At 49.5% G+C, this 57671-nt stretch carries 51 protein-coding genes and 1 pseudogene (2 of these 52 running past the window's edge); 25 read left to right on the forward strand and 27 right to left on the reverse strand.

Annotated features, from left to right (window positions below):
* Positions 1-1159, reverse strand: the 5' portion of a protein-coding gene (locus tag ACMGDE_RS15865; RefSeq protein ID WP_436833803.1) for a M16 family metallopeptidase. 1682 nt of this gene lie to the left of the window's left edge; only the first 1159 of its 2841 coding nucleotides appear in the window; the start codon lies at positions 1157-1159; its stop codon lies off the left edge, out of view.
* Between the two features lie 133 nt (positions 1160-1292).
* On the opposite strand from ACMGDE_RS15865, the gene ACMGDE_RS15870 reads away from it, so the two are divergent.
* From ACMGDE_RS15870 to ACMGDE_RS15920, 11 genes are all read left to right on the forward strand, one after another.
* The gene (locus ACMGDE_RS15870) at positions 1293-1679 is read left to right on the forward strand and encodes a VOC family protein (protein ID WP_436833804.1); all 387 of its coding nucleotides are present in this window, start codon (positions 1293-1295) and stop codon (positions 1677-1679) included.
* A gap of 1 nt (position 1680) precedes the next feature.
* Entirely contained in the window at positions 1681-2133 is a 453-nt protein-coding gene (locus ACMGDE_RS15875) for a hypothetical protein (RefSeq protein ID WP_436833805.1), read from the forward strand.
* 71 nt (positions 2134-2204) lie between these two features.
* Entirely contained in the window at positions 2205-4424 is a 2220-nt protein-coding gene (locus ACMGDE_RS15880; protein ID WP_436833806.1) for a heavy metal translocating P-type ATPase, read from the forward strand.
* A gap of 66 nt (positions 4425-4490) precedes the next feature.
* Positions 4491-4709: a heavy-metal-associated domain-containing protein gene (locus tag ACMGDE_RS15885; RefSeq protein ID WP_436833807.1), complete on the forward strand. Its 219-nt coding sequence runs from the start codon at positions 4491-4493 to the stop codon at positions 4707-4709.
* 51 nt (positions 4710-4760) lie between these two features.
* Positions 4761-5429: an HAD family hydrolase gene (locus ACMGDE_RS15890; protein ID WP_436833808.1), complete on the forward strand. Its 669-nt coding sequence runs from the start codon at positions 4761-4763 to the stop codon at positions 5427-5429.
* The gene (locus ACMGDE_RS15895; protein WP_436833809.1) at positions 5422-6177 is read left to right on the forward strand and encodes a sulfite exporter TauE/SafE family protein; all 756 of its coding nucleotides are present in this window, start codon (positions 5422-5424) and stop codon (positions 6175-6177) included. Before ACMGDE_RS15890 ends, ACMGDE_RS15895 begins: the two co-directional genes overlap by 8 nt.
* Before the next feature lie 60 nt (positions 6178-6237).
* Positions 6238-6984 (forward strand): 5-oxoprolinase subunit PxpB, encoded by a 747-nt coding sequence (gene pxpB / locus ACMGDE_RS15900; protein WP_436833810.1) that lies wholly within the window; start codon positions 6238-6240, stop codon positions 6982-6984.
* Positions 6965-7966: a 5-oxoprolinase subunit C family protein gene (locus ACMGDE_RS15905; protein WP_436833811.1), complete on the forward strand. Its 1002-nt coding sequence runs from the start codon at positions 6965-6967 to the stop codon at positions 7964-7966. Before pxpB ends, ACMGDE_RS15905 begins: the two co-directional genes overlap by 20 nt.
* Positions 7963-8682, forward strand: coding sequence for a LamB/YcsF family protein (locus ACMGDE_RS15910; RefSeq protein WP_436833812.1), 720 nt, complete (start codon positions 7963-7965; stop codon positions 8680-8682). Before ACMGDE_RS15905 ends, ACMGDE_RS15910 begins: the two co-directional genes overlap by 4 nt.
* A gap of 37 nt (positions 8683-8719) precedes the next feature.
* The gene (locus ACMGDE_RS15915) at positions 8720-10750 is read left to right on the forward strand and encodes a heavy metal translocating P-type ATPase (protein ID WP_436833813.1); all 2031 of its coding nucleotides are present in this window, start codon (positions 8720-8722) and stop codon (positions 10748-10750) included.
* A 57-nt stretch (positions 10751-10807) separates the two neighbouring features.
* On the forward strand, positions 10808-11689 hold the full coding sequence (locus ACMGDE_RS15920) for a sugar phosphate isomerase/epimerase family protein (RefSeq protein WP_436833814.1): 882 nt from the start codon (positions 10808-10810) through the stop codon (positions 11687-11689).
* 37 nt (positions 11690-11726) lie between these two features.
* Here the strand turns inward: ACMGDE_RS15920 and ACMGDE_RS15925 are convergent, their stop codons facing one another.
* Both ACMGDE_RS15925 and ACMGDE_RS15930 read right to left on the reverse strand, forming a co-directional pair.
* Positions 11727-12107: an SRPBCC domain-containing protein gene (locus ACMGDE_RS15925; RefSeq protein WP_436833815.1), complete on the reverse strand. Its 381-nt coding sequence runs from the start codon at positions 12105-12107 to the stop codon at positions 11727-11729.
* Positions 12108-12140: 33 nt separating this feature from the next.
* On the reverse strand, positions 12141-13991 hold the full coding sequence (locus ACMGDE_RS15930) for a vWA domain-containing protein (protein ID WP_436833816.1): 1851 nt from the start codon (positions 13989-13991) through the stop codon (positions 12141-12143).
* Between the two features lie 79 nt (positions 13992-14070).
* Here ACMGDE_RS15930 and ACMGDE_RS15935 point away from each other — a divergent pair, with 79 nt between their 5' ends.
* The 3 genes from ACMGDE_RS15935 (at position 14071) to ACMGDE_RS15945 (ending at position 16694) form a co-directional block, all read left to right on the forward strand.
* Positions 14071-14646 (forward strand): RNA polymerase sigma factor, encoded by a 576-nt coding sequence (locus tag ACMGDE_RS15935; RefSeq protein ID WP_436833817.1) that lies wholly within the window; start codon positions 14071-14073, stop codon positions 14644-14646.
* Positions 14633-15913 carry a carboxypeptidase-like regulatory domain-containing protein gene (locus ACMGDE_RS15940; protein WP_436833818.1) on the forward strand — a complete coding sequence of 427 codons (1281 nt, stop codon included), beginning with the start codon at positions 14633-14635 and terminating at the stop codon, positions 15911-15913. Before ACMGDE_RS15935 ends, ACMGDE_RS15940 begins: the two co-directional genes overlap by 14 nt.
* Positions 15914-15980: 67 nt before the next feature.
* Positions 15981-16694: a 3-ketoacyl-ACP reductase gene (locus ACMGDE_RS15945; protein WP_436833819.1), complete on the forward strand. Its 714-nt coding sequence runs from the start codon at positions 15981-15983 to the stop codon at positions 16692-16694.
* A gap of 39 nt (positions 16695-16733) precedes the next feature.
* Here the strand turns inward: ACMGDE_RS15945 and ACMGDE_RS15950 are convergent, their stop codons facing one another.
* The 12 genes from ACMGDE_RS15950 to ACMGDE_RS16005 all read right to left on the reverse strand — a co-directional run bounded on the left by ACMGDE_RS15950 (position 16734) and on the right by ACMGDE_RS16005 (position 26953).
* Positions 16734-17633 carry a DMT family transporter gene (locus ACMGDE_RS15950; RefSeq protein WP_436833820.1) on the reverse strand — a complete coding sequence of 300 codons (900 nt, stop codon included), beginning with the start codon at positions 17631-17633 and terminating at the stop codon, positions 16734-16736.
* Positions 17634-17772: 139 nt separating this feature from the next.
* Positions 17773-19113: a sialidase family protein gene (locus ACMGDE_RS15955; RefSeq protein ID WP_436833821.1), complete on the reverse strand. Its 1341-nt coding sequence runs from the start codon at positions 19111-19113 to the stop codon at positions 17773-17775.
* A 114-nt stretch (positions 19114-19227) separates the two neighbouring features.
* Positions 19228-19635, reverse strand: a complete 408-nt coding sequence (locus tag ACMGDE_RS15960; RefSeq protein ID WP_436833822.1) for a barstar family protein — start codon at positions 19633-19635, stop codon at positions 19228-19230.
* Between the two features lie 103 nt (positions 19636-19738).
* A complete protein-coding gene (locus ACMGDE_RS15965) occupies positions 19739-20365 on the reverse strand; it encodes a porin family protein (protein WP_436833823.1) in 627 nt (208 codons plus the stop codon).
* A gap of 152 nt (positions 20366-20517) precedes the next feature.
* The gene (locus ACMGDE_RS15970) at positions 20518-21489 is read right to left on the reverse strand and encodes an aldo/keto reductase (RefSeq protein ID WP_436833824.1); all 972 of its coding nucleotides are present in this window, start codon (positions 21487-21489) and stop codon (positions 20518-20520) included.
* 78 nt (positions 21490-21567) lie between these two features.
* The gene (locus ACMGDE_RS15975; protein WP_436833825.1) at positions 21568-22137 is read right to left on the reverse strand and encodes a Crp/Fnr family transcriptional regulator; all 570 of its coding nucleotides are present in this window, start codon (positions 22135-22137) and stop codon (positions 21568-21570) included.
* A 143-nt stretch (positions 22138-22280) separates the two neighbouring features.
* Positions 22281-22838 carry a glutathionylspermidine synthase family protein gene (locus ACMGDE_RS15980; RefSeq protein WP_436833932.1) on the reverse strand — a complete coding sequence of 186 codons (558 nt, stop codon included), beginning with the start codon at positions 22836-22838 and terminating at the stop codon, positions 22281-22283.
* Entirely contained in the window at positions 22781-23119 is a 339-nt protein-coding gene (locus ACMGDE_RS15985) for a hypothetical protein (RefSeq protein WP_436833826.1), read from the reverse strand. Before ACMGDE_RS15985 ends, ACMGDE_RS15980 begins: the two co-directional genes overlap by 58 nt.
* Positions 23120-23389: 270 nt before the next feature.
* A complete protein-coding gene (locus ACMGDE_RS15990) occupies positions 23390-23764 on the reverse strand; it encodes a hypothetical protein (protein ID WP_436833827.1) in 375 nt (124 codons plus the stop codon).
* 757 nt (positions 23765-24521) lie between these two features.
* Complete coding sequence (locus ACMGDE_RS15995; protein ID WP_436833828.1) at positions 24522-24725, reverse strand: helix-turn-helix domain-containing protein; 204 nt, start codon at positions 24723-24725, stop codon at positions 24522-24524.
* A 5-nt stretch (positions 24726-24730) separates the two neighbouring features.
* Positions 24731-25375, reverse strand: coding sequence for a DUF2975 domain-containing protein (locus ACMGDE_RS16000; RefSeq protein WP_436833829.1), 645 nt, complete (start codon positions 25373-25375; stop codon positions 24731-24733).
* A 213-nt stretch (positions 25376-25588) separates the two neighbouring features.
* Positions 25589-26953: a Gfo/Idh/MocA family protein gene (locus tag ACMGDE_RS16005; RefSeq protein WP_436833830.1), complete on the reverse strand. Its 1365-nt coding sequence runs from the start codon at positions 26951-26953 to the stop codon at positions 25589-25591.
* A gap of 207 nt (positions 26954-27160) precedes the next feature.
* Between ACMGDE_RS16005 and ACMGDE_RS16010 the strand changes: the two genes are divergently transcribed.
* Together ACMGDE_RS16010 and ACMGDE_RS16015 are read left to right on the forward strand one after the other, a co-directional pair.
* Positions 27161-27337, forward strand: coding sequence for a hypothetical protein (locus ACMGDE_RS16010; RefSeq protein WP_436833831.1), 177 nt, complete (start codon positions 27161-27163; stop codon positions 27335-27337).
* 1 nt (position 27338) lies between these two features.
* Complete coding sequence (locus ACMGDE_RS16015; RefSeq protein ID WP_436833832.1) at positions 27339-27719, forward strand: nuclear transport factor 2 family protein; 381 nt, start codon at positions 27339-27341, stop codon at positions 27717-27719.
* A gap of 87 nt (positions 27720-27806) precedes the next feature.
* On the opposite strand, the gene ACMGDE_RS16020 is transcribed toward ACMGDE_RS16015, so the two are convergent.
* Entirely contained in the window at positions 27807-29183 is a 1377-nt protein-coding gene (locus ACMGDE_RS16020; RefSeq protein WP_436833833.1) for an alpha/beta fold hydrolase, read from the reverse strand.
* 129 nt (positions 29184-29312) lie between these two features.
* Between ACMGDE_RS16020 and ACMGDE_RS16025 the strand changes: the two genes are divergently transcribed.
* Positions 29313-29444 carry a hypothetical protein gene (locus ACMGDE_RS16025; RefSeq protein ID WP_436833834.1) on the forward strand — a complete coding sequence of 44 codons (132 nt, stop codon included), beginning with the start codon at positions 29313-29315 and terminating at the stop codon, positions 29442-29444.
* A gap of 30 nt (positions 29445-29474) precedes the next feature.
* Here ACMGDE_RS16025 and ACMGDE_RS16030 read toward each other — a convergent pair whose 3' ends face one another.
* From ACMGDE_RS16030 to ACMGDE_RS16040, 3 genes are all read right to left on the reverse strand, one after another.
* Complete coding sequence (locus ACMGDE_RS16030) at positions 29475-29903, reverse strand: putative toxin-antitoxin system toxin component, PIN family (RefSeq protein ID WP_436833835.1); 429 nt, start codon at positions 29901-29903, stop codon at positions 29475-29477.
* Positions 29887-30102 (reverse strand): hypothetical protein, encoded by a 216-nt coding sequence (locus ACMGDE_RS16035; protein ID WP_436833836.1) that lies wholly within the window; start codon positions 30100-30102, stop codon positions 29887-29889. Before ACMGDE_RS16035 ends, ACMGDE_RS16030 begins: the two co-directional genes overlap by 17 nt.
* 430 nt (positions 30103-30532) lie before the next feature.
* Positions 30533-32962, reverse strand: coding sequence for an alpha-L-rhamnosidase C-terminal domain-containing protein (locus tag ACMGDE_RS16040; protein WP_436833837.1), 2430 nt, complete (start codon positions 32960-32962; stop codon positions 30533-30535).
* 1157 nt (positions 32963-34119) lie between these two features.
* Here ACMGDE_RS16040 and ACMGDE_RS16045 point away from each other — a divergent pair.
* The 4 genes and pseudogenes from ACMGDE_RS16045 to ACMGDE_RS16060 form a co-directional block, all read left to right on the forward strand.
* Positions 34120-34287: pseudogene (locus ACMGDE_RS16045) on the forward strand (hypothetical protein); the annotation flags it as partial.
* 228 nt (positions 34288-34515) lie between these two features.
* Positions 34516-35664, forward strand: a complete 1149-nt coding sequence (locus ACMGDE_RS16050) for a TlpA family protein disulfide reductase (RefSeq protein ID WP_436833838.1) — start codon at positions 34516-34518, stop codon at positions 35662-35664.
* A gap of 172 nt (positions 35665-35836) precedes the next feature.
* On the forward strand, positions 35837-36610 hold the full coding sequence (locus ACMGDE_RS16055; RefSeq protein ID WP_436833839.1) for an SDR family NAD(P)-dependent oxidoreductase: 774 nt from the start codon (positions 35837-35839) through the stop codon (positions 36608-36610).
* Between the two features lie 66 nt (positions 36611-36676).
* Entirely contained in the window at positions 36677-37597 is a 921-nt protein-coding gene (locus ACMGDE_RS16060) for a helix-turn-helix domain-containing protein (protein ID WP_436833840.1), read from the forward strand.
* 54 nt (positions 37598-37651) lie between these two features.
* Here the strand turns inward: ACMGDE_RS16060 and ACMGDE_RS16065 are convergent, their stop codons facing one another.
* The 8 genes from ACMGDE_RS16065 to ACMGDE_RS16100 all read right to left on the reverse strand — a co-directional run bounded on the left by ACMGDE_RS16065 (position 37652) and on the right by ACMGDE_RS16100 (position 51595).
* Positions 37652-38494: a DUF6929 family protein gene (locus tag ACMGDE_RS16065; protein WP_436833841.1), complete on the reverse strand. Its 843-nt coding sequence runs from the start codon at positions 38492-38494 to the stop codon at positions 37652-37654.
* A gap of 105 nt (positions 38495-38599) precedes the next feature.
* A complete protein-coding gene (locus ACMGDE_RS16070; protein WP_436833842.1) occupies positions 38600-42073 on the reverse strand; it encodes a PVC-type heme-binding CxxCH protein in 3474 nt (1157 codons plus the stop codon).
* A gap of 33 nt (positions 42074-42106) precedes the next feature.
* The gene (locus ACMGDE_RS16075; protein ID WP_436833843.1) at positions 42107-43336 is read right to left on the reverse strand and encodes a GDSL-type esterase/lipase family protein; all 1230 of its coding nucleotides are present in this window, start codon (positions 43334-43336) and stop codon (positions 42107-42109) included.
* 60 nt (positions 43337-43396) lie between these two features.
* Positions 43397-44578: an FG-GAP repeat domain-containing protein gene (locus ACMGDE_RS16080; protein WP_436833844.1), complete on the reverse strand. Its 1182-nt coding sequence runs from the start codon at positions 44576-44578 to the stop codon at positions 43397-43399.
* A gap of 26 nt (positions 44579-44604) precedes the next feature.
* Positions 44605-46098 carry a RagB/SusD family nutrient uptake outer membrane protein gene (locus ACMGDE_RS16085; protein ID WP_436833845.1) on the reverse strand — a complete coding sequence of 498 codons (1494 nt, stop codon included), beginning with the start codon at positions 46096-46098 and terminating at the stop codon, positions 44605-44607.
* Positions 46099-46132: 34 nt separating this feature from the next.
* Positions 46133-49429 (reverse strand): SusC/RagA family TonB-linked outer membrane protein, encoded by a 3297-nt coding sequence (locus tag ACMGDE_RS16090; RefSeq protein ID WP_436833846.1) that lies wholly within the window; start codon positions 49427-49429, stop codon positions 46133-46135.
* A 278-nt stretch (positions 49430-49707) separates the two neighbouring features.
* Entirely contained in the window at positions 49708-50895 is a 1188-nt protein-coding gene (locus ACMGDE_RS16095) for a FecR family protein (RefSeq protein WP_436833847.1), read from the reverse strand.
* A 106-nt stretch (positions 50896-51001) separates the two neighbouring features.
* Positions 51002-51595, reverse strand: coding sequence for an RNA polymerase sigma factor (locus ACMGDE_RS16100; RefSeq protein WP_436833848.1), 594 nt, complete (start codon positions 51593-51595; stop codon positions 51002-51004).
* A 314-nt stretch (positions 51596-51909) separates the two neighbouring features.
* Between ACMGDE_RS16100 and ACMGDE_RS16105 the strand changes: the two genes are divergently transcribed.
* The 4 genes from ACMGDE_RS16105 to ACMGDE_RS16120 form a co-directional block, all read left to right on the forward strand.
* Positions 51910-52515, forward strand: coding sequence for an RNA polymerase sigma factor (locus ACMGDE_RS16105; RefSeq protein ID WP_436833849.1), 606 nt, complete (start codon positions 51910-51912; stop codon positions 52513-52515).
* 121 nt (positions 52516-52636) lie between these two features.
* Positions 52637-53818: a FecR family protein gene (locus ACMGDE_RS16110; protein ID WP_436833850.1), complete on the forward strand. Its 1182-nt coding sequence runs from the start codon at positions 52637-52639 to the stop codon at positions 53816-53818.
* 220 nt (positions 53819-54038) lie between these two features.
* Positions 54039-57572 (forward strand): TonB-dependent receptor, encoded by a 3534-nt coding sequence (locus ACMGDE_RS16115; RefSeq protein ID WP_436833851.1) that lies wholly within the window; start codon positions 54039-54041, stop codon positions 57570-57572.
* A gap of 13 nt (positions 57573-57585) precedes the next feature.
* On the forward strand, positions 57586-57671 hold the 5' end (the start) of the coding sequence (locus ACMGDE_RS16120) for a RagB/SusD family nutrient uptake outer membrane protein (protein WP_436833852.1). Its footprint extends 1654 nt past the window's final position; only the first 86 of its 1740 coding nucleotides appear in the window; it begins with the start codon at positions 57586-57588; the stop codon falls past the right edge of the window.

The raw sequence follows: 57671 nt of genomic DNA on the forward strand, positions 1-57671 counted from the left end.
GGCGTTCAATACGTTCAAATTCAGTCACCACGGCTTCAAAACCACGCTTGAGTTCACCCGGTTTGGCAGCAAAGTACATCGTAAACGCATCCAGTCCCCGCAGGAATCCGCCGATGCTACCGCCCCCCTGGATGAAGGGTGGATCCGATTGGCGCGTCAATTCCGCGAAGCGCGCCCCGGCCATTTGATTGAAGAGCGCTTTGATCAGCTGCGTACGGTAGTCGCCTACGGTACTCACCTTCGCTTCAGGATGTTTGATAATCACCTGTACCACTGTCTGGGGCATTTCAGGATCGGTCACCGCCATGAATTGGTTGTTGCCTGCCAATGGGATATCATAGGATGCACGTGCGGGCGCATTCTCCGGATGTCGGAGGTCGGAAAAAAGTGTGTTGATCTGTTTTTCCATCTCCGCCACATCAATGTCGCCAACGATGATGAGCGCCTGCAAGTCCGGCCGGTACCACTTGCGATGAAAGTTACGCAGCGTTTCGTGGTCGAAGCCTTCAATAATTTCCTTGGTACCGATGGGCAGTCGCTGCGCGTAGCGCGATTGGTTGAGGATCATCGGAAGGTATTGGTCGCGCATGCGCTGCTGCGCCCCCCTTCCCCCCAGCATTTCATTGAGCACCACCCCGCGCTCCCGGTCGATCTCCGTTCCGTCGAGCAACGCATCCTGCGCCCAGTCACGCATCACCTGCAAACCGTTTTTCAGCAGTTCCGGATCGTCAGATGGTATCGGCAGTTGGTACACCGTTTCGTCAAAAGAGGTATACGCATTCAGGTCCGAGCCAAAGCGCACCCCTGCTGTTTGCAGGTAGTTCACCAGTTCGTTTTTCGGGAAATGCTTGGTGCCGTTGAATTGCATGTGCTCCAGAAAATGCGCTAGGCCCAATTCATCTGCCGACTCCAGGATAGAGCCCACCTTGGTGGCCAGGTACATCACCACGCGGTCGTTGGGTTCGGTATTGCGGCGGATGTAGTATTCAAAGCCGTTATCGAGTTTGCCCCGCAGCACACCCGTGTCCATCGGTAGGGTGTCCGCAAGGCGCAGGCTGTCAGGCGATGAGACTTGGCGCGCGGTGGCCGCACCGATTGATACGAGTAAAAAAAATATCGGCAAGGCCATTGGGCTGATCCGTCGATTCTTATCGTGCATAAAATAACGTTTATACAAAGGGTAAAGTGCTGGTTCACGAAAAACCAGCATGCCCCAAAAGTAACATTATTTCCTTGGATCAATCATCCAAAAAAATACATAACTTAGTTGATGTGATATTATCTCAATAACGATGGCTACAAACATCCCACCACAGTACAACCGGTTGATGCCTTATCTGATCATTAAGGACACCGATGGATTCAAGCGATTTATGGAAACCGTCTTCGACGCGGAAGCACAAATGCTCGTACCGGATGATAAGGGCACAATCATGCACGGTGAACTTCGCATCGGCGGCGATACCGTCATCATGTTCGCAACGGCGAGCGGTCAGTTTTCGGTGATGAATGCGGGCCTTTTTATCCACGTAGACGATGCGGACGCAACCTATGAAAAAGCGTTGCAAGCGGGAGCCGTAACGGTGCCCGGCCAAGAACCCTCGGACAAAGAATATGGGCGGACCTGCGGGGTGACCGATCCGTTTGGTAATACCTGGTGGATCACCTCCGTGTCATAACATGAAAGCCATTTTACGCGCCGGATTCATTGTAGGTATGCTGGACATGCTGGCGGCATTCCTGCATTACTACCTCAAGACGCACAAAAGCCCGATCGTTGTGCTGCATTACATTGCCTGTGGTGTGTTTGGGGATAATGCATACCGGGGAGGCAGCCAAATGGCCCTCTGGGGCTTACTATTCCATTTTGTCATCGCTTTTGTCTTTACCACCCTGTTTTTCTTGCTATTCCGCTCGCTGCCCCTCATCCGGCGCATGGGTATCCTTGCCGGTGTGATTTATGGGGTGTTTGTGTGGGCCGTTATGCAGTTCCTCGTCATCCCGCTATCCAATATTTCGAGCGTAGCGCCGTTGAATTTTCCAGACGCGGCGCTATCCATTGCGATCTTGATCGTATGCATTGGTATCCCGCTGTATATCTTGGCAAGGGAAGCATATCGGATTAAAACATAAACTTTCTCCAGCATCCCATAAAACTTCCGGCTGATCAATACCGATCTTTGTGTTGTTCAATTAAAGGAAATATGGAGCTACATACCGTCAAACAGTCGTTTCCCGTGCTTAATCTCTCTTGCGCGTCCTGTGCCAACAGTACCGAAACCATCCTGGCGGCACAGCCCGGCGTAATTGCTGCCTCCGTCAACTACGCCAATGCTACAGCACAGGTCGAGTATGTGCCAGGCATCACCGATGCACAGCAACTGCGGGCAGCCGTCCAATCCATCGGATATGACCTGATGGTAGACGAATCGGCCGAAGCTGCCGAATCACTGGAAGCGTTGCAGCAATCCCATTTCGAGTCATTGAAAAAGCGCACCGTGGGCGCCATCCTGCTCTCCATTCCCACGGTCATCATCGGCATGACGCCGGGATTGATGGACCAATGGTGGGCGAACTATGTCATGTGGCTGCTGGCTACCCCCGTTGTCTTCATATTCGGCCGCCAATTTTACATCGGTGCATACAAGCAGGCGAAACATCGTTCAGCCAATATGGACACCTTGGTGGCGCTGAGCACGGGCGTAGCTTACCTCTTTAGTGTCTTCAATGTTCTTTTTCCAGAATTTTGGCACAGCCGCGGGCTTCATGCCCATGTATATTTTGAGTCTGCGGGTGTCGTTATCGCTTTTATCCTGCTGGGCAAGCTGCTGGAGGAGCGGGCAAAAGGCAACACCTCATCAGCCATCAAGAAGCTCATGGGCCTACAGCCCAAAACGGTAACGGTAGTGCATCCCGGTGGTCACCAGCTGGAGATACCCATTGCCAAGGTCGCCGTGGGCGATGTCCTACTGGTGAAACCCGGCGAGAAAGTCGCGGTAGATGGCACCGTTTTATCAGGTAATTCTTACGTCGATGAAAGCATGATCAGCGGCGAGCCGGTGCCGGTGGCTAAACAGGCGGACAGCACCGTGTTTGCCGGAACGATCAACCAAAAAGGCAGCTTCCAATTCAAGGCGGAGAAGGTGGGTGGCGCCACCCTATTGGGGCAAATCATCAAAATGGTGCAGGATGCACAGGGCAGCAAAGCACCTGTGCAAAAGCTGGTGGATAAGATATCCGGTATCTTTGTGCCCATTGTCATCGGTATCGCTATCTTGAGTTTTGTCCTATGGATCGCGTTTGACAAGCAGGAAGGCTTCACGCACGGCTTGCTGGCGCTGGTCACCGTATTGGTCATTGCCTGTCCGTGCGCACTGGGACTGGCTACTCCTACGGCGATCATGGTCGGGGTGGGCAAAGGCGCAGCGCAGGGTATCCTCATCAAGGACGCCGAAAGCCTCGAACGGGCAAAAAAGTTGAATGCCATCGTGCTCGACAAGACGGGCACCATCACCGAAGGCAAACCGGCGGTAGTGGCGCAGCGATGGCTGGTGCCCGAAACAGCCGAACTGCGCGATATCCTTTACAGCATCGAAAAGTCCTCCGAACACCCGCTTGCCGAAGCAGTGGTCACGTCACTCCATGGAGCCGATTTCTTAGACGCCGTGGGCATCGAAAACATCAGCGGGCAAGGCATACGCGGGCACCACAAGGGAAAGACCTACCTTATTGGCAATGCCGTATTACTGCGCGACCACGGGATCGCCGTCAGTGCGGAGGGCCAACAATGGATCGACCAGCACCTGGTGTCGGCCCATACCGTCATTCACTTCGCGGATGAAACCACCCTACTTGCCGTGCTGGCAATTGCCGATCGAATAAAGCCCACTTCAGCTGATGCGATCAGCCAGCTGCAGTCCAGCGGCGTAACGGTATACATGCTCACCGGTGACAATGCGCAAACCGCGAAGGCCGTCGCTGATCAGGTAGGCATCAAGCACTACCGTGCGGAGGTCCTGCCGGCAGAAAAAGCCGCATTTGTCGAGCAGCTGCAAGCGAAGGGGATGGTGGTAGCTATGGTGGGCGATGGCATCAACGACAGCAATGCCCTTGCCCAGGCTGATCTCGGCATTGCCATGGGCAAGGGAAGCGACATCGCCATGGATGTGGCCAAGATGACCATCATTTCCGGCGAGCTCACCAAGATCGCCCAGGCCATCCAGCTTTCCCGTAAAACCGTGGCGGCCATCCAGCAAAATCTTTTTTGGGCATTTATTTACAATGTCGTCGGCATCCCGATCGCGGCGGGACTGCTGTATCCCATCAACGGCTTTCTGCTGGATCCCATGATTGCCGGTGCCGCCATGGCGCTCAGCAGCGTCAGCGTGGTTACGAATAGCCTAAGATTGAAATGGGGTTGGTGATCGGTGACCGGTCGGGGGCAAAAACAAACGAAACGCAACAAAACATCAATAAAAACATAAAAAAACATGGAAACTACACTCAAATTCAAAACAACCATTCAATGTGGAGGCTGCCTGGCAGCCGTGACGCCTTCCCTCAACCAAGCCGTTGGGGACGGCAATTGGCAGGTAGACATCGACAATCCGGACAAGGTCCTGACGGTAGACGCCACTGCCGGCACCCAAGACACCATCATCGCGGCGGTCAATAAAGCCGGGTTTAAAGCGGAGCCGCTGGAACAATAACTGCCGCCTGCACATCATCCGTGTTCCATCAAAATACATTACCTTTGGGACATGGACAGATACGCGGTCATTTTTGACATGGACGGGGTCATCGCGCATACAAACCCGTACCACACCGAGGCATTCAAGCATTTTTTTGACAAGTACCAGGTTTCTTATACCGAGCAGGAGTTTGAAAAGCACATGTATGGCAAGCATAACAGCTACATCATGACGCATTTTTTCAAACGAGCGATTACCGGTGACGAATTCAAGCAACTGGAAGATGAAAAAGAAGCGTTGTTTCGCGAAATATACCGAAGCGAGGTAACGCCTATCGCAGGATTCATGGAATTCCTTGCTGACCTCAAGAAGGAAGGATTCCGCACGGGAGTCGCCACATCGGCGCCCCGTGCCAACCTCGACCTCATCATGCACGGACTGAGGTTTGAACCGCTGATGGAATCCGTATTGGCCAGCGAGGATGTGCAGCTGCATAAGCCAGATCCGGAGATTTACCTCAAGTCTGCCGCCAATCTCGGGGTAGACCCGAAGAACTGCGTTGTTTTCGAAGACTCCTTCTCCGGCGTCTCCGCGGCCATCAATGCGGGTGCCCAAGTGGTCGGCGTGTTGACGTCGCACACCCAAGAGCAGCTCCCCCCCTGCCAATACTACATCCACGACTACCGCGACATTGACGTCGCCCGTGTCAAGCAATTGCTAGCTGCCCGCGATGCCTGATTTCTCCGATCTCCTGCAGGGGCCGCTGGAGTGGGCCATGTTCTTTGCCTGTGCCTTACTTATCGGCATGTCAAAGACCGGCATTACCAATATTGGTACCATCACCATCCCCCTTTTCGCGCTGCTTTTCGGTGCCAAGCACTCCACCGGAATCGTACTGCCGATGCTCTGCATGGCTGATTTGCTGGCCGTTATTTATTATCGTAAGAAATTCCATCGCGACATGGTCGTCAAGCCCATGCCGTGGGCCCTGCTGGGACTGGTCGTGGCGCTGGCCGTGGGGCACCAGGTGCCCGAGTCGGGTTTTAAAATAATGATGGCCGGCTGCATCGGGGTCGGCATGGTCACCATGATCGGCACCAATCGTCCCGAAAAGGCAGACGTCGTCACCATGTCGCCTTGGTTTGCTCCGGTTATGGGCTTCATCTTAGGGTTTTCTACCATGATCGGCAATGCCGCCGGACCCATCCTGACGGTCTACCTCCTGGCCACGCGGCTCCCGAAGTTTGCCTTTGTCGCTACCGGGGCATGGTTCATCATGATCCTCAACTACCTCAAGATACCCCTGCAAGCGTTGGTGTGGGACAATCTTTCTTGGAATGGTCTCCTACTCGACCTCACCGCCTTACCGGTTATCCTGCTCGGCGGCTTGCTCGGCATCCGGATTGTACAAATCCTCCCCGAGCGCCAATTCAAGATCGTGATGATTGCGCTGACCCTGCTATCTACGCTATTCTTACTGGTATAGCTACGCAAAGATGGTATCGGTTGCTTTTAACAGCCGGTTTTTTTTCGTAACCTTGAGCAAATGACACGAGCAGTTGGTCCTACGGTCTACCATGCGCTTAGTGAGTGCGCCGTTACGCTGACATTTGAACAGCGTATCGATGCCGGGGTATCACGCCGCATCCAATGGCTTGATCACGCCGTGCGTGGGCAACCATTTGAGGGCTTCCGTGCCGCCGTGCCAGCCTACGCTACGCTGACGGTATATTACGATCCGCTTATCGTAGTCAATTCACCCACCCTATCGGGCATCAGCGCCTTCGAGCGGGTGGTACATTTCCTCACGGCGCTCCAGGATCGGCTGGCCGATACACCGCTGCCCGACGAACGGATCATCACGATACCCGTGTGCTACGGCGGGGAGTATGGCCCGGATCTCGATGCTGTAGCCCATCAGCTTGGTTTGGCAGCCGAAGAAGTCATCCAGGTGTACAGCACCGCCGAATACCAGGTACACCTGATCGGCTTCATCCCTGGCTTCGCCTATCTCGGCGGCCTGCCGGAGCGGCTGGAAACACCCCGCAAGGCCACCCCGCGGGTTTCCGTACCCGCAGGGTCGGTAGGCATTGGCGGGCAGCAGACCGGCGTCTACCCCTTGGACACCCCAGGGGGTTGGCAGCTCATCGGCCGCACGCCGCTGCGGATGTTCGATCCCGCACGCACGCACCCCGCGCTGCTGGAAGCGGGCGACTGCGTGATCTTCCAACCCATCAGTGCCGAGGAGTTTCGCGAACATCAACTACTGCACCATGCAGATACGGATACATAAAGCAGGCTTCCTGAGCACCGTGCAGGATAGCGGACGCTGGGGATATCTCGCCCGGGGCGTACCGTTGTCCGGTGCGATGGATACATTCGCCATGCAGATCGCCAACCTCGCCGTGGGCAATCCCGTCGGCGAAGCCGTTATCGAATTTACCTTTGCCCAAGCCGCTTTTGAAGTCGAGGAAGCCGCCTTGCTCGCTTATTCGGGCGGAGGCGCTACGCTGCTGGCAAACGGATGCCCATTGCCGGCCGACCGGCCGGTATACCTGCCCGCTGGGACACAGGTGTGTTTACAGCGTCAGCCTGCGGGTTGCCGCACTTACCTCGCTGTGGCCGGTGGTTGGGATGTCCCCGCGATCATGGCTAGCAAGAGCACCTATCTCCCCGGGCGTTTCGGCGGTTACGAGGGGCGTACACTACAGGCCGGTGATCGGCTGCGCGCGGGACCGCTTGGCGACCGATCGGCCACATCCCTCAGCCGATTACAGGGCGAAGCCATCGGTTACCCGCGCTGGGCCATCGCCCACGCGCAGTTATCCCCGCAGGAGCGCCATGTCATCCGGGTAGTCCCCGGTCATGAGTTCGCGTGGTTCAGCGGGCAGTCGTTGGTCCATTTCCTCTCCGAGCGCTATCAGGTAAGCGGCCAAAGCGACCGCATGGGTTACCGCTTACAGGGCCCTCCGGTGCTACAGCTGCATCCGCGTGAGCTCCTCTCTACAGCCGTGACATCCGGCACCATTCAGGTCACCGGCGATGGCAGCCTGATCCTGCTCATGGCGGATTGCCAGACCACCGGCGGTTACCCGCGCATCGCTCAGGTAGCCGCCGTGGATGCACCCCGATGTGCACAGCTCAAGCCCGGTGAAGCGGTATATTTTCGAGAAATCAGCCGGTTTGAAGCCGAAAAACTGTATCTTCAACGAGCGAAACAGTTGCAGCGGCTTTCAGTTGCCCTAGCCCTGCAATACCAGTATACCGATAAATGAAAACCATCGATTTGAACGGCGATGTAGGGGAAACACCCGGCAACCAACCCGGTTCGCCGGACGAGGCCTTGCTCACACAGGTTTCTTCAGCCAATATCGCATGCGGCTTTCACGCCGGAGATCCCCAGCGCATGGAGGCCACCGTAGCAGCGGCCATGCGACAAGGCGTCGCCATCGGTGCCCATCCCGGGTTGCAGGACTTGGCGGGTCTTGGCAGGGTCAAACAGGCCATCAACCCGGCCGAAGCGTACCGGATCACGCTTTATCAGATCGGTGCGTTACATGCGTTTGTAACGGCCGCAGGCGGACGCCTCCACCATGTCAAACCCCATGGTGCGCTTTATAACATGGCGGCTCGTGATGCCGCGCTTGCCGCCGCGCTCGCTTCGGCTGTGCATGACTTCGATCCCACGTTGGTTCTGTATGGTCTGGCCGGGAGTGAACTGGTCAAGGCCGGGCAGGCAAAGGGGTTGCGGGTAGCGGCCGAGGGGTTTCCAGATCGGCATTATGAAGTCGACGGTACACTCACCCCACGAACCTCCCCTTACGCATTAATTACTAATCTTCAAATAGCCATCAATCAAGCAATTATATTTTCCAGTCGTGTAGATACGCTATGCATCCATAGCGATGGTCCCCATGCCCTCGGATTCGCCACCGCGATCCGACAGGCACTCGAACAAGCAGGTTTCACCATCCAACCCTGTTTATTTTAATTTACGTATCTTTGATGGAGTTGCAGGATCCCAACGCATGGACGACAAGCTACTTACCGATCCGAATCACGTGCATACCTATGACGAGCAAGGTCGCATGACCTGCTGTACGCTGGAAAACGAGATATACGAAAAAGCCGGTGCCTCCGAATTGCTGCATGACCATGCACACGATCACACATCCCATCATGGCGTGGCGCAGTCTGCCCTTCGGCTTTTCCTGCCTGCCATCGCGAGCCTCATCCTCTTGCTGCTGGCCCTCTCTTTTGACCACGGATGGATACCACGACCGGCATTTTTCGATGGTTGGATACGCCTGGTGTGGTATGCGGCGGCTTATCTTCCCGTAGGCGGACCGGTCATCCTGGAAATGTTTCAAGCCTTTACCAAGAGGGAGATCTTTTCTGAATTCACGCTGATGACCATCGCCACGCTCGGTGCCTTCTTTATCGGCGAGTATCCCGAAGGCGTAGCGGTGATGCTGTTTTATACCGTGGGCGAAAACCTGCAAAGCATGGCCGTTCGCCGCGCCAAGGGCAACATCAAGGCCCTACTGGATCAACGGCCGGACGAGGTCACCATCCTCGATAACGACCATTTGCATACCATCAAGGCCGCGCGGGCCGGTATCGGGCAGATCCTACAGCTCAAACCGGGCGAAAAGCTGGCGCTGGACGGCGAGCTGTTTTCTGAAAGCGCTTCCTTCAACACCGCTGCATTGACCGGCGAGAGCAAGCCCGACACGAAGAAGAAGGGTGAGGTGGTATTGGCCGGCATGATCAACCTGAACACCGTTGCGCAGGTGCGCATTACCACTGCCTATGCCGATAGCAAGCTGAGTAGGATCATTGCCCTGGTGCAGGACGCTACGGCGCAGAAAGCGCCCAGCGAGCTCTTCATCCGCAAGTTTGCCAAGGTCTATACACCCCTAGTGGTGCTGTTGGCCCTACTCATCACGGTGCTGCCCGTACTGTTTGTAGCCGATTACGTGTTTACCGATTGGTTGTACCGCGCACTGATCTTCTTGGTCATCTCCTGCCCCTGTGCGCTGGTCGTCTCCATTCCCCTCAGCTATTTCGGCGGTATCGGAGCCGCCAGCCGCCACGGCATCCTCTTCAAGGGCGGCAATTTCCTGGATGCACTGGCACATATCCAGCACGTGGTAATGGACAAAACCGGCACGCTGACCAAAGGTGTATTCAAGGTGCAGGAAATCAGGATAGCCAATGGTTTTGATCAGGCCGAGATGCTTCGGTTGGCTAACGCATTGGAAAGCAATAGCACCCATCCCGTCGCTACCGCCATCCACGAGTATGTCGGCCCGGTAGATGAGCGCCTACGACTGGAGCAGGTCGAAGAAATCGCCGGTCACGGCCTGCACGCCACGGTAGAGGGCAAGCAACTCCTTGTGGGCAATTTTAAGCTGCTTGACCATTTTGGTATTGCGCATGGCGTCGATACGGGCCACATGGCCCACACGGTCATCGCCATCGCCTACGATGGGCGGTTTGCCGGATACCTGACCATTGCCGATGAGATCAAGTCCGACGCCGCGGCGGCCATCCGCCAGCTGAAGGCCCTGGGCATTACCCCTACGATGCTCAGCGGCGACCGCCACGCTGTTGTTCAGGCCGTGGCGGGTACGCTAGCGATCGCTCATGCATATGGCGATCTGTTGCCAGAAGATAAAGCCAATAAGATCAAGGAAATGAAGTCAGCTGGCTACCGCGTTGCTTTCGTTGGAGACGGGGTTAATGATGCGCCCGTGGTGGCGCTGAGCGATGTCGGTATCGCCATGGGCGGCTTGGGCAGCGATGCCACCATCGAAACGGCCGATGTGGTTATCCAAGATGACCAGCCCGGCAAGATTCCGGTGGCGATCCGGATCGGCAGGGCCACGCGCCGTGTCGTCTGGCAAAACATCACGATGGCCTTCGTGGTGAAGGCCATTGTGCTCATCCTAGGCGCCGGTGGCCTAGCCACCATGTGGGAGGCCGTCTTTGCCGATGTGGGCGTCGCCCTACTCGCCATTGGCAATGCCATCCGCATCCAACGGATGCGTTTCTAGATTTTTTGATACATTTGTCAGGTCACCAATTATAAGAGTCACCAATTATAAGATACGATGTACAGGATCAACAGAAAGCAATTCCTCCAATCAACGTCGCTGCTGGCCGGCGCCTCGTTCCTTCCTGCCGCCATTTGGGCAGCGACTAAGCGGAAACCGGCTACCCACATGAAGCTGGGGCTTGTCACCTACCTCTGGGGCAAGGATTGGGATGTGCCCACGCTCATCGCAAACTGCAATGCCACCGGCATACAGGGCGTGGAATTGCGTGTAGACCATGCCCATCATGTCACCCCGGAAATGAGCAAACAGGAGCGAATAGCCGTTAAGCAGCAATTTGGCGATAGCGCCGTGCAGCTTGTCGGCATGGGCACCAACCAACAATACGATTTTCCGGACCAGCAGGCCCTCCAGGCATCGATCGCGCGTACCAAGGAATATATCCGCCTGAGCGCCGATATCGGCGGCAGCGGTGTAAAGGTCAAACCCAATGCCTTTCATCGCGAAATTCCACGAGAAAAGACCATGGCTCAAATCGGTGCTTCGTTAAACGAACTCGCCGCGTATGCCGCCGATTTCGGACAGCAGCTCCGCTTGGAAGTCCACGGCGAGGAAACCCAAGAGCTACCCAACATCAAAACGATCATGGACCATGCCGATCATCCCAATGCGACCGTCTGCTGGAACTGCAACCCTCAGGATTTGGACGGCCAGGGATTCCAGCACAATTTTGATTTGGTCAAAGACCGTTTCGGGGATACCGTCCACGTGCGCGAACTCGACCGCACGGACTACCCCTACCCGGCACTTTTGAAAAACCTAGCCGATATGGATTACAAGGGCTGGATACTGTTGGAGTGCCACACCGATCCGGCAGACAAGGTGCAGTCCATGCGGGAGCAACGGGCTGTTTTTGACCGGATGATGGCTGGGCGCTGACCACACGATGACCTTGCCAAGAGTGCTGGCAGCCCCGTCATTCCATATAAAAGTTAATCAGCGAGGCCACGTATTCCGTGCGCCACCCATCCACGATATCATCATAGTCGTCCTCAGGGATATTGGTTTGCCTGACCTCCATGGACGTCCCCTGCTTATGCGGATGCAGCTTGATGGTCACGATAGACGGCTCGTCCTGTTCACCAAAGTACCATTGCTGCTCAATCTTCGTACCCGGTTCGAACGATAGATTCTTTCCCACAATCGCGCCGTCCCACAACGAAAATTCCGTGCCGGGCTCCGGAGACATGACCGCCTCCTCCCCCGTCCACAGCCGGATGGTATCCGCTCTGGTGAGCGCCACAAATACCAGCTCCGGAGGAGCCGGTATAATGAAATATGCTTTATAGTCCTTCATGCAGTCCGTATTACAGCGCTAAGTTATGCATTTTTAATGGCCTCTCGCGGCCACGTCATGATGCTTGGCCAATAACTTCGCGCTTTCCGCCAAGCGGATGAATTCCGCACGATAGCCTTCATCATCCGCCCCCCTGGCTTGTCTAGCCCGCGCCACCAGCCGATCGTAGTCCGCCTGCTGTTTATATTCCGAATTGCGCAGCAACATACCCAGCTCCGCGACAGCACTGGCAAAGCGGAAATCCGCGCTCGCCTTGATCAATTCCAGTGGCCTATCGGCTACTGCCACTTGCTGCACGCGGCTTTTATCCCCATCGGGGTCTTTATAGCGAAATTTGATGGTCGCCACTTCATCACTAGTATGCACAGCAGGCCGTTCTTTCACCTGTTGGTACTTAAGCGGATCTACATCACCCGGAAAATTGCTCTTGACGCCCACCGGCACGATTTCATACAGCGCGGTGACGGTATGCCCTACCCCCATGTCGCCACCCAGCTTCTCGTCATTATTGAAATCCTCTTTTTCGAGCAAGCGATTCTCATAACCCAACAGCCTGTAGGCTTGTACCTTGGCCGGGTTGAACTCCACCTGCATCTTTACATCCTTAGCGACGGTAAACAGCGTGCCACCGAATTCGGTGACCATTGCTTTACGGGCCTCCGTGATGTTGTCGATATACGCGTAGTTGCCGTGTCCTTTGTTGGCCAGCAGTTCCATTTTGCTGTCTTTCAGATTGCCCATGCCAAAGCCCAGTACCGACAGGTTCACCCCGCTTTGCCGTTCGTTGGCAATGAACTGCTCCATATCGCCGTCGCTGGAAGCACCCACATTGAAATCCCCGTCGGAGGCCAATATGATGCGGTTGTTGCCTCCCTTGATAAAGTGCTGCCGCGCGATGCGGTACGCTAGCTGCAGGCCCGCGCCACCCGCGGTAGATCCGCCCGCGCCGAGCGCATCGATAGCGTCCTTGATCTTGGTTTTCTGGCTTCCAGGTGTGCTTTCCAAGGCCACTCCTGCCGAACCAGCATAGGTCACGATGGCCACCTGATCGTTTTCACGCAGCTGATCCACCAGCATTTTCATCGCAGTCTGCGCGAGTGGCAGGCGGTTGATGCCCGCCATGGAGCCCGATACGTCGATAAGAAATACCAGGTTTGAAGTGGGCAACTTGTCCGTCGGCACCGATTTCGCCTTCAGGCCGATGCGCAGCAAGCGGTGCTTCGGGCTCCAAGGCGCTGCCGCCAGCTCCGTGTGGATGGCTACAGGCTCACCATTGGTCGGTCCCTTCAGATCATACTGGAAGTAATTGATCATTTCTTCGATCCGAACGGCATCTACTGGCGGCAGCTGCCCATTGTTGATGAACCGACGGAAATTGCTGTAGGAGGCCGCGTCTACGTCAATCGCAAACGTAGACAGCGGTTCATCCAACGGATTGAAGAAGCGGTTTTCCGCGAATCCCTTGTAGGATTCGGTGTTTATCGGCTGGGGCAGCCACCCGCCCCTGATCATCAAGTTCACACCTCCAGTCAATGCCGCTTGCTTTTGCGCACCATGTCCGATCACCACCACTTCATCCAACGACATGGCCGCTGCCGTCAGCCGCACATCCAGCTTGTTTAGCTTGCCCACCTTTAGCCGCTTGGTTTCATAGCCGATGTAGGCGAATACGAGGTATTGCCCCTTTTCGGCTTGGATGGCGTAATGCCCTTTTTTGTCCGTGCCCACCGAAGTATTCGTTCCAGCCACCTGTACATGAACACCGGCCAGTGGCGTACCGTCCGCGTCGTCGTATACCGTACCGCTAATCAAGCGGGGTTCGCTGTTCCGGTACCCCACCAGAGATACCGTCAGCAGCATTGCAAAGAAAATAGCCCTTGTCATAATCGTCGATTTTTTGGCGAAGGATGCACGGCTGCCGGAATTTCCATAAACCGGAAAAATAATTTACTTTCACCCTGTAATGAGCTGGTTCGGCAAGTCCAAAAAAAAAGTCGATGATGATGTCCTCCTGCAGCGCTATCGCGAGACCGGCGATCTCGCCGTATTGGGTGAACTGTTTGACGCCCACGCCGAGATGGTCTATTACGTATGCCAGCGCTACCTGCAAGACAGTGAGCGCAGCAAAGATGCCGTCATGCAGATCTTCGAGGACCTCATTCACAAGGTCAACAAGCAAGAAATCCAGCGATTCGGCAGTTGGCTATACGTGCTCAGCCGCAACCATTGCCTCATGCAGCTGCGGTCCGACAAAAACAAGCAGCAAATTTCCATCGACGAATTTGTGGAATTTCCCATGCCCGTGCATCCGGAGGACGACGCGGAAGAAAAGGAACAGCAGCTCACCGCGCTCGAGCGCTGCATGGATACGTTACCCGAAAAACAAAAACGCAGTGTTGATTTGTTTTACTTGAATGAGAAGTGTTATAAAGAAATTGCCGACATCACAGGATATAGCTTAAACGAAGTGAAAAGCTACATCCAAAACGGCAAGCGAAATTTAAAGTTGTGCATGGAGGCCAATCATGGAAAAGGATAAGGTGGATGTGGAATTGATCAGGCAGTACCTCCGGGGCGAGCTCAGCCCACGAGCGATGTATGCACTGGAGCGCCGGGCGCAGGACGACCCGGCGTTGATGGATATCATCCTCGGCATGGAAGGGGAAACGCAGGATGTACACGCGGCCAATCTCGCCGATATCCACAGGCGGATCGACCAGCGTACCCAGCGTGGCCGTACCCGCCGACTCCTTCCGTTCCAACGCTGGGCCGTAGCAGCTTCGGTGCTATTGGCACTTACCATCAGCACGCTATGGTTTATGCGACAGGACGTTCAAGAGCAAAACCAACCCGCGGTGGCCTCTGCACCGTCAGATGCCCTTGAGCAGCGCTCCGAGCGACCTGCTGCGCCCACGTCCGGTGACGCCGAGGAAGCTCCAGCCGCCAAGCAAGCGGCTCCATCAGCAGCACCTGCCAAGGAGGAGCCCGCCCAGGTGCAGCGATTAGCACGGACCACAACAGAAGGTGAAGCCGCAGCGTCGGCGCCACGCAACAAGACCAGCAAGCCTGTCGAATCCGCTGAACGCATCCGTGATACGCAGGAAGCGGCTGTGGTTATCCGGTACGGAACTCAAAAAGCATCGACCATCACAGGCGCTATCCACTTGCCCGAAGCCACCGCAGCCGATACCAATAAGGGACAACGCGCGGCGGCGGTAAGCGAACGCATGTCGGAGATACGCATACGCGGCGTCAGCCCCACCGGGCAGCCCGCACAACAGGCGATCATGGGCAAGGTGGTCGATCAAGAGACACAGGCACCCCTGCAAGGTGCCGTCCTGCAACTGGCGGACAACCGCACGGTGGTCACCGACTCCACGGGTCGGTTCGTCATACGAGACCCCTCACAAACACTGACCGCGTCATATCTGGGCTACGAGCAGCAGCAAGTCAGCGTTGCAGCCCATGACAGCATCACCATTGCCCTCCGGCCCGCCGCGGCAGACCTGAGCGAAGTGGTCGTGGTGGGCTACGGCGGCGAAACGACCGGCAAACCAGAGCCGCTTGGAGGTTGGCGCGCATATAACCGCTACCTCAAACGGGGTATCAACCAGACCGAGGGAGCAACAGGCACGATCACGCTGACGTTTACCATTGATGACGGCGGCACCCCCACCCACATCCAGGTCGTCCGCACCACGGATACAGCCCTCAGCAATCGAGCCATCCAGCTCGTGCGCGAAGGCCCGAAATGGAAGCCCGGCAAAAATGACGAACGCGTGGCGGAGTTGCAGATAAAGTTATAAGCTAGTCATTTCCGAGATTCGCCCGCGTAAAAAAAAGACTGTATTTTTGCGGTTCAGTCATGACGATATGGAATTAAAAGGAAAGAATGCGATCATTACCGGTGGCGGCCGTGGCCTAGGGAAAGCCGTAGCGCTGACGTTAGCCAGCGAAGGTGTCAATATCGGAATAACAGGACGCCATGCGGGTAACCTCGCGGCTACTGTCGAAGAACTCAAAAAGCTGGGCATTGCGGCATATTATGCTGTATTTCCGGTCGACCAATCGGTACCGGTTGCCAACGGCATTGCCGAGCTTGCCGAAAAGCTGGGCGGTGTGGATATCCTCATCAACAATGCGGGTATAGCAACATTCGCGTCGGTTGAAGACATGCCCATCGATGAGTGGGAACAAATTATCCAGACAAACCTGTTTGGCGTATACTACGCGTCGAAAGCCGTTATACCCTTGCTCAAACAGCGCGGCGAAGGAGATATTGTCAACATCGCATCGACCGCAGGTCTGAAAGGGACGCCTAATATGTCGGCATATTGCGCATCCAAGGCGGCTGTTATCGCCTTCTCGCAGTCATTAATGGCTGAGCTGCGCAAGAGCAATATCCGGGTTTTCACGCTTACGCCGAGCACTATTGCGACAGATTTGAGTATCGAACGCGGCCTTACAGACGGAAATCCCGAAAAGGTGCTGCAGCCCGAAGATTTTGCCGAATGGGTCAGGGACATGCTGAAAATGAAGCGGCGGGCGCTCATTGCTAACGGCTCCATTTTCTCTACCAATCCGTAAAGCGCCATTTTATACGCAGATCACCTTACTGGGCCTCCGCTATGCCTCCGGAGACACCTTGCCGATCGACAGCAGGAAGACGGTAATGACAATCAGAAATGCACCCAGCCAATCCAGCGTTTGGAAGGAAACACCCAGCCACAGCACCGCGATCAACGTAGCCGAAAGTGGCTCCGCTGACGTCAGGAGGCTGGCCTTTTGTCCGCCGATGAGCTGCACCGCCTTTAGGTACAGGTAAAACGGGATCAGCGTTCCAAACAGCACAACAAAGAGGCTATTGGCATACGTATAACGATCCCAAACACCGTCAACCTCCCATGGCGGGTTGATCAGCGAAATCGCCACCCCGCCGATAAACAATCCCCAGCCGATGACACTCACCGCGCTATACTTGCTGAGCAACACGCCCGGCATGAGGGTATATAACGCCAAACTGACCGCTGATGCGATGCCGAGCGCAAACGCCAACGGCGATATATTCAACGCATTGATATCGCCATGGGTAACCAAGAGGAATGTCCCCAATATAGCCAAAAAAATAGCCAAATAATCTAAGCCGTTGAGCCTCCTGCCGTACCGCGCTGCCAGGTATATCGCTATGAATACTGGAGCCGAAAATTGCAGAATGGTTGCTGTCGCCGCATTGGAGTGTTTAATCGCGGCAAAGTATGTATACTGTACGGTCAGCATGCCAGCGATGCCGAATACCAACAGTCTGCGGCGATCGCCCTTATTCCGCCAGATCGCCCAAACGTGGGCATCTTTCCGTAGTATCGCCAGGAGCAGCAGCAATCCACCCGCACCGAGCATCCGTACGGCCATCAACCATTCCACACTCACTTCCCGTTGCTGGAACAGAAACTGGCCGCAAGTCCCCGATACGCCCCACAGCGTAGCCGCCGACAGTGCCATCAGCACCCCTTTTGCATGATTATCCATTTGACCGTTAGTTGCCTCAAAAATAGCTCGAAAATATCATATTCCCGCTACCAGCGGCGTGTCCAGCAAGCAAATTGATATCGGCAGGCAAGTCGGTTTAGGCTTATAGTCATGCAGCAGCCTACATAGAGATGACAAGTTATTCGGTTTTTGCTAAACCATCAGGATGCTGCAGCCAATCGAGCTCGAACCGTATAAATGAAATCCCGTCAACAAGCGTGCTCCCTGGGTGGTTGTTCTTTTTTTCGTACAGCAACCCGATCGTTCCGTCTTTCAACTGGACAAGATCCGAATACTGTGCGCCATACGCGTATACTAGTTTGCTGACAGGCCAGGTCTTGCCGCCGTCGGTACTCAAACTTACGGTGAGGCCTTCACGTTTATCCACGGTGTTTGGATGCGAATGGAGCAACCAATCTGCCGCGGGGTACTGTTGATTTGGAGGCTGTATGCGTACCAGTCCGCAGTCAACCGCCGTATACGGCATGACGGTCAGCTCTTCACCCCCATATTGCCACGTAACCCCGCGGTCATTACTTCGGGCCACCCACCTTCGCCCCTTATTGTGCATCCGGGCATTCATCATCACTGTCCCATCGCCCAGTTGCACCACCCTTGCTTCTGTTGCCTGGTGACCCAGCCCCGTGTCGTTTCCTTTCGTCCAACTCTTGCCGTGATCGTCGCTATAGATGACCGACGAACTGTAAAGGCGATCGCTGATCGGCGTACCGATGTGGGTGCCATCCGCCTCGACCCGCCCTATCGCCCGGCGGTGCCAAAATTGGACGAGCAACCGACCGTTGTCCAACTGGATACCATGCCCTGGGCCGGGCATATGGAACGCCCGGCTCAAATAATCGCTGGCAAAGCCATCCCGGTTCTTGATTGGCACGCCATCAATATCCACATGTGGCTTCCCATCGGGTCCAACGTTTAAGACATCGGTTATTTCGATCCGATCGCTCCAGGTTAGTCCTTCATCGTCACTGAATCGGTAAAACACACGGGTCATCCGCTGGGTATTGTGGCCCTTGTGTTCTCCCTCATTGAGGACATAGAAAATGAACAAACGCCCATTAGTCGAATCGGTCAATGCCAACGGGTTTGCCCAGGACTCCAACTTGCCGGGCCTCCCCTGCGTCTTCCAGAAGCTACCGTCGCCTTTTTCAATGACAATTTCCATTGGCCAAGTCGTGCCATTGTCCGACGAGCGTTTGCATACCAAATCGTGCGGACCCTCGTCGCGTCCGTCAATCCTCGCTTCTGTGAAAGCGAGCAAGGCGCCCGATTGGCTCAGTGTTAACCCGAGTATCCGGTGATTTTTCATCCCCCGTTCATTGCCTAGCCAAACCATCGTTTCGAAGGGCGGATGCTGCGGTGAGATTTCCTGCGCGAAACCGATATTAATGTTAATTTTTCCGATTAAGAAAACTTGCGCCACCAATCCCATGGTTGTTAGAAATTTAGAGACGCTATTCATGATTTAATTGGAATGTTATTGGCTAGCTATATCGTCATTATGTAGGACATATCAGACAAATTAATAGCTTTGATTTGGCAAATCCAAAAATTTTTGCGATAATTTTTGATTAAATTAATTCAAACAGGTCAGTTTGATATTCGGGTGTTCGCCGATAATGTCCAGCAGGATATCCATGTACGTCTGCCCCTCCCCGCGCTCCAATTCGTCAAGCTTCGCCCGAGCCCATTCCTGGTTGAACGCTTCGGGCCGTTCCAGCTTCGCACGGTAGAACGCGATGGTCGCCTCCACCCCCAGGTCCTCTCTGTTTTTCTCAAAATTAAGCCACTTCAGCGTTATCGGCTCTTTCCCACGGATGGCCCCGAAGCCGCCATGCAGCAGGTCATTGAATGCGTCCAAGTTTGGGCTAAGGGTGAAGTCTACGCCCTGCATGAATACCCGATTCACCTCGTCATAAAATGAAGGGATGTCATGAATACGATTGCCGTCAAGGATGAGTTCTTTTAGGGGTTCTTTGGACACGCTTGTTTTTTTAAAATCCTCCGGATGGTGGGGTATAAACCCGAAATCATTGAACGGGTAAGCAACTTATTCGGTTCCTAGTTTACCTACCGCTTTCGCTTATCTAAAACCGGATGCCCAATATAAAAGCAAGCGCATTGTTTCGGTAGCTGTCATTGGGCATATTGGGATTTTCGCCATTGGCGAAATTCGTAAGCCCAGTCATATAACGGGCATTCAGCACGAAGTCTACGGGGCTATCCGGCAACCGCAAGCAATATTCGAGCCCATATACCCCCACCAAGTCGGTATCCTTCACGTTTCTCGCCTCATAGGTTTCCCCCTCACCTATTTTGTTTTTGGCACGTAGTTTAAAAGCCACCTGCGGACCGACAAAGATGTCCAAATCAAGGGGTTTGAAGCGGTATTTCATCAAGACCGGCACACTTAGATAATTCATGTTCAGTTCGGCATACCGGTAACGGATGTCGCCTATCGCAAACGCGTCACTTTTGTATTTGCCTCCCAGCTGCTGGAAATTGACTTCCGGCTGCACGTGGAAATTGCCAAACACCGGAAGGTCAGCATGTATACCACCGATGAAACCTGCCTTTCCATCAAACGTATCGCCCGAGATCCTGGACATGTTCCACCCCGCCTGAATGCCGAAACCGATTTTCTCCTGCCGTTGCTGTGCATTAGCAACCAAGATGGCGAATATAAAAACAAACGAAACTAACGTATTTTTCATAAGCGATGTCTTTATTGCCTAACGTGCTCGAGAACGAGAATGCTACAAGACGACCTTCCGGCATGCCCTGGAGGCGGAGCTTGGCCCTGAACATCACGATCAAACCGATGGAACACCAGCGCATTCGGATCGGTATCCAGCGCTTTGGCGTTCTATTTTCCTATTATTTGCCGTATCTGTAAGGGATAGCGTTCGCCCACAATGTTGATTGTTGCCAACGCTGCATTGATTTTGGTCAGTTCATCAGTAGCCAAAACGATGTTTTCGCTGCCTATGTTTTCCTGCAAACGGTGCAGTTTTGTGGTGCCTGGGATTGGCACGATGAACGGCTTTTGCGCCAGGAGCCAAGCCAACGCAATCTGCGCAGGAGTGGCATTTTTATCGTTCGCAATCGACACAACCAAATCAACCAGCGCTTGATTAGCTTCCCGGTTTTCTTTACTGAAACGCGGCAACATCCTTCTACTGTCCGTTTTATCAAATCCCATGTCAGCATTGATGGTTCCTGTCAGAAACCCTTTGCCCAGTGGACTAAACGGCACGAAGCCGATTCCCAATACTTCCAATGTCGGGATAATTTCGGTTTCGGGGTCACGGAAAAACATGGAATACTCACTCTGTAATGCGGTAACAGGTAAAACGGCATGTGCCTTGCGGATGGTCTCCGCATCGGCTTCTGACAAACCGAAATGCTTTACTTTGCCAGCTTGTATCAGCTCTTTTACGGCACCTGCAACCTCTTCAATCGGCACATTCGGGTCGGGCCGATGTTGGTAAAACAAATCAATGTAATCGGTTCTTAATTTTTTCAATGAGGCCTCGGCAACCGATTTTATGCTTTCGGGTCTGCTATCCAAACCCAATTGAAAGTTACCGTCTTTAAACCCGAACTTGGTTGCAATGACCACTTCCTTGCGAATGGGTTCGAGCGCTTCGCCCACCAATTCTTCATTGTTTCCATACGCTTGAGCCGTATCAAAAAAAGTGATACCTTTTTCAAAAGCTGAGCGCACTAATTTTATATTTTCATCTTTTGCCGGTGCGTTTGGAAAACTTAATCCCATGCACCCAAAGCCCAGTGCAGATACTTCTAATCCGCTGTTTCCTAATTTTCTTGAGTTCATTTTTCTTTACTTTACAATTTACCCTACAAAGGTTGCTCAATAAAGCATGAAATCGTTTGCCATTTGGCAAAAAGTGATTCAGTGGATGTTTTTCCGTATTCTGCTCAACGAAGATTGCGTAATGCCCAGATAAGAAGCGATGTACGACAGCGGCACACGGTTTACCAACGTCGGGAATTTCTCAATAAACTCCAGGTAGCGTGTCGTGGCATCTTGCGAGACCAGTTCACTCCTTCTAGCAATTTTTTCCCCATGATTTTTGGTCATTATTTTTTGAAGCATCTTTTCCCAATCCATAATGGTTTCCAATAGCGCTTTCCAACCCTGTTCTGAAAACACCACCAGTTTACATGGCGTAATGGCTTGCAGGTATTCCGCGGGGACAAAGTTTGTATCGGTATCGTGTCCGTTTAAAATCAGGTGATTTTCGTCTACAAAATAACGGGTAATTTCGTCGCCTTTGTTATTGTAATAATAAACACGGAGAACGCCCGAAACAACAAACCCGATCTGCCGAACTACTTTGCCTGCCTCCCAAAAAAAATCGTCTTTACCAAGTTCTATTTCTGTGGCTTTCTTTTTAATCAGGTCTATCTGCTCTTTGTTCAAGGAGCCAAACTGCAGCAAGTAATCCATCAATTCTTCCATCGTACAAAACTATTAAATGATTTTGGCTTACCCATCCACACGCGTGCTTCATCTCTTGCGGCAACGTTTCCGCGTCAGGCACTTTGGAAATGTACTTTTGCAGCGTTTTAGGTTGCATTGCTCCGCGCTTCACTTATTGTACGTCAATGCCGGATAATGTGGGGTATAAAACGGCTTTTGTCTGTCGTGATGGGCATATCGGACTCGCGGAAAGATATTCCGCAGGATTCCTGACCGATCATCCAACTGCCGATAATTGAAAAACCGGTATCTTCTCGACGTAGCTTAGCCAGCTCTTGGTAGATGTAGCCTTCTTCTCCGTATTCGCCTTCGGTATGGTAGATCATCTGCCTGTCATAATACATAACGATATTGGAACCTTCACGCGCTAGGATGGGCTTTTTGACAAAATGCTTCAAATGGGCCGGCCCGCTAAAATGGGAAGCCAGCAGGTATGGATGATTCGGGAACAATTCCCAGAGTACGGGCAGTATGGCTTTATTAGATAACAACATCTTCCACGATGGCTCTATCCACTGGGCCTGATTGGGGTCGTTTACGATGTGCATGCCAAACTCTTCGCGCGTCAGCCATTCCCACGGATATAATTTGAAAATTGATCGGATGGGGGTGCCTTCCAAATCTACGAAGCCATTGCCCGCCCAACCGATATCGTCAATGTAGATGAGTTTGGTCTGGATACCTGCCTAAAGCGCGGTATCTCGGCTTCTTTGGCTGCCAGTTTATCAACATTAAAACTATCACCCACCAGCAGTGTTCCATTTTCATAAAATATGTAAATACCTAAGATGGCGTTTCCCGTCAAATAGTATCCGTCGATCCTAAGCTGATTGCCTGTATAGCTTTCCCTAGCTATGTGCAGTTTGTCATCTTCCCAGTGCTTTTTGCATGCTGACAGCAAGGTGAGCCCAAGCAAAACTAGGGCAAAAAGTGTTGTGCTTCTCATTTTTATGCTTACCATAATCTGCCTCCTCCAAATTGAAAATACGTTTCCGTTTAACATGTTCCAGTACCCGAAAGTAGGGGAAACCATTGGGTTTGTGGGCCACTTCGTTTTGCCAATAATTCCGGACCTGTTCAGAATCCTTACCGAAACGGAAGTGCCCGATTCCCACTAGGTCCCGGATTACCTGTAGCCAGATTTCACTGCGAATACCTTCATCTGATACCAGGAATTCAACCCAGGTTTTTTGGGATAGCATCTGGATATCTTCTTTTCGGTATTCAAATTCTACTTTTGACCGAGAAGGACTTTAACACCTACAAGAATCAGCGGCGAGCTCATTAAAAGTGTACAAGTCAGCCAACAAATGATTCTATCACGTTTAATAGGAACAAACAAAAATCGCTCGCTGAGTCCGGTCGACTTTGATGCCCTTGCTACCTTGAAAACAATGTGTGTTATCGTTAAATAGGATATTAATAAAAGAGGAAAAACAAATATTAAAATTTTTCCTCTTTTGGCCAGCGGTCCGTCTCCTGCAGTATTTGGAGCAATTATGTCCAAAATCCCCGATAGTCCCATCAAAAACATGAGAAAGAATGCAAGTGAGCCAGTTAGGACCATGATAGCGCTATTCCAAGCGCCTTCTTTTTCGTTTCTCAAAAAGTGTAAAAAAAGCACGTAATAAAATTTGTATAAAATGGACACCATCAGGATTAGCCAATTTAGCAGTTTTTAGAAACACGAGTGCTTTGCATTTTCTCCAAAATCCTATTTTTCCGTAATTGTCATAATGACCAACGTGCTCCCAAAAAAATACCGATGATTCGTTAAGAATCCAAGAATTTTATTTCCTCCCGGGAAAACAAGTAGTGCGAGAAATCCCATGGTTTCGGTATCTGATTCATAATTGTTGATATTTAAGCTGTGTAAGTTACTTCTCTGTCCTGTGCATGCGGCAAGAACCCCAATACGAGGAGAAGGTTGACGATACGCTTGCGCATGATGGTTTGTGTTGGTCGTTTTATTGATAGTTAGCGGTTAGTAAATTGGGTTACTGATTCATTAGCTGTATTTCTTAGGCCTATTGATTTATAATGGTAATTATAACATGCAAGGTAAAACATCCGATTGAGAATTACAAATTTTGATTACCCGAAGGTAGCCGCAGGGATGGTGAGGGCATTACGGGAAACCGGAAATGCAGCATCTTTTGAGTTATAAAATCATGCTGCCGAGCCGAAAACACCAAGGGGGTGATTATCCGCCGGCCGGGTGAGGCCGCGAGCTGGGTTTCCTTTGAGGCAGACTCTATTTTCAATATAACGCAGCCATAGTTTGGTTCGTACAACCAAAAGCTGACATTAAATATATATAATAGCTATGGTCAAATAAATTAAGGCCTACTTGTAACACAGTGTTACAAGTCGATATCGATAATATCCCCGGGTTTGCAATCCAAAACTCTACATATTGCCTCTAGCGTATCAAATCTGACCCCTTTTGCCTTCCCTGTTTTTAAAATGGAAAGATTGACTATCGTTAGCCCAACTTTTTCAGACAGTTGCGTTAACGACATTTTCCGCTTGGCCAACATCACATCTAAATTGATAACTATCGGCATATTATTTAAATAAATGAGTCATTTTCCTTCTTTATATCTATTGCTGTTTTGAAGACCAAACCGAACGCCAACAGTGCCAATCCAATAAACGTTTCAGACGCAATAAATCCGGCCCCTTTTTGCAACAAATAACCTGAATCATTGAGGTTTAACTTGATGATGCAGTTGATAAAAAGACGTTGAGTTATCGATCGCATTACAGGTAGTATCATCAACACAGCCGAGCCCCATAAAATTAAAGAGGCGTTCCTTGTTGTAAATACCTCATCCTTACGAAATGAACTAAAGACCCTTTTTATGCATAAAATGAGGAAGCCAATAAGTAGCCAATAAAATAGTTGAAAAACTTGGTACGATAAAGCGGGCAACGAAAATAGTTCGTCGTAAGATTTAAACCTCAATTCCACACGAGCTCTGTTAGTCGGCTGAACTACTACTTTCTTCCCAAACCAGTCGGCTAAACTCAGGACCCTTTTATCATCATGAGGTTTAGCCTGTATATCGTACATTGCATAACCTTTTAAACTGTTACTAACTGCCGGAGCACCAGAATTAAATAATTTGATCCCCAGAAAGACAAAATAAAAAATCAATACGATGGTAATTAATACATCAAGTGATCTGATGGTCTTGCTATTAGAAAGTTTCATATCAATCAGGATTAATGGCAAGCAAATTTAAATAAACTATTTATAACAAAACAATTAAAAATTAATGTTTTATTATAAATAATAAATCTATTTCAATAAAGACATCGAAGTGAGTTTAAACTTGACAGGAACATCCAATAGGCCAATAACCTGACATTCACTTATCTTTCGGGATTTTGAAGTTGGACATGTGGCTTGCTAAAACGACCGCTTTCACACCACATCCGGAACGATAAAAGGTGACCGGTATTCGCGGGACAGCAACGCATCGGCTTCCGGATCGTTGATGAATTTCATGGCCACGGGATCGAAATCCAGTGTTCGCCCCACGCGATACGCAATATTGCCAAGATGGATGAGCGCACAGGAATAAAATCCTTCCTTAATGTCTCCTTTTGCCAATTTCTGGTCGTTATACCGGATTGCATCGATAAAATTTGCGTAGTGGTTACCGAAACCCTTTCCGTTTTCCCCTGGCTCCATCTTATCGCCCATAAATGTTTGCCATTGATTGAGGTTTTTAGTCATGTAGCCTTTTGATCCAAAAAACAAGTTGCCTACCTCATTATCCGAACTCACCATATACGTGTTGTCATTCGGGTTTTCCCCGCCGATTCCTTCGGAATTTGAAAGCCAATGACGGACCTCAAATTGCAGGAGCTTTTTCCCGTCGCCCCCACCCTGGGCGTTTGGGAATTCAAAGACAGTGAGTTGCGTATTGGGTGTTTGCTGGTCATCGTCAAACATGAAATGGCCGCCAATTGAGCTGATCCTAGTAGGCAACGTAACATTAAGCCCCCACCGGGCAATATCGATCTCATGAACCCCCTGGTTGCCGATATCGCCGTTTCCATAATCCCAGTTCCAATGCCAGTTATAGTGGAAGCGGTTTTTCGAAAACGGGCGCTCCGGCGCCGGGCCCAACCACAGGTTATAATCTACGCCTGGAGGGATCGGTTCGTCTGGCGTGCGCCCGATGGTATTGCGCCGTTTATAGCAAATGCCTTTGGCCATATACACTTCACCAAGCTTCCCGCCATGCAAAAAATCAGCCATGCTTTCCGCACAGGGGTTGCTCCGTTGCTCGGCCCCATCCTGTACGATGACCGAGTACTTTTCTGCGGCTTCCACTAACTTACGGCCTTCGTAAATATTATGGCAACACGGCTTTTCGACAGAAACATGCTTGCCCGCTTGGATCGCCCATATCGCGGCCAACGCATGCCAATGATTCGGTGTCACGACGGAAACGGCATCGACCTCTTTATTTTCATACAAGACGCGCAAATCGGTATATGTCTTTGGCTTTTCCAGTCCCTTGTCTACAAAATGTTTTTTTATTCGGGGTTCAAAAAAATTCTGATCGATGTCGCATAGCGCGGTCACCCGCGCGTTTTTGAGCTTTGAGTAACCCTCGATGTGGTTTTGGCCCATTCCGCGTATGCCTATGACGGCCACGTTGACCCGTTCGTTGGATCCAAGAATTGAGGCGTAGGATTTTGCACTCATGCCAGTCGTTGTCAATGCCGCACCGGTGGCGCCAATCATACCTTTGCGGATAAATTCCCTTCTTTCCATAGAGTTAATCAGGTTTAATGAAATGAGTTAGTTGCACTTCGCTTAAACCGTAAAGTTACACCTTTGATCAAACTTTATGTTGAGCGTGTTGATTTTTTTCTCCGACCTATTGGCTTATAAGGGTTGCTGTGTCATGCAAATTATAACATGGTTTTCACTATTACAAGTGCCTAAAACAAATTAATTAGCCGGTTTTGAAAATTTTTCATGGCTGCTCCTAAGGCATTACCGGAAGACAGAAGGCAGTGGATTTGGATAAAAGGGTTGTTTGATAAATTTACATTGACGACATTCGTTAGCAAACAATATAGCCATAAAGCTAACAACGTCATGGAGAAGACATCTGCCGGTTGTGAAGAAAATATAGATTTGGAAACTGATTAGTATGGACAAAACAAAAATTAACAGGGAAGACATAGTGGAAGTGGAAAATAGGCTTTTTTCGGCTCAGCTTGTAAGTGATGTCGACATGCTCGATAAACTGTTGCACGATGACCTGATCGCAATTGGTCCTACTGGGCAGGTTGTAACCAAAGAAATGGATCTGGACTCGCATAAAGCGAAAACAATGGTTATTGAGGACGCATCAACAGCAATTAACGAGATTAAAATCACGGGTGACACAGCCCTCTCAATCGTAACCATGACAGCGAAAGGAAAAGTGATGGGAGCGCCATTAGCGGGAAAATTCCGTTATTTTAGAGTTTGGAAACGCTTTGACGATGGATTGAAAGTGATCGGTGCAAGTTTTATGCAATTGCCTTAGTTCAAGGGCCCAAGCTGCGGTGAGCCGTAGGAGGCGTATGGGGTGAAATAAACAGGAATGAAATGAATTGATTGAGACGCCATTAGGTTAGTCTGCATTGAATTGTTCGGTCAGCCACCGTCTCAATAGCTCCAAGACCTCGGGTGATACCGTCTCATCCAACCCAAACACCTCGGCATCATCCGCTCGCTTGGATGCTGTTGTCTGAAAGAAATGGTTTATGCGAGCGAAATGTTGGGCCTCCAGCTCCAATCCGGTTCGGCTGGCGAGGACATCCAACCGTTCTTGCTCGGCCGGAAAGCTGATGCGGTTGTCGTGTTCGCCATAAACAGCCAACACGGGGCACTTGATTTTGGGAAACACCGCACCGGGGTCGTATGACAAGATGTAATAGCGATCATCGGAAAGAAATTTCGTAAATCTTTCCGTCAGCATTTTCCCGATGGCTTTTTCGTTCCCTGCATCGTCGCGTGTGAGTCGGAATGCAGCCAGGGCCTCCTTGTTGTCGCGGTTATCCATCGACCAACGCATAGCCGTTTTCAGCATTAGGTCTGCAGCCTTCCTTTTGGACGGGGCCTCCTTCAGAATACGGAAGACTTCGTTAAATAAGCCAATCGCCTTCTCCCTGGTTACCGGTGACAAATCCGGCCAAGCAAACTCCGCATTGTTGCTTATGGCGAGCGTGAAGAAATCTATTCCTGTAAGCGAAATGGGCGAACCAAACGTCACCACGGTTGCCAGATCGGGGACAGCCGCCGCGACATCCATCGCTACCAATCCGCCTTGGCTGTGCCCAATGATTCCGACTTTATGGTCGGCCACGTTTTCATGGCTTTTCAGGAATTCGATGGCGCGCACCGCATCGGCTACGTAATCGACGTTGGCTCCGGGGGCCACCACGGTCTTGCCCACCCTATGGTCGTCTAGCCTGAGGACGGCGATGCCCTGCCGCGTGAGGTAATCGGCGATGACCAAATAGGGGTCATGGAAAAACAAATTCCCGTCACGGTCCTGCGGACCGGACCCCGAAATGATTAGTACGGCGGGATATTGACCTACCCTTTCCGGATAGGTAAATGTGCCGTCAAATACGACCGAGCTGTCACGGTTGGCGAAACGGACTTCTTCTTCGACATAAGGAAAAGGGCGGGTTGGCGTTTGGGGTCGGTGGGCCTTGAGGTCGAACCTGCGGAACGTGAGCCGTTGTTGTTGGCCGTTTCGAGTGAATTCACCGACGATGCTATCTCCTTCCCTCTTTCCCCTAAAAGAGTCCTTTATCGTGGAATCGTGACCCCAAAGGAAAAGCGAGTCGCGATTGACGGAAGCCGTATCAAACCGCAGCCTATCCATCATCATGAGATAGATTGCATCGGCCGCAACCGTAAGACCTCCGCCCTTTAAGGTATCGAGCTGCAACACGTACCTGCAGTAAACACCATCTACGGAATCTTCAGCCGTCCACATGCCACCGATGTATTCACCACGATGTTGCTGGCCGCATGAAACAGTGAAAAATGAAACAATGAATATCAGCTTAAAATAAGCTAGCCGCTTTGATAAAAGAGAGTCTACAAACATAATAACCTTGAATAATTGAACCCAATTGTTGATTTCTTGAGCATCAGCCACTTCCCTACCTTGCACATTCGAAGCCGCAGGCAGCAGGAACCCGAAGACGAGGAAAAGGTAAAAGATACGTTCTATATGATGTTATCGATTCATTAAATGTGTCTCTTAGGCTTATTAGGCTAGGCATCAATCTATCTGAGATATCTCCAAAAACTCTTTCATGGTAAGGATCATAGTTTGACCGTACTGCTTTAGTACGAGTAAGTCTGGATCGCCGGTAATAAGGTAGTCCGCAGCACCATCTTTACTTAACGAGAGCAAATAGTTATCATTGCGATCTCTACTTGCTCTCACATCGCTTTTTATCTTTACAAAGGAAAAGATAGGGACAATCAATTCGATAAAGCGTTTTGCTTGTTGCAATCTGATGTATTTTTTAAATTTATCCCTCAGTATAACAGCCTTATACTCTTCTATCAATTCATCGCAGCAAAGGATTGTGTAAATAGGATTGGAAAGAAGGTCATAAAGTGTACGTCGAGAGGCTCGGTTGATCGTGGCGCTGATGTACCAGTTGGTATCAATGACAAGCACTTTCCTATGACTTCTGGCCATATCGGACAGCGCTCACTTCTTTCATAATATCCGCTTCAGAAAGTGGCTCATCGGGCAGGATGGCGTCCATAACATCCCACCGGTCGGCAAATGTCTGCTTTCCGATACGTTCAGCAACTTTTATCCGATCGGTCTTGCCAAGCTGATTAAATAGCCGGATTACGGCGTTTACAGAAGGTGCATTTATCGTCGTCTTCATGCCTGAAAATTATTGATAGTTACAAATTTAGTCAAATAGACTATAAGTTGCAAATGGGAGAATGGGAATGATCGTGGAAGGACAAGCCCAAGAGCCCCCAATACTCATTTTTGACAGCGTCTTTCTTCGTAGTCTTAATCTGACTTTTGCTTAAATACTGGCACCCAGCCTTATGGTACTTCTCCCTTGATTTAGTGATATACACCGTTGCATCCTTTTGCTGGGCGGTGGTATAACCGGTTACCAAAGGTAACCGTAGGAATGGTGAGGACATGACGGGAAATCAGAATGTTTTGCTGGTATGAAATTCCAGGTTTTCCGTGATCTTTTTAATATCCCAGTCCCACCATTTTAACGCTAAAATCGCACCAATGACTTCAGTTCCAGCAGAATTCGGAGCAGGAATCCGTCGCCCCTCCTATTGCTGTCATCACTGAAAAAATATACCGGATAACGCCGCATCTTCACCTTCCAGGTGGCTGATACGGATTCTCACCGATCCGGTGGTTTTGAATGTATAATAGTTGCTTTTGCCAAAAGTAGCTACGCAAATTGTTGGGTGGATAAGGTTCTTCGAGTTATAATCGAATAGGTCGACCGTAAATTTCCCCTTGATTCCCAGCTCGGCCATCCGCAAAGTAAATTGGTAGGCTTTTTCCGGTTTGGCTAAGATATCGACGTAAAATGTCTGATGGCAAGCCTGAGGGTTTTGCGTGGCCAGCACAGTGGTAAACTGACCGTCGGTTGATAACCAGTCGCCCAAACGCGGTGTCCCTGTCCCAGCTGTTTTCCAGGCTATTTTTTCGATATATTCCGGCAACATACGTTGATCTACCCCATCGCCACGGTTATCGAAAAGCAAATAACCTGCTGCTCCGTATCGCTCCCGCCACTCGGTCGTCACGCTGTCTGTAGCAATCAGCCTTATCGTATTTTCCGCGTCTGCCTTTGGCGCAATGGGAGAGCGATCGGTACGGTGTTCCCCGTATTCCATCGTGATGCGATAGTCTCCCCCCGGAAGGTCAGGGAGGTATACAAACGCGTCGTCCGCTGTGCCATCTGCGGGATATATGAGTTTGCCATTTACTGACACGCTATGTACTTTTCTTCCCATTTTCGGTATGGCCACATGCGCCACGGTGCCGGCGGGGGCCTGCAAAAGAGCGATTTTTCTATCCACGTCAATGGAGAAAACGATGGTGCCCAGCGGGGTAGGCATTTCGCCCTGAACGGCGCCAATCGCTTCAGAGAGATGAGGTCTGACCTGAAAGCGCTTAAACCCGGGTGCAATTGGTTTGATACCCAATATTTCCTCAGAGAGCCATTTCGTAACGCCACTGCTCCACGGGTGGCACAGGCTGGTATAGCCATGTTGCCCATTGGGAACAGGGTCATTGGGATTCAGGAAATTACTCCACTCGGGCCGGAAGCACTCCCAAAATGTCGTTGCGCCGAGATGGAGCTGGCCACCCCATACCCGGTCTATTGTTTCCAACGCTTCCCGGTGCATACCCATCGATGCCATTGCCTTGATAATAAAATATTGGTTAAACGGCGAAAAAGAAACGGTGTTCGTGGCCTGGCGAAAATGAACGTTGGCCAATGCTGATGCTTCCGAATCGGTGAGGTACCCGCCGTTGATCGCTTCGGCAGCGGCGTGCAACCCAATTGCCTGTAACCAAGAGGTATTGCCTCTGATCATCTTCAGCTGACCATCGGCCAACCGACGGAAGGCGTTGCTCAAGTGTTCCTCTCCTAGGTCGACCAGGGCCCGCGAAAGCGCCGCACAGGTATGTGCATACAATAGCCGGTAGGCGTGTCGGTTTTCGGGGATGTTTGGGTCTTCAAATCCAGCGCCGATGCGTTCATCCCAGCCGTAAAATCCCAGATTAGTCTCCGAATCGCACACTTCGGCCGCGTGTGCTATCTTCCGCTTTATGGTGCCGAGGTGCGAACGGACAAAGTCTTCATCGCCGGAGTAGTAATAATAGTCGAGCAGACTGTGGATCCACAGCAATGCATAACTTTCGATCGAATTGTCATCGGCAGAGGTCCGTTGAAGGTTGTGCCTGACCATTTCATAGTTGCCAAATGCCACCATGCTCACTCCCTGTGAAATGTAGGCATCGCCGGTCCATGAATGCCTATCGCCCCGATCCATCAGGATGGCACCGATGTGATCTTTCAGCAAGTTCAACTTGACGCCATAAGCACCGGTATACCACATCCGATTGAGCAACGTATTCGAGCTTTCGAAATGCCCCCGGTAGTTGACCGGCTTGGTCTGGCAAACCAAACGGACATTGGTGATGTGCCAGGGTTTGTCAAATTTGGTAACATGTATCCATCCGAACCTAATCCCCTCGTAGAGTTCGGCATTCAGTTCCAACCGGTAGGTGTTCCCGTATTTAACCGGCTTCGCGGTCTTATGAGGAGATTGGGGGCCTGAGTTGACGATGGCTGGCTGATTGTATTCGCTGATGCTCATGAGCACCTCCCCGCTCAGGTCGGGGCTTTCGAATTCCAACCAAGCCGCGCTCTCCACACCAAAGTCGAAACACAACGTCCCCTCCCCATTGACCAATATATTACCGTCATCACCCATTACCGAAGCGAGATTTTCAAAACTACCGGGATGGTCGGTCACAACGTCTGTAGCCTTCAGGCAATAAATCTGTAAATCATCTGTCTCCTGTTCCCAAACGTAAGACACTAACGGATCTGGCGAATCGCCCACCGTCTTGCCTGAAAAGTGGCCGCCATGTACCGGTAGGTAGGGTGCAATCCCTTGCTCAACCGGAAAAAATACGTCCGGATTGTACGTATTTGTTTGTGCTGAGCCGCCTTGGAAACTAGCCATCGAAGCGACAATGCAAATCCCCGTTTTTATCACGTTTCCTATTACCATGTTTTATTCATCCAAAGGTTCACTTCATATTCGGCCAGCGACTGTGTCGGCCGATATTCATCGTGATTTATAGATCAACGGCATTTGTCCGTCGTTATCCAACATATCTCCGATTTGGAGTGTCTTTACATATGGCTTGGATGGCCGCCTGCCACCAATATTCCCATTCAGCTTCATTCAAGAAATCTTCAATGCTGACGTATCCGTTGGTTCGATAGAAATTGATTGCTCGCTACTTAGTGTGGTATTCATAAATGCGTTCTAATTGGTTATGCTTACAAATATGAGCCTCATTGGGGGCAATAAAAATGACAAAAACAATTCATTATTTGCACTTTTTGATACTTTTACCCTGTGTTTGAAAAGTAATCACTTTAAGTTTCAGTTGTTCGTTTTAAGACTTGCCAGCCGCTTCTCCACCAAGGTTTCCCGTTTGCGCCAGGCCGCAGGCTGGGGTTCCTCATAGACCGGGAACCCTTTGTCGTTCAGTAGCCCCAGCGACTTCGCCAGCTTCCGGCCCAGAGCAGCCGACTGTAAAGGACTTCGGCATGGGAAAGAAAATAACAACGACAAGCGGCGCCCTACCTAATCTCCCCAGATACAAATCTTATTCCATAGACGAGATTTTGGCCGCCGGTGAACCACTGCCTTTGCAAACAGTTTGGGCAAAGAAATATAGGGGAAACCGGAAATGAAATGCAATGTGGTACTTGGCTGCCTAGTTCTTACTGTTGTAAGTAAAGCAAGTATCACTGCCATGCAAGAGGTAACGTTGAAATTCAAGAACAATAAACAATGGAAGCTCTGATGGACTTCGCGAAGAAGTTCGATATAGTAGTGGAAAAGAAAATGCCTATTCAAAAGACGAAAAGGACACCAAATCTAACCGAAACCAATTGCCCATCACAGGATTTTAAATTTATCCCCCGCCTCTCTTCGCTACTCTTTCCTTCAAAGCTCTACCCTGCATGTTAAAGGATGATAAGCTGCAATACGACGAGGCAAACAAACAATTGTTTCAGGAAATTCCGCGCCGTCGGCCCCCGATGGTTGCTTGAACTCCCGGATAATTACGACAAGGGAGTATTCCCTAGACAACGAGACTTTATCAAACGGGGATTTCTGCAAATTGGAGCGAAATTCATCCAACATTGCATGTCTACGGATATGTAGGAGGCAGTTGGCGACGTTTTGGAAGCCAGGCGAATCACGATGCATTTTTGGTGATCCATAAAAGTATATTATATAACAATGCTCTTCTGCCCCTCACTCGATGAACTGAATACCCAGGTACGCAAACCGAGAGGTTAATGGATACTCAACAGGAATTTGCTTTGGGGCGGGATGTATACCGAACTTGTGAGTTCCGGCAATGGCGTCACATCATGACAGATTCCCGACGCTTGGATTATATTTTGATTTTTATTAACTGTATTTTTAGTTATATTTACTTCTGTGAAACGAGAGAAAATGAAAACAGGTTGTAGACATAAAAATCACTAATTATGGGAACCAAAAAGCAATTAGTATTCCTTTTATACATGATAACCGTCCATACCTATGCTCAAAATCCTCGAGATTCTTCATTAAATATAGGTGACCCAGCGCCTTCTTTGCACGTGCTGGAATGGATAAAAGGAAGCCCCATTCAGCAGATGGAAAAAGGTCGAGTTTATGTGGTTGAATTTTGGGCAACCTGGTGTAAACCCTGCAGGGCTGCTATGCCCCATCTCTCCGCGTTGGCTCGTACATATCAAGGCAAAATGACGATCATAGGTATGGATGTATATGAAAAGCAAAACACGTCAGCAGAGAAAGTCCGAGCCTTTGTAGATAGCATGGGGAACAAAATGGATTACCATGTGGCAATAGACGATAACAATCAGATGGTTGATAAATGGCTCGTTGCTTCCGGGGAGAAAGATAGTGGTATACCCCGGTCATTTGTCGTGGATGCGAAAGGAAGGCTGGCATGGATAGGACATCCCAAAGATCTTCATACGGTTTTACAAAAAATCGCGGCTAATCGTTGGGATATAAGCGAAGCTTTAGCACAACGGAATGAAAAACAACGCCTAAAGGAACTGGATAAAGATGCTAGATACCGTATAGTGTATCCACCTGATGCGTTTGAACCGGGTTATGTTGAAAGGCCGGATTCAACCCTCTTAGTTATAGCGGAAATAGTTAGGGATGAACCAAAGTTAAAATATGCCTTCTCCGTTACTTTTCATACCTTTTCATCCCTGCTTAAAATAGATCAAAAAAAAGCCTACGAATACGGCAGGGAAATATTGACTGCTACTAAAGATCCTTCCTATTCTTCCATTTATTTTAATGTCGAAAGGTACGCAGATACATTAAATCTTCTCCCTGAAATTTATCAGCTAGCTGCAGAAGCTCGCCAAAAAGGAATAGATCAATATCCCTATCCTGAAATTATTGATGTATCGGGAGACTATAGCCAAATGGCCGATTGGTATTGGCGAGCAAACAATAAATCAAAAGCAATAGCGGCCCAACAAAAAGCGATTGAAGCGTTAAAAAACCAAAAAGATTTTTCAGCCGCTGATTTAGCTGCATTTGAATCCAAGCTTCAGCAATACCAAGAGATGGAGACTGTTAAATCATTATCCCAGCGGGTGAAGCCGTAATGAAATCGGAAGGGATCACCTCTTCCTGTTCTTTTTCAGACTAGTCAGCCGCTTCTCCACCAAGGTTTCCCGTTCACGACCTCAATTCGACTACAAATGTTCCTGATTTGGCTACATGCATTGCATAGGGAATGTGGAATTTTGTTGTATTAAATTTAGATAAGACAAAATTATGCAGACAAATGAAAGAAAAGTAGCACTTGTGACGGGTGCCAATACAGGTGTAGGTTTTCAAATAGCAAAAGCCCTTGCAGATAATGCTTACACGGTGTATGTAGGTTCTCGTGATCTACAAAAAGGTGAAACTGCCGCCGCTGAAATCGGCAAGCAGGCAAAAGCCCTTCAATTGGATATCACAGATAACGGTTCAATCAATGCAGCAGTAACGCAAATAGAAAGTGAATTTGGATATCTTACATTGCTGGTCAATAACGGAGCCGTATCCCACGCTGGGAAAGCGGGGCGGACATTGGAAGAAATACTGGCGGCCCAACGTGCCAGCATTGCACCGATAAACGAGATAAAAACCGTTTGGGATACCAATGTATTTGGCACTCTTGCCATAACGCAGGCCTTCCTGCCATTATTGCGAAATGCACCTGCCGCACGCATAGTAACTGTTTCGAGTGCATTAGGTTCACTTTCACTCAATTCTAATCCTGAAAATCCTTACCGTTCCGCATTTGATGCGGTTTATGGTGCATCAAAAACCGCATTAAATGGTGTTTTCCTGTCCTTGGCTATAGAATTGGAGGATACCAACATCAAAGTACATTTGGTTAGTCCCGGATTTACGGCTACGGCACTCAACAATTTTCAGGGAACCGATACGGTGGAAGTAGGATCTCTTGAACCGATAAGAGTGGCATTGGCAGAAGAGATGCCTACCGGAAGTTTCACAGGGCCTATTAATTTTTCCGAAGGGGGTAACAGTATTCCCTGGTAATAATTTAACTGTTTTAAAAACCTATGACTTTACGCTCGTCATAGGTTTTTTTAATAAATTTATAAGATGAAGAACAAAGAAGATAAACTTATACGGTTTATTTCAATATCGGAAAGTCATCAGGCTTTTGGCTTACCTAAGCCACAACATCCGTTGATAAGCCTTGTGCATTTCAATGAAAACAATCCATTCAATACGGATATGGCTCCAATTTATGATGTGCTGAATTTCTACAAAATCACTTTCATTACTCAAAATAGCGGAAAATTGAAGTACGGGCAGGATTATTACGATTTTAATGAAGGTAGTATGTTATTTTTAGCTCCCAATCAGCTGGTAGGAACTACGGAATATAATAAAAACACCTATGCTTACATACTGCTAATTCATCCGGATTTTTTATTGGGTTATCCATTGGCAAAAAAGATCAAACAATATGGTTATTTTTCATATTCAGTTAACGAAGCGTTGCATTTATCAGATAATGAAAAAGAAACCATCCTTTCGGTTTACCGAATTATGGAACAAGAGCTAAACAGCCGTGTAGATGAATTTAGCCAGGAAGTAGTGATCGCCCAAATAGAGTTGCTACTCAGCTATGTTAATCGGTTTTATAAGCGCCAGTTCATCACGCGTAAAGCGGTGAACGATGATATTCTTCAAAAAATAGAAACTATTTTGGATGATTACTTCAATAGTGAGAAGCCTCTGCATCAGGGTATACCTACAGTGCAATTCATTTCGGAGCAATTGCATATATCGCCCGGTTATTTAAGCGATTTGCTTCGCTCGCTCATCGGACAAAATACGCAGCGATACATCCACGAAAAGCTAATTGGAAAAGCAAAGGAGAAGCTATCCACAACCCAATTGACGGTAAGCGAAATTGCTTATGAATTAGGCTTTGAACATTCGCAGTCGTTCAGTAAACTGTTTAAGACAAAGACCAACTATTCGCCTTTGGAATTTAGAGCTTCGTTTAATTGAGGATCCACCATTTGTAGCCCTTGCTTTGGAGTTGGATACAAAACTATGGATTATTTAGATTAGGGGGAGCTCCACATCAAGCCGGTAGATCGTGGCCGTATCGGTGGCGCTGTCATCGTCTTCACAGAGTAAAAACGAAACACTTCCAGATTCTGCAAGGTAGGAGGTAATCCCCTCGAATTTCTGCGACCGGGAAATAACCCGCGTAGCCCCGATCTTCCGGCTTTCCAAATCGATTGCACCGAATAGACTACCGCCGACCTCGCCATCATGGTAGGTGGATTGTCCTGCTTCCGCTGTAGCAATGAAATACAGGGTGTCTCCGGCAACGGTCGCATCCGAAAAGCCAAAGGTCAGTCCGTCGATTAAGGGTAGACTGATCTCATCAACTGAAAGCTGGAAATTTTCGGTTAAGCTGGGTCCGCGCACGGTAAATAGGACGTTGCGGCCGCCAGGTCCATTCCCTCGGTTCAAGAACAGCCAATCCGCACCATAGGCTACTGCCCCTTCGATGTTGAAATCATCAGCGTCAATTCCGGCAACCGACCGCATGGTTTCGTATAAATTATGCAGCTGTAAGGTGTCGATTCGTTGGTCGGTTTTGCAAACAGCAAATCCAAGTTCTCGAGCAGGGGTGGAGCCCGATCCGAAGACATACATCGCATCGTCCCGTTCGACGATGGCTTCAAGATCCATTTTATGGGCCTTTGCGACCTGTTCGGTCTGAGTCCCGTCTCTGAGCAGGTGCCGGGTCAGCTGACCCGTAGCCATAGGGTATTCGTAAAGGTAGTTACCGTTATCGGATACCAGGTGGATAAGACCGTTGGAATAGGTGATTCCCGAGGCCGCGCTGACGCCGATGATATTTAAAAACGCCTGTAAATAAAATTCGTTCATAGTTCGTATCCACGTATTCTGTAAGCAGTGACTTATCTTCACAAGTATACATAAATTTCATACGATGTATGCCGCTCTAATCCGATAAAGAATAGCTAAAATTCCTTACTTCCCCATGACCAATCTTGTTTGCGCGCCACCATCGACGAGACGTACCAATAATGATCCTTCCTTACGGAGATTCCGATCTATCGCAAGTGTAATCTCGCGTGTTCCCGGCACAAAAGAAGCAGTAAGCTCCCCATTCTGAATAGCTGCGGTGTTTGTATCTGCCCAACCCATAATACCGCCTGCATCGTTAAAACTAAGCGTAACATCACCCGGCGTAAGCACTTCAATCTGGAACCTGACGAAGCTAAGGCGCTTTTCGCCGTCGATTTCGACGATCGGTAATTCGCTGATAGGTAGCGCACCCGAGGCCGTGCTATAATGAGCTTCCCTGCCCAGGTTATCATCTTTGGAAACAACCTCGACACCGCCTTTGATTATTCTACTCCGCACTTCATCATTGGCCGGCACAGCTTGCCACCGCCTCACAAACCGCTCCATGGGTACTCGAAAGCTCCCAGACTTGCCCAATTTTGAGAGGAAATTTACGAGATCAATAAACGCTTGCTTATCCAAGCTCGCTGTCAGGCCGGGTGGCATGAGCGATCCCGGTATTTTCTCCCTTGTTTTTATATTGTCTTTCGGGATAGCGACTTCATTGCCGGTCACATCCCTTACGATGATCTCACCTGGTTTATCAGCGACGAGGTACCCCATCAGTTCACCGCCGTCTGTACGGACCACCCGTTGCAATTCAAAACCCTCTTTGATGGATTCCGTCGGATACATAATGGATTTGATGATGGTTTCAGCCGGAGAACTTGTCCCAAGGCTGCTTAGATCCGGACCGATCAGTCCGCCTGCCCCCCCGATTGCGTGGCACGACATACAGGCAAGTTCTCGTTTGCGGAAAATCAATTCGCCTTGCACGGGGTTGCCGCTTTTCTGAGCTTCAGAGGCGAGATCTTTGATTTGATTCGGATCGAGGTCCTGCGGCATGCGTTCGGCCGGCAATACCCCGCCGGAGGCTTCCAGGCCTTTAACCAGTAATTTGACGTCATCCGCTTCCCGGCGGTCTCCCGGTATCGCACTTTGCAGGTGTTGGCGTGCAGTTACGGCCACTTCTTTTGGAATGCGGGTATTAATTAATACGTTGGCTAGTGCATTCGTCCGTCCGCCGTCGGCGAGAAAAGCATCGAATACACCTCGGGCCTGTTCTGGTTTGTCCAGCTGATTCAGCAGCTCTACTCCCATCTTAGCCGCTACGGGCGCATTCAGATGTGCCAGTTGCGAAATAGCAATCAACCGGAGATCCAGTGGATTGCGATCCGTAGCCAGGTTCTTCAGGATTACTTCTGCTGTCCCGGGATTGATGGCTACCAACGCCTCCATTGCTGTTTTTGCATAGCTGCGGTTCGTGTGGCTCACAAATTTTTTAAGTTGAGGTTCGAGCGCGCTGACCTTCAGGGCTCCGGCTACCTTCATCGCGGCGACAGCAGAGGCTTCATCGGCACCGTTAATTACAGCCTGAAGGCGTCCGAGTTGGTGATTCGCGGCTACTTGCCGTGTCCGCGCAGCATTTTCGACAGCGGCGAGCTCTTCAGAAATATCAATCTGCTGTTGAGAAAACCTGTCGATGGCCACGTCCAGGACGATGTTTAGGTCGTTGACGTTCCCACGTTTGGCTATTGCCGACAGTACATCTTTCTGATATTGCTGGGGAACCTCACCCTTCTGATATAGCTGTGTTAAAAAAGCTATGGCATCTGTACTTGCTGCTGATTTCAGCGCGTATGTCGTTTTTGCGGGACTACCGAAATATTCGGGGTCGTTTTTTAGACTAGCAAGCCACTCGGGTTCAAGTTGCCTTAAGGTTTGCCACAGCGCAAAGTTAAGGAACTCATCCATGGGCTGGCCCAACACATCAAGGGCGGTTCTTGCAGCTGCCGCATTGTTCAATACCCTGAGTGCAATCACGGCCTCTAGGCGCACCTGTGGGTGCGTGTCGTTGACTGCTTTCTGCAGGACAGCATCCAGGTTGTCGGCTTTTTTATGCCAGAGTTGTAATGCCCGTAGGGCTGCGCTCCGCACTTCGTGGCTTTGCGCACGCAATAAACTTTCTAACAGTGGGCCATTGTACGCATCGATGGCCTGAGAGACCCACAAGGCTTCGAGTTTTAGGCGTTCATAGTCGTCGTGCTTGTTGTCAAGCTTGTCAATCCATTTTTGCAATGGCGCAGCAACCGCTTCGGCTCCTTTTTCCTTCAGTAGCTGCCGGGCCTGCCCGCGTGTCCACATCTCGGGCTCCTTCAATGCATCCAGAAGATTTTCAACAGATGCACCTATCAATTTCGGCTTCTTTACCAGTGATTTTTTTTTGGCTGTTATACGCCAAATCCGGCCCCGTTCCCTGTCGCGCCGTGGATCGTAGAAGTCGACCTCTCCATGCTGGATAATCGGGTTATACCAATCGGCGACGTAAATCGCGCCGTCGGGACCAACGGAGATATCAACCGGCCGGAAGGCCACATGGTCTGTCCAGAGTAAGTCGGGCATTTGCTTAGACACATATCCACTACCCTGCTCCTCGAGTTGGAAGCGATTGACACGGTTGGCGCGGAAGTCGTTGGTAATTAAACTACCGGCCCATGATTCAGGTAAATGCCGCCCGGAGACGACCTCCAACCCCGAATGTTTTGGTTGTCCGGGATTCAGCCCACGCAGTATTTCTTCGGCACCCGGCGATGCCAGGAAGGTAGCGCCAGGGAATGCATAATTGATGCCCTCCTCACCGGCGCCATCGGTGAGAAACGATTGCCCGTACTGATCAAAACGCAGTCCCCAGGGATTCACGAGCCCTTTTGCATAAACGTCGAGTTCGAGTGTTTGCGGCTCCAGTTTCCATACGCCGCCGCCCTCTAGGCGCCGGATCCCCCAGGGGGTTTCCACGTGGCTATGGATGTAAATCGATTGGTTGAAGTACAGTCTCCCTTCGGGCCCCCACCGGAACGTATGAATGAGGTGGTGGGTATCTCCCGTTCCGAAACCGCTTAATATTCTTTTTCGGGTGTCCGCCTTACCGTCGCCATCGGTGTCTGAAAGGTGGAGGATCTCGGTAGCATTCGCAACATAAACCCCTCCGTCGCCAGGCAAGACCCCGGTGGGTTGAACAAGGCCTTCTGCAAAAACGGTTGACTTGTCTGCAACACCGTCCCCATCGGTGTCTTCGAGAATGAACACTTTGTCGTTGGCTTCCTCTCCGGTTTTAGAGAGCGGATACGCAGTACTGCTGATTATCCATAGCCGCCCCTGGGCATCCCAGTTCATTTGAATGGGCTTTGCCACGAGCGGTTCGGAAGCAAACAACGTGACCTCGAAGCCCTCTTCAATGTGGAATGATTCCAGCTCATTTCTGGGATCATCTTCAGGATACGCTTTGGGCTCATCCGGACGGATCGAACAAGTAGTCAGCATCAGCATCGGGACAACGAGCAGCCCCGGGAAAGTCGATAACACACGTATCAATTTCATCTATCTATTTTTTTGCTTATTCTCAGCATATAATTATCCCTTTAAAGGGCTCAGCTCATACGTTTTAACGACTGGCTTGCGGTGCAGGTTAATTTGCCCCTCCAGCCAGGTGATGATAATGTCCATATCCTTCAGGCCTTGCTTGTGCCTACCCTGTTCGTAAGCCCGGAATCCCAGAATGTAGGTTCTGTTCAACGGGCGATACTGCTGAAAGAACAGTTCATTCTTCTTAACGATATATTCACAGACCTGAGCGGCCTGTTCCTGCGAAATCCCGTGGTCCAATACGATACCTTTCGCCCAATCGGCCGCCGATGCCGTAACCAGCTGTCTCCCGTTCTCGGTTAAGGTGTAAAATCCATTTTTGAGGCCGGTGACCTGAACCGACACCGATGCCTTTGCATCAGGTTTGCCCGAGTCAGTTGGAGGAAGCGGAAGAATGGGTTCTTGCATGCTGAAAACAATTTTATCTTCCCTGCCTGAAATGATTTTACCAGGACCGGCAATCCTAGCCGCAGATCTTGACGCGTTAACGGTTACCTTTGATTCCCGGGGCGGCCATCCAAAAGATTGTTCGAGTACCTGGGCTAGGTAATAATAGCCCGCGTCGTTCAGATGAATCCCGTTGTCAAGATAGATATCGCTTGCGTTTTCGGCAATGGGCGTATACAGGTCCACATACCTTTTTTTGCGCTTCGATGCGATTGACGCAATAGCGTCTGCATACAGCTTGAGGTTTTCGTTTTGGGTTACCGTGTTTTCCGCGCTGCCTGCAAGTTTTACCGGAATCGTCGACAGCAGGGTCGTTTGCGCTCCTAAGGCATCGACTGAGTCAATAATCACTTCAAGTCCTTTGGTGAACTCGCTGAGGCCCGCTTTTCCCTTTTGGGATTCGACTCCGCCATAGGCAATCAGCACGTGGGTGGGGTTGGTACTCCTGATTTGCTGAAACAGTTGCTGATAGGGACTCGGCGGCGTTGTAAAGGTGCTCCGCGCTTCCGCAAATACATTGTCGCCAACCCAGCCCAGGTTCCGGAAAGCGAGTTCCTTATCGGGCCAGCGGCTGGAAATTGCAAATTCGAGGTACCCTTTTTCCAATTCATTTTCAAAGAGCGAACTTCCTAGAAAAAGGATCCGCTCATGTTGATTGAACTCCAGTGAGGGGTAACCGCCCAAACGTTGGGCTGGAAGGTCTAAGCATGTGCCGGCCAACAGCGTACCGATTATTCCACTGGCAAGCAAAAATAACTTTGTCTTTAACATTTGGGTTTTGATTAGCTATAGTCTGAAATAAGATTGCGATTGGTGGTTGGTGCTGCCCGGTTATTGAATCCCCTCGTTGAAAAACACCCATAGGCCATCTTTCCCGGCTACTACAATGTCTTTTCTTCCAGTACCTCTCAAATCGGCTACCTGCATATAAATGCCGGTACCTTTACCCACACCCGGAGGACCATATGCAATGATATTCTTGGTAAACGATTTACCGTCCCAGGTGAAGTAATACAAACCAACATCATCGTGTGCACCCGGGTCACCGTCGTTGTGCGCTCTATAGCGCTTGCCGGTGATCAGTTCCGGATTTCCATCGCCCGTGATATCGGTCCAAACCAGTTCATGGTATTGGGAGGCGGTGTCATCGATCAGGTGTTTTTTGAATGAACGCTTTCCATCGGCGACCTGCTGTTCATACCAATAGATGCCGTAGTCATGGGCTGTACCGGCAATCAGGTCGTTTTTGCCGTCTCCGTTCAGGTCGGTCACGATGATTGGGATGCTGGCATGCGGCCCCATGTCAAAATCTTGATGAAATACCCACTGGTTATCTCCCCTGTTTTCTATCCAGCCATTCTTGACGATGAAGTCACCTTTGCCATCACCGTTGATATCGCCGAAACCAAGCCCGTGGCTTTTATAATCCCCTACTTCGTAACGTACAAATTTGCCGGGGCCTTCCAGTTTAAAATAATGGAGGGGCGAATTGGGGGTGTTCGGTACAATCTCAACCACCCCATCACCGTCCAGGTCCCATGCCCGCACGGTTTCCACGTTACCCACTTTCGCGATTTCGTGGGCGGGCCATTCTGCGTTCGTTTCCGGATTCTCGTGCCAGCGCAATGCCTCACCGAACCAGCCGCCGGTCACAAAATCCATGCGTCCGTCTTCGTTTACATCTAAGGGAATCGTAGCAAAGTCGTCGAAGTATTCAGCAAATGCAGGCTGATCGCCCAGTCTGACGCGTTGTCGGAAGATGGTTTTGGCGTCCCCTTCGTTGAGGTAATAAAAGTCGCCTGACACGAGGTCCGGTTTGCCGTCGTTATTCACATCGATTACACCGACAGACTCAAAACTTTCGGCTGCAACAAAATACGGGGTGAATTTTATCTTTTCGTTCTGCTGGGCCTGGGCCTGCAGGAATGTGGTCGTCATGCCACACAGCAAAGAAGCTAATACGGAAGTGCGAACCCATCGATTATGCGTATTATTGAAAAAAATGAACATCATATATACTAGTTTAAACCAATTATTTTTCAGTATCCCGGATTTTGCGTCAGATCCGGATTTACCTGAATTTCCGGGAATGGAATCGGAAATAACAGATCATTTTGATCCACATTGTAACTCGACGAGCTCAGGTAATAATAAGCGCCGTTTGATTTTAGTTTGGCTCCATATGCATTCATCACATCGATTGCATTGCCCGTTCTGACCAGATCAATCCACCGTTTATTTTCAAACGCCAGCTCAATCCTACGTTCCTTTAAAATGGCTTCACGCAGGTTGGTCTGATCTGAAATTTCTACGTCATCTAATCCCGCCCTTCTCCGTACCTGGTTGAGCAACTCCTGTGCTTCTACCGTCTGGTCTTGCTCATTAAGGGCCTCGGCCAGCATCAAGAGCACCTCTGCATAGCGGTATACCGGAAAATTCTGATTGCTCTCACCAAAAATAGTATGGCTATGCTGATACTTTTTAATATAAGGCAGATTCACATACGAGGTATCCGATATTGGAGACGCGCCTGTATAAAATCCGATCGAAGCACTAAATCGTTGGTCGGCTTCCTGATCCTCATAAGCGGCCAGCAAATCCTCCGTGGGGATGTTCCATCCCGATCCGGGAACGTTTTGGGAGCCTTTGGGGCCTTTAGTCAATTGAGCATGGTCCGGTGTCAGGGGGATAAAGAAATAGGGAAACGTGCTATGCAAATTCAGAGACGTTCCTTCCAGGTATTGTATTTCAAAAATCGATTCGATGTGGTTCTTGTTGGCAGGGTCATAAATGGCCGCATAGTCCGTTAATAATTCGTAACCGGTTATCTGCCGCAACACTTCTTCGGCTTGATCCCATTCATTCAGATTCAGATAAACATCCCCCAACAGGGTCAACGCGGCACCCGATGTTGCCCTTCCCGCTTCCTGTTCGGCTTTATTGGGCAACAGTTCTGCGGCAGCCGTTGCGTCAGACTGGATCTGCGCATATATTTCCTCCGCAGAAGCCCTCGGCAAGGAGGCCGTTTCGAGGTCTTTAGCTGGCGTCAGGTGCAGGGGTACTCCTCCGAAATACTTCACCAGGTCAAAATAGCAAAATGCTCTTAAAAACAAGGCTTGCCCTTTCAAATTATTTTGGATAGCCGGTTCCAGCGTTGCTTCGTCAATGACGTTCAGCACTTGGTTGGCCCGGTTGATGATGTCATAATTGTTATAATACTTATTCTGGGTAACCGTGTTCTCAGAGCCGTTGAGGAAATCTGCAACTTCTTCCGGAAACGGAAGGCGATAGTCCACGTTGTAAAAATAGTGGGTGTTATCCGAGCGCATTTCTCCCATCGCCCAGCTGGATTGATCGTTATAAAGCCCTTGTAACGGCGCATATATCCCATCAACCGCCTGCTGGAAGTCCGATTCAGATTGGAAAAAATTCTCGGGGGTTACTGCATTTTGAGGGGCGATGTCCAAGAAGTTTTCACAGGATGTCAATCCGAGTGAAACCGCACTTGCCAATACTATTATTTTTATCTTCATTTTACTGATCTCCTTTAACTTAGAAACGACTGCTTTAGAATCCGATATTCAATCCCAACGTATAGGTTCTTGGCACCGGATAGGATCCGCCATCAATACCCAGCTGGGTAGAAGATTGGCTTAAACTTACCTGTGGATTGGAACCCGGGTAATTGGTAAAGACATGCAGCTGTTGCACACTCCCATATACCCTAAACCTTCTAACGAAATTGGATTTGTTTGTCGGAATGTTATATCCCACCGTCACGTTATTGATGGATAGATGACTGCCATCATACAGCATCTGGGTGCCCCACCAATCCCGCTCGAGATAGGTGGTTCCTGCGGCTAAACTTCCATAACGGCCGCTGCCCGGATCTTCTGGCGATCTCCAATGGTCTTTTACATTGGCCAGCACGTTAAACACCCCATCCAGGTTGGTCAGGGTCTGCTCGGCACCCCGAAGGATCTGGTTTCCATAGGTACCGGAGAGCGTCATGGAGAAATCAAAATCCTTGTATTGGATCCGGTTGGTCATCCCAAAGACGAAGTCAGGGTGTGGATTACCGATGATGGTTGCATCTTCTACGGTAATCACCCCGTCTTCGTTTACGTCTCTAAACTTTGCAGTGCCTACCTGAGAGCTGCTATGTTTCGGTGAACTGTCAAAATCTGCCTGATTTACATACACACCTTGATGGTCCATTCCATACAACATCCCGATTGGCTGCCCTTCTTTGGTAATGTGGGAACCGCCTATCAGGTCGCTTCCCGGGCCGGTGATGATTTCGGAGGTTCTCGTACCCATAGATGTCACCAGGTTTCGATCGAAGGAAAGGTTGAAATCGGTGTCCCACGAGAAATCCTTCCGCTTGATATTGGAAGAAAAAATGGAAATTTCATGCCCCCAGAATTTCAGATCACCTATATTGGTATTGGTACTCGAAAATCCCGATGCTCTCGGTACCCGGACGTTAAATAGCAGATCGGTGGTGTATTTTTGATAGAAGTTATAGGTCAATCCCAACCGATCATTGAAGAAATTGATATCCAAACCGAGGTTATATTCCTTGTTATTTTCCCATCCGATGTATTGATCTGCCAGGTTGTCTACTGTTCTTCCCGCGCCAATGCGGTTACCGAAGACATAGTTTGCAGAAGAAATCGTGGGAATATGGGTATAATTCCCGATGTCGAAGTTACCTACCACCCCGAAACTTGCGCGGAGCTTTAAAAAGGATATGGACTCCATCGCGTCCATAAACCCTTCATCCGAGACAATCCATCCCAAAGAGAGGGATGGGAAATTCCCCCATCTGTTTTCTTTTCCAAATCTGGAAGAACCGTCTCTACGAATGGAAGCAGATAACAGGTACCGTCCTTTGTAATTGTAGTTTATACGGGCAAGGAAAGAGGCCAAACTCCATTCCTGAATGCTGCTGGTTGCCTCAACGGTTCCTGCTGCCCCAATGGTCTGGACCTTATCATCCGGATAATTGTTCGCATTGATCGTGCTGCCGTCCTGCCGGAATCGTTGGGCGGTAAAACCCGCCAATGCGTCCAGGTGATGATCTTCCCCCAGATCGGCCCGGTAATTCAGGATATTTTCGTTGACCCATGACAGATACGCCCCTTGGTTGAGAGTAGAAAACGGAATCGTATACAATCCGGTGCCACGGGTGCCAGTGGTCGTGCCGTTAAAGTTAAAGTCTCGATTTTCCCCTTTATCAATATTTCCGGAAGTTTTGAACGAAAGCCCTTCGATGATCTCATATTCCACAAAGAGGTTCGCCAAAATCCGGGTATTTTTATTATCCACCACCTTGTCCTCTAACGTTCTTACGTAATTGGGCGTAGGGAACATTCCCGGTGAGGATGCCGTCAGCGTAAGGCTCCCGTCGGGATTCCTCAGGGGAGCCAGCGGGGAGGTTTGTAACGTTTCGTTAAAGACACTGCCCACGCCATCCACACCGCTATTGGTATTTCTCGAATAGGTTGGTGCGATGTTCAATCCAATATTCACTTTTTCATGGGGGCGGAAAGATGAATTGATACGGAGGGAAACCCGGTCATATTTAGAAGCAACCACTACGCCTTCCTGCTTGAAATATCCTGCTGTTGCGGTCGTGCTGAATTTCTCCCCGCCTGTGCTCAACGTGACGCTGTGATCGTGGATACCGGCTACACGGGTCAATGCATCGTACCAGTTGGTGCCTTCTCCATATTGGCTGGGATCCTGGTATTCCGGATCAACCGGTTGCCCCCTGAATTCGGCCATTTCTTTTCTCCATTCCGCAAATTCCCGGGCATTCATCATGACCGGCCTGCCGCGGTTAGGGATCTGCTGTACCCCGGCGAAACCGCTGTAGTCCAGGGTTGTTTCGCCCGGTCTTGCTTTTTTCGTCTCGATCAGTACGACACCGTTAGCAGCTCTTGACCCGTACAGTGCCGTTGCCGCCGCATCCTTCAGCACACTGATACTTTCTATCTCATTGGGGTTAATATTGCTAATTCCCCCGGTAATGGGGTTTCCATCAACAACATACAAGGGCGAGGCTCCAGCGTTAATTGATGCGGCTCCCCTGACCCGGATATTCATTCCCCCGCCGGGAGTCCCTGTGGCCTGTGCAATCTGAACACCGGCCAATTTACCCTGTAATTTCTGAGAAAATTGCGCCACTGGCAGATCTGCGAAATCTTCTGCATCAACTTTCGATATGGCGCTGGAAACCTGCCGTGCGGACTGTGTCCCATAGCCTACTACCACCACTTCCTCCAAATCACTCATGGCGGTTGTCAAGGTAACGTTTACCGTTTGCGAAGTACCGATGGCCTGTTCCGCCGCGTCATACCCCACCATGGAAAACACCAGGCTACCGGCCTCATCCGCGACAGCTATGTTGTACCTACCCTCGGCGTCTGTGGTAGTCCCTATCGATGTACCCTTGAGCGTGACCGTAACTCCCTCAATGGGCTGCCCGGTTTCGTCGGTCACCCTACCGGTAATGGTGCGCTGCTGGCGCATCGGGGGGCTATCTGCTTCGGCGGGGATCACTGATGGTGTTCCACGTTTTACAATGATCGTCTTATTTTTAATCGACCAAACCAGCCCTTGGTTTTCCAGAATCCTGTTCATGGCATCTGAAAGCTCCACCTGCTTCAGGTCGACGCTTACGCGCTTGGTAGCAATTTGGTCTCCACGGAAGAAAAAAAGATAGCCCTGCTGTTTTTGTATTTCCTTCATCACGTCCCTCAACGTGGTGTTCCGGAGGTTCAACGTAACCTTCTGTGCCTTGGTTTCGGCAATCGCCTGAAACGTACATAAGACCGTCAAGAATACAGCAAGTTTCATAATGAATAATAATCGGTAACTAAAGGGCCGCGGGGACCCTTTCGCACATTGCGTAAAAATCATAAATTTGTCCTGTTTGGATGGTTACAAAATCGGTTAACAACGCTGTTACATCAAGGCCAGTCCAAGCATTCAGACCGGATGGTGTCTCTAGCACCGTCCGGTTTATGATGGATTACCGCCTTGGATTGTTCTCATTATTCAGGTATCATTTTCATTTTTTCTCATTTTTTGGTCTATATTATTGGTAAAACTGGTTAACTTGTATCCTTGTAACATTATTCACCAGCAACAATCAGCTGGTTAATACCTTCCGATTGGATAAGCTTGCATTCCAGACCGCTTTCCTTCAGGACGATCAGTGCATCATGCAGGGTCCCGTTGCGGTCTATCATACCAAAAAAACGGGTGGATGGTATCTTTCCCCCGTACACCACCTCGATATCATACCAACGTTCCATTTGGTCGAAAGCAATTTGCGGAGCCACCCCGTCAAAATAGAAAAACCCATCTTTCCAGGCGGTGTACTGGGTTACATCGACTTTCTGAATGTGGGTTTGCTTACCGTCAACCGTGGCCTGTTCCCCCGGAACAAGATCCCGTACGGCCATCGATAGCCGATTGACGATTTGCACCTTCCCTTCAACTAAGGTTGTTCTCGATTTCGGTTCATCCGGATAGGCGGAAATATTGAATTCGGTACCTAAGACGCCTACTTCCTGTCCCCCACTCCTGACGACAAACGGGTGTTCGGCATCGGGGGTAACATCAAAATAAGCTTCACCTTCAATTTCAACAAGACGTTGCCCCCCGGTAAACCGTGATGGGTATTTGAGCACGGAAGATGAATTGAGCCACACCCGGCTTCCGTCCGGCAAGGTGACGGCATATATCCCACCCTTAGGGGTAGCTAACGTGAGTTGTTCTGCAATTTCGGCGTTCAGGCGTATGATGGCTTTCCCTGCTCCATTGACGTAGGAGATATGATCATCCTTAATAATAACACCTTCCTGTTCTTCATCCAATAAAATTGTACGGCCATCCGGTAGGCTGAGAGTAGCTTTGTTGCCGCCCGGCAAGATTTCTTCGGCATTGACGAGTTTTGGCTCGATGGCGGGTTGCTGTCGGTCGCGAATTTCCAGCCAGGTTATGAGCAATATGATGATGGCCGCCGCCGCGTAGGGAAGAAAGCGGATAAATCCGAGGCGTCGCTTGCCCTTGGATCGCCCCGCGGATCCAATATGGCGGCTAAGGCGGTCACTTATTCGCTTGTTGATGTCGGAGACCTGTCGGGGATCGATACTTTCATGGACCGGTTGGTCGAATTCCTCGGCAATCAGCCGTACAAGTTCGTCCGACTCTTCGGTGAGCTGGAAATATCGCAACAGCGCATCGATCTCTTTGCGCGTGGCCCTACCTTCGAGATAGGCGCGCAAGAGATGTGCTAGCTGTTGCTTTCTTTCCATTGGACTTTTCTTATAACCGGTCTGATAACCTTATACGGTTCTGATTAAAAATCCAGTGCAGCTTGAGCGCAATTATTTTTCAACAGCCTGTAAATGAGTACAAAATTTATCGAACGAGAAATAGCGCAAGCAGCATCATGACTTCGGCATTGCCGGCCAGGTATTGTTTCAGCAATGCATTGGCCCGCTTGATATGGGAGTTGACGGTGTTTTCGGAGATGCCGAGGCGACCACTGACTTCGCGATAGCTGAGACCTTCGACCTTGCAAAGAATATAGACGTTGCGCTGCCTTTCAGGTAGCCTATTCAACAGACGGCCCAACAGATCCCGGTTTTCTTTACGGGCGAGTTCGGCTTCGATGTGTTCGTACCCTTCGGAAACAGTCCGGTAAAACATGGTGCGTAGCTGCTTGTCATGCATGGCCCGGCGAAAGAGATCGCGCGCATTGTTCACCGCGATCTGGAAGATATAGGCTTTGATGGGCTTATCAGGATCGATCCGATCACGATACTCCCAAAGACTGAGGTAGCTATCCTGTACAATCTCCTCGACCAGCTCAGGTACTTTCAACAGGCGTAGCAGGTGCCCCGTGATGATGGGACTATAGATGGAAAACAGCTTTTCGAACGCCTTATGATCACCCTCGCGCAGCCGTAACAGTAATGCTCTTTCATTCGTGGGAGTAACCGTGTCTATCATATCTTACCAGACAAATGTAAGGATATTGGGAGTTAACTGCAAGCTGTCTGACTCCTGCCCCCTTTTACAATAAACGTTGGATAAGCCGCGATACGTAAAACGGCGCCCTATCCTTGAAGAAATTTTTCAATATTTTAAGCTTCAATGTTTTTAAGAAGTAAATTTAATATTAACAATATAAGAAATATTAAAAAAAAACCTATTTTACGGCGCAAGGTGGGCTTTCACCGCAATGACCTATATAAAAATATCGGAACTTATTTTAGCTTTGAGAGGAAATATCAACCCTTTTATCGGTACCTTTTTGGTTTGAAATGGCGAAAACGGTGTATAAGCTGATTAACGATGCCCAACTCTTTGCACAATTGGCAGCGGGTAGTGAGACCGCTTTTGACGCTATTTTTCTCCATTATAAACCAAGGATTGCTGCTTTTGTTCAGAAAATGGTCCGCTCGGATGGGCTTGCGGAAGAAATTACGCAGGATGTTTTTGTTCAGCTTTGGCTCAGCAGGAGTTATTTAGCGGACGTCACACATCATACGTCCTACCTTTTCCAGATTGCTACGAACAAGACCCTGGATTACCAAAAAAAGATCAGCAACAAGGAAAGACTGTTGGACAGGATTGCTCATGGATCAACTGAAATTTGCAACGATACCGAGGAACAGATCTTATTCCAGGAAAGCACGCAAATCATCGAATTGGCCATAGCCGCCTTACCTGAGCAGCGGAAGCTGATTTACCAACTCAGCCGGGAGGAAGGGCTTACCCATGAGCAAATCACCGAGCGCCTTAATATTTCCCGGAGTACAGTAAACAACCAATTGGTCAAGGCCCTAAGCCATATCCGTACCTACCTTCAAAAACGAACCAGTATCTTCTCCTATGCCATATTTGTTCTGTTGACCAGCGGCCAGTAGACCCTAACCATTTTTACAAACACATTTTTTTAAAATAGCATGCACGCGGATAGTTAACATTGCTCCGGACGTCGTCTCATCTGTAAAAGCAAGAAATATTTCTCACCAACTAACAGATAAAATGAGTAACGACACACCGCCGGATATCAAGCGTTTGTTTGAAAAGTACGCCAAGGGCATTGCCGGACCGGATGAAGTAAAACAATTGTTTGCATTGATCAGATCGAATGAATACGATCATGAAATGAAACAATTGCTTTTAGGAGAACTGGAAGACACCGAAACTCCGGATACGGATAAAGCGGATTTGGAAGCATCCTTACAGCAAGTAAAAAGGCAAATTAAACGGCTGGAAGGCGCAGAAGACAAGCCAAAGGGTTCGTTAGCGTTACGTTTAAAATACATGGTTGTCGCGGCATCCGTTGTCTTACTGGCAGGGATTGGCCTGTCGATCTATTATTTTAACGCGTCAAAGACCGACCTACTTGCCAATGACGTTTTGCCCGGTGGCAACTTCGCCACCCTCACCCTTGCCGATGGCCGGAAAATCAGCCTGTCCGATGCCGCAAATGGCCAGCTTACTGAACAGGCTGGCATCACGGTCACCAAGGAAGCTGATGGGCAATTGGTTTATGAAATCAAGGGGCCGGCAGCCAGCACAGATGCCTCACCGGTTTATAATACATTAATCACTCCCCGTGGCGGCCAATATCAGGTGCGTTTGCCCGATGGGACGAAGGTCTGGCTGAATGCGGCTTCGTCCCTAACCTATCCGGCCAGTTTCGCATCATTGAACGAACGGCGCGTTAGTTTGACGGGTGAAGGTTACTTTGAGGTAGCTCCCGACAAAACTTTTCCTTTCCGGGTGGAGACACCAAATCAGGAAATTGAGGTGGTTGGCACGCACTTCAATGTAAACAGCTATTCGGACGAACCGCAGGAAAGAACTACCCTGATGGAAGGAGTAGTGAAAGTCATCAAGGGGAAACAAACCGAATTGCTAAAGCCTGGACAGGAGGCCGCGGTAAAAGAAAACGTCGAGGTGTTTGATGCAGATGTCAATGCGGCAATTGCATGGAAAAACGGTGAGTTTGTTTTCAATGATGAATCGCTGGAAAGCATCATGCGCAAGGTTTCCCGTTGGTACAATGTGGAAGTAGTCTTTGACGGGGTTGACAAGGATGAACTATACGGAGGCAATTTCTCCCGCTTCGGTAATGTATCCAGCGTACTGCGAAAGCTGGAATTGACAGGAGGTATTCGCTTTACAATTGAAGGAAGGAGGATTATCGTGACAAAATAAGAGAAACATCATAGCGCAGGGGTCGCCGTTCCGGCAAGAAAAAAAACCAAAATCCGAGGGCAAATCGGAATCCGGTCAAGTGCTCGCCTCTTTGTTTAGCAGTTGTATAACTAAATGGTTAAACCAAGCACAGCAAACTTAGGTAATCTTGCCCATTGTAGCAAGTTTATAAGGTCTTTCATCGGATGCTAAGGATGTTGTGAAAATTATGATAAAATATATGATAAAATTTAATGTGCTGGAACCCTATAAATTGGATCAGTGTCCCAGACAACAATTAGGGGTTACGAATCCTGTTTTTCGCGGGATCAATAGGGCTAATAAAAGACAATTAATCATGCGGATTAACCTGATTGCATTGATAATGATAGCTTTTTTGCTGAATGTTTCGGCATCGGTCAGTTTTGCCCAAAAACTAACCCTCAACGAACAGCGGGCGCCGTTGAAAAAAGTGTTCGACGAGGTACGGAAGCAAACTGGCTACGCCGTATTTTACAAATCAGGCCATGTGAAGAATGCAAAGCCGGTGACTGTGAATATTTCGGATGTTCCGTTGGAAGAAGCGATGACTAAGATATTGGAGGGACAGGAGTTGGATTTTTCCATTGATGAGAAAACGGTAGTGATTAGGGAAAAGGAAGTGGTGGAGAAGGTAAAAGATTTTTTCGTTGCTGGCTCCGATAAGTCGGTGCCAACACAGCAAAACATTCACGGCACGGTTACTGATTCCTTGGGCCAACCTTTGGAAGGCGCTTCCGTCCGCGCCGTCAACGCCGAAGGCCGGCGCACTGCCCTGCAAACGACTACAGGAAAGGACGGCACATTCACGCTGCAAAACGTACCCAAAGATGCTACGCTGGAAATTTCCTTTGTTGGATACACCACCAAACAAGTCCCTGCAGCAGCCAACCTCGGAACGATTATCCTCTCTCTTGGAGCCAGCGACCTCGATGAAGTGGTCGTTATTGGTTATGGTAGCACCCGTAAACAAGACCTTTCAATGGCTGTTACCACCGTGAAATTAGATCAGGTGATGAAAAGCCGTCCCGGAGCAAGTATAGGCGCCCTATTACAAGGAAAAGTGCCGGGTATGACCATACAGTCTGATGGTGGCGACCCATTGAGAGGGCAAACCATTACCATTCGTGGTAAAGGTTCTCGCGACGACGACGGGGTACTTTGGATAGTTGATGGCGTACCGGGCGCTCCATATAGTTTGGAAGACGTTGAAACAGTTACTGTTTTAAAAGATGCAGCATCGGCAGCGATCTACGGAGCACAAGTAGGCGCCGGTGGCGTTATCGTTATCACTACCAAAAAAGCGCAAGCGGGAAAAATCAAAATTGAAGCAAATGTTTCTCATGGCATTAAAAGCGCTTATAAATTGCCGGAAGCAGTTACAGCCGAACAATACATGCAATTGTGGGACGCTGCTATTAACTCTTCGACCGGGAATAGAACACTTGCTCCTGCCCAAGACCCTGTAGCCTATCCGTATGGAGCTGTAACCCGCACTAATTGGGTGGACGAAGTATTTCGCACCGCTAACGTGCAGCATTATGCCGTATCCCTTTCCGGAGGTTCCGAAACCCTCAAAGCTTTGGGTTCTTTTTCTTATGATAAAAACGAAGGTACATTGTTAAACACCTTCTCAAACCTCATGAATGGTAAACTTAATTTGGAATTTCAACCGGCAAAATGGTTAAAAATTACCGAAAGAGGTTCTTTCTCTTATAGCAACGGGCAAGGTAATGTAGATAATTTTGGGCATGGAGGAGTGTTGATGCAATCTATTTTCTATCCACGTTCGGCGACTATTTACGAACACAATCCTGACGGTACGATTGCGACTGATTCAGAGGGTAATCTGCTCTTCGGAGGTCTTTTCCCGGTAGCTAACCCACAAGGAGTTTTTAGCGGCTATGGTGAAACCCGCAATCCTGTGGCAGCGTTGCTGCGTTTGCGCATGAACAGACCTAATGGAACCATTCATTCGACCACCGGTTTAGACATTAAGCCTATATCTTCAATTACGTTACATTCGGACTTTACGGCTTACTTGAATCCTGGTCGTGAAGAACGATTTTACCCTAAGGCTTATGAACTTGGTGCAGCAGGAGATACAGACAACGAACGTATAGTTAGTTCTTATTGGAATAGAGGCTGGCTATCGGAAACTACGGCAACTTTTGCAGAGCAATTTGGCGAACACAGCATTTCTGCAATGGCTGGTTTTACCGCAAGATATTCAACAGGGCGCGGTAATAGAGCAGATGTTGTGAACTTCGCGAAGGAAGATGAATATTATACAATATTGGGCAATGCTGATAATTACATCAAATACCGACCCGAGGAATGGATAAATGAGGAAGCCTTGGTTTCTGCCATGGGTCGTATAGGTTATTCATACCACGATCGCTATTTTGCTACGGCATCTGTTCGCCGGGATGCTTCATCGAAGTTAGCGCCCGAAAATAATTCAGGCGTGTTCTCCGCTTTTTCGGCATCGTGGAAAATTTCATCCGAAGAGTTCTTCGATGTTGAGGCTATTAACTTATTGAAATTAAGAGCAGGCTGGGGTCAGATTGGCAACATAAACACTGTACCTAATTATTCGTATTTTGCCGGTTTAAGAACCTCTGAATACCCTGTTTCATTGGGCGACAATTATATGGGTTATTACGGAACTTATGTTGCTACAATTCCTAACCGTCAGTTAACATGGGAAACCTCAGAGCAGACTTCAATAGGTCTTGATGCAACTTTATTCAATCATTCGTTGAATATCACCCTCGACTATTTTAATAAAATAACCAAAGACTTGATTGACACCAAACCGCTTCCACCAATGGCAGGCTATGTAAGTGACCCAATGGGCAACATCGGAAGGGTGTCTAACAAAGGTTGGGAATTTAGTGCAGATTATACGAAGACATTTGGTGATTTAGCTTTCAATCTTTCCGGTAACGTGTCGTCGGTAAAAAGCGAAGTACTTGAATTTAATAACGGAAAAATATATACTCACGGCGACTTCGGGAATAGTGGGCCTGCACCGTTACGTTCGGAAGTAGGACAACCATGGTATTCGTATAAATTGATTAAGACCGACGGTATCTTCCAATCGCAAGCAGAAGTAGATGCTCACGTGAATAAAGATGGTATAAAGATACAACCTAATGCCGCACCGGGCGACTTGAAGTTTGTGGACCTCGACGGAAATGGGAACATCAACGATGACGACCGTCAATATATGGGTAGCTACTTACCCGAATTGACATATTCGTTTGGAGCGGGATTAACGTACAAAAGCTTTGATTTTAATGCTTTCTTTCAAGGGATTTCGGGTGTGAAAATATTCAATGGTTTCAAGTCGTTGGGTTTGAATGGACGCGGACAAGGACACTACTTCTTGTCGGATGCGATGGACAACTGGACATTAGACCATTCATCGAAGAACCCTCGCTTGACATTATTTGAAGACCCTAACGGTAACTTAAAGGTGGCTTCCGATTACTTATTGGAAGACGGCAGTTATCTTCGTTTGAAGTATGTAACTTTAGGTTATACGTTGCCTAAATCGTGGATGACAAGAGGTGCAAGCGGCTCGAAAATACGTCTTTATGTTGCCAGCGAAAATTTACTGACTTTCACTAAGTATTCGGGTTTCGACCCTGAAGTAGGTAATCGTGGAATCGACGGAGGCACATATCCGGTGGCCCGTACGTTTAACTTTGGTGTCAATATTGATTTTTAATTATAAATACATTATGAAAAATATATTAAAGTATAACACAGGATTGTTGTTAACAATGGTCCTGTCGTTTGCGGGATGCTCCGATTTTTTGGAATATCA

Origin of the sequence: Parapedobacter brassicae (assembly GCF_051400755.1) — a bacterium.
Taxonomy (GTDB): Bacteria; Bacteroidota; Bacteroidia; order Sphingobacteriales; family Sphingobacteriaceae; genus Parapedobacter.

Excerpts from the sequence above, each read along its gene's own strand:
- ACMGDE_RS15880 (WP_436833806.1), top strand. The coding sequence starts at position 2,205 with ATGGAGCTACATACCGTCAAACAGTCGTTTCCCGTGCTTAATCTCTCT.
- ACMGDE_RS15870 (WP_436833804.1), top strand. The coding sequence starts at position 1,293 with ATGGCTACAAACATCCCACCACAGTACAACCGGTTGATGCCTTATCTG.
- ACMGDE_RS16040 (WP_436833837.1), bottom strand. The coding sequence starts at position 32,962 with ATGGCTAGTTTCCAAGGCGGCTCAGCACAAACAAATACGTACAATCCG.
- ACMGDE_RS15985 (WP_436833826.1), bottom strand. The coding sequence starts at position 23,119 with ATGGTAAGCATAAAAATGAGAAGCACAACACTTTTTGCCCTAGTTTTG.
- ACMGDE_RS15885 (WP_436833807.1), top strand. The coding sequence starts at position 4,491 with ATGGAAACTACACTCAAATTCAAAACAACCATTCAATGTGGAGGCTGC.
- ACMGDE_RS16115 (WP_436833851.1), top strand. The coding sequence starts at position 54,039 with ATGATAAAATTTAATGTGCTGGAACCCTATAAATTGGATCAGTGTCCC.
- ACMGDE_RS16070 (WP_436833842.1), bottom strand. The coding sequence starts at position 42,073 with ATGAAATTGATACGTGTGTTATCGACTTTCCCGGGGCTGCTCGTTGTC.
- ACMGDE_RS16060 (WP_436833840.1), top strand. The coding sequence starts at position 36,677 with ATGAAGAACAAAGAAGATAAACTTATACGGTTTATTTCAATATCGGAA.
- ACMGDE_RS16035 (WP_436833836.1), bottom strand. The coding sequence starts at position 30,102 with ATGAAGACGACGATAAATGCACCTTCTGTAAACGCCGTAATCCGGCTA.
- ACMGDE_RS16095 (WP_436833847.1), bottom strand. The coding sequence starts at position 50,895 with ATGGAAAGAAAGCAACAGCTAGCACATCTCTTGCGCGCCTATCTCGAA.
- ACMGDE_RS15925 (WP_436833815.1), bottom strand. The coding sequence starts at position 12,107 with ATGAAGGACTATAAAGCATATTTCATTATACCGGCTCCTCCGGAGCTG.
- ACMGDE_RS16080 (WP_436833844.1), bottom strand. The coding sequence starts at position 44,578 with ATGATGTTCATTTTTTTCAATAATACGCATAATCGATGGGTTCGCACT.
- ACMGDE_RS15930 (WP_436833816.1), bottom strand. The coding sequence starts at position 13,991 with ATGACAAGGGCTATTTTCTTTGCAATGCTGCTGACGGTATCTCTGGTG.
- ACMGDE_RS15890 (WP_436833808.1), top strand. The coding sequence starts at position 4,761 with ATGGACAGATACGCGGTCATTTTTGACATGGACGGGGTCATCGCGCAT.
- ACMGDE_RS16020 (WP_436833833.1), bottom strand. The coding sequence starts at position 29,183 with ATGTGGACGGCTGAAGATTCCGTAGATGGTGTTTACTGCAGGTACGTG.
- ACMGDE_RS15875 (WP_436833805.1), top strand. The coding sequence starts at position 1,681 with ATGAAAGCCATTTTACGCGCCGGATTCATTGTAGGTATGCTGGACATG.
- ACMGDE_RS16050 (WP_436833838.1), top strand. The coding sequence starts at position 34,516 with ATGGGAACCAAAAAGCAATTAGTATTCCTTTTATACATGATAACCGTC.
- ACMGDE_RS16075 (WP_436833843.1), bottom strand. The coding sequence starts at position 43,336 with ATGTTAAAGACAAAGTTATTTTTGCTTGCCAGTGGAATAATCGGTACG.
- ACMGDE_RS16065 (WP_436833841.1), bottom strand. The coding sequence starts at position 38,494 with ATGAACGAATTTTATTTACAGGCGTTTTTAAATATCATCGGCGTCAGC.
- ACMGDE_RS16090 (WP_436833846.1), bottom strand. The coding sequence starts at position 49,429 with ATGAAACTTGCTGTATTCTTGACGGTCTTATGTACGTTTCAGGCGATT.
- ACMGDE_RS15915 (WP_436833813.1), top strand. The coding sequence starts at position 8,720 with ATGGACGACAAGCTACTTACCGATCCGAATCACGTGCATACCTATGAC.
- ACMGDE_RS16105 (WP_436833849.1), top strand. The coding sequence starts at position 51,910 with ATGGCGAAAACGGTGTATAAGCTGATTAACGATGCCCAACTCTTTGCA.
- ACMGDE_RS15975 (WP_436833825.1), bottom strand. The coding sequence starts at position 22,137 with ATGGAAGAATTGATGGATTACTTGCTGCAGTTTGGCTCCTTGAACAAA.
- ACMGDE_RS16030 (WP_436833835.1), bottom strand. The coding sequence starts at position 29,903 with ATGGCCAGAAGTCATAGGAAAGTGCTTGTCATTGATACCAACTGGTAC.
- ACMGDE_RS15970 (WP_436833824.1), bottom strand. The coding sequence starts at position 21,489 with ATGAACTCAAGAAAATTAGGAAACAGCGGATTAGAAGTATCTGCACTG.
- ACMGDE_RS15920 (WP_436833814.1), top strand. The coding sequence starts at position 10,808 with ATGTACAGGATCAACAGAAAGCAATTCCTCCAATCAACGTCGCTGCTG.
- pxpB (WP_436833810.1), top strand. The coding sequence starts at position 6,238 with ATGACACGAGCAGTTGGTCCTACGGTCTACCATGCGCTTAGTGAGTGC.
- ACMGDE_RS15910 (WP_436833812.1), top strand. The coding sequence starts at position 7,963 with ATGAAAACCATCGATTTGAACGGCGATGTAGGGGAAACACCCGGCAAC.
- ACMGDE_RS16010 (WP_436833831.1), top strand. The coding sequence starts at position 27,161 with ATGGCTGCTCCTAAGGCATTACCGGAAGACAGAAGGCAGTGGATTTGG.
- ACMGDE_RS16085 (WP_436833845.1), bottom strand. The coding sequence starts at position 46,098 with ATGAAGATAAAAATAATAGTATTGGCAAGTGCGGTTTCACTCGGATTG.
- ACMGDE_RS15940 (WP_436833818.1), top strand. The coding sequence starts at position 14,633 with ATGGAAAAGGATAAGGTGGATGTGGAATTGATCAGGCAGTACCTCCGG.
- ACMGDE_RS15965 (WP_436833823.1), bottom strand. The coding sequence starts at position 20,365 with ATGAAAAATACGTTAGTTTCGTTTGTTTTTATATTCGCCATCTTGGTT.
- ACMGDE_RS15945 (WP_436833819.1), top strand. The coding sequence starts at position 15,981 with ATGGAATTAAAAGGAAAGAATGCGATCATTACCGGTGGCGGCCGTGGC.
- ACMGDE_RS15995 (WP_436833828.1), bottom strand. The coding sequence starts at position 24,725 with ATGCCGATAGTTATCAATTTAGATGTGATGTTGGCCAAGCGGAAAATG.
- ACMGDE_RS15895 (WP_436833809.1), top strand. The coding sequence starts at position 5,422 with ATGCCTGATTTCTCCGATCTCCTGCAGGGGCCGCTGGAGTGGGCCATG.
- ACMGDE_RS16055 (WP_436833839.1), top strand. The coding sequence starts at position 35,837 with ATGCAGACAAATGAAAGAAAAGTAGCACTTGTGACGGGTGCCAATACA.
- ACMGDE_RS16110 (WP_436833850.1), top strand. The coding sequence starts at position 52,637 with ATGAGTAACGACACACCGCCGGATATCAAGCGTTTGTTTGAAAAGTAC.
- ACMGDE_RS16100 (WP_436833848.1), bottom strand. The coding sequence starts at position 51,595 with ATGATAGACACGGTTACTCCCACGAATGAAAGAGCATTACTGTTACGG.
- ACMGDE_RS15935 (WP_436833817.1), top strand. The coding sequence starts at position 14,071 with ATGAGCTGGTTCGGCAAGTCCAAAAAAAAAGTCGATGATGATGTCCTC.
- ACMGDE_RS15955 (WP_436833821.1), bottom strand. The coding sequence starts at position 19,113 with ATGAATAGCGTCTCTAAATTTCTAACAACCATGGGATTGGTGGCGCAA.
- ACMGDE_RS16000 (WP_436833829.1), bottom strand. The coding sequence starts at position 25,375 with ATGAAACTTTCTAATAGCAAGACCATCAGATCACTTGATGTATTAATT.
- ACMGDE_RS15950 (WP_436833820.1), bottom strand. The coding sequence starts at position 17,633 with ATGGATAATCATGCAAAAGGGGTGCTGATGGCACTGTCGGCGGCTACG.
- ACMGDE_RS16015 (WP_436833832.1), top strand. The coding sequence starts at position 27,339 with ATGGACAAAACAAAAATTAACAGGGAAGACATAGTGGAAGTGGAAAAT.
- ACMGDE_RS15905 (WP_436833811.1), top strand. The coding sequence starts at position 6,965 with ATGCAGATACGGATACATAAAGCAGGCTTCCTGAGCACCGTGCAGGAT.
- ACMGDE_RS16005 (WP_436833830.1), bottom strand. The coding sequence starts at position 26,953 with ATGGAAAGAAGGGAATTTATCCGCAAAGGTATGATTGGCGCCACCGGT.